At 70.8% G+C, this 53988-nt stretch carries 52 protein-coding genes; 26 read left to right on the forward strand and 26 right to left on the reverse strand.

All coding sequences use genetic code 11. From position 1 onward, the window contains the following. Positions 1–115: 115 nt before the first annotated feature. Together ABT342_RS30920 and ABT342_RS30925 are read left to right on the forward strand one after the other, a co-directional pair. Positions 116–898 carry a helix-turn-helix domain-containing protein gene (locus ABT342_RS30920; RefSeq protein WP_351581190.1) on the forward strand — a complete coding sequence of 261 codons (783 nt, stop codon included), beginning with the start codon at positions 116–118 and terminating at the stop codon, positions 896–898. Further along, positions 895–1134, forward strand: coding sequence for a DUF397 domain-containing protein (locus ABT342_RS30925; protein ID WP_351581192.1), 240 nt, complete (start codon positions 895–897; stop codon positions 1132–1134). The genes ABT342_RS30920 and ABT342_RS30925 overlap by 4 nt, the downstream gene beginning before the upstream one ends. Positions 1135–1262: 128 nt before the next feature. On the opposite strand, the gene ABT342_RS30930 is transcribed toward ABT342_RS30925, so the two are convergent. From ABT342_RS30930 to ABT342_RS30945, 4 genes are all read right to left on the reverse strand, one after another. Then, a complete protein-coding gene (locus ABT342_RS30930) occupies positions 1263–1928 on the reverse strand; it encodes a pyridoxine/pyridoxamine 5'-phosphate oxidase (RefSeq protein ID WP_351581194.1) in 666 nt (221 codons plus the stop codon). A gap of 5 nt (positions 1929–1933) precedes the next feature. Further along, complete coding sequence (locus ABT342_RS30935; RefSeq protein ID WP_351581197.1) at positions 1934–2359, reverse strand: pyridoxamine 5'-phosphate oxidase family protein; 426 nt, start codon at positions 2357–2359, stop codon at positions 1934–1936. A 95-nt stretch (positions 2360–2454) separates the two neighbouring features. After that, positions 2455–3702, reverse strand: a complete 1248-nt coding sequence (locus ABT342_RS30940; RefSeq protein ID WP_351581199.1) for an FAD-dependent monooxygenase — start codon at positions 3700–3702, stop codon at positions 2455–2457. 147 nt (positions 3703–3849) lie between these two features. After that, on the reverse strand, positions 3850–5016 hold the full coding sequence (locus ABT342_RS30945; RefSeq protein ID WP_351581201.1) for a thiolase C-terminal domain-containing protein: 1167 nt from the start codon (positions 5014–5016) through the stop codon (positions 3850–3852). Positions 5017–5160: 144 nt separating this feature from the next. On the opposite strand from ABT342_RS30945, the gene ABT342_RS30950 reads away from it, so the two are divergent. Both ABT342_RS30950 and ABT342_RS30955 read left to right on the forward strand, forming a co-directional pair. Then, positions 5161–6333, forward strand: coding sequence for an acyl-CoA dehydrogenase family protein (locus tag ABT342_RS30950; RefSeq protein ID WP_351581203.1), 1173 nt, complete (start codon positions 5161–5163; stop codon positions 6331–6333). Further along, entirely contained in the window at positions 6333–6818 is a 486-nt protein-coding gene (locus ABT342_RS30955) for a nitroreductase/quinone reductase family protein (RefSeq protein WP_351581205.1), read from the forward strand. The genes ABT342_RS30950 and ABT342_RS30955 overlap by 1 nt, the downstream gene beginning before the upstream one ends. A 93-nt stretch (positions 6819–6911) precedes the next feature. On the opposite strand, the gene ABT342_RS30960 is transcribed toward ABT342_RS30955, so the two are convergent. Continuing rightward, positions 6912–7559 carry a TetR family transcriptional regulator gene (locus ABT342_RS30960; RefSeq protein ID WP_351581207.1) on the reverse strand — a complete coding sequence of 216 codons (648 nt, stop codon included), beginning with the start codon at positions 7557–7559 and terminating at the stop codon, positions 6912–6914. A gap of 238 nt (positions 7560–7797) precedes the next feature. Between ABT342_RS30960 and kbpA the strand changes: the two genes are divergently transcribed. Both kbpA and afsK read left to right on the forward strand, forming a co-directional pair. Next, a complete protein-coding gene (gene kbpA, locus ABT342_RS30965) occupies positions 7798–8580 on the forward strand; it encodes an AfsK-binding protein KbpA (protein ID WP_351581209.1) in 783 nt (260 codons plus the stop codon). 124 nt (positions 8581–8704) lie between these two features. Next, positions 8705–11110: a protein serine/threonine kinase AfsK gene (gene afsK / locus ABT342_RS30970; RefSeq protein WP_351581211.1), complete on the forward strand. Its 2406-nt coding sequence runs from the start codon at positions 8705–8707 to the stop codon at positions 11108–11110. Here the strand turns inward: afsK and ABT342_RS30975 are convergent. The 5 genes from ABT342_RS30975 to ABT342_RS30995 all read right to left on the reverse strand — a co-directional run bounded on the left by ABT342_RS30975 (position 11085) and on the right by ABT342_RS30995 (position 14273). Next, complete coding sequence (locus tag ABT342_RS30975; protein ID WP_351581213.1) at positions 11085–11747, reverse strand: hypothetical protein; 663 nt, start codon at positions 11745–11747, stop codon at positions 11085–11087. The two genes, afsK and ABT342_RS30975, sit on opposite strands and share 26 nt — an antisense overlap. Positions 11748–11846: 99 nt before the next feature. Next, positions 11847–12203, reverse strand: a complete 357-nt coding sequence (locus ABT342_RS30980; protein ID WP_351581215.1) for a hypothetical protein — start codon at positions 12201–12203, stop codon at positions 11847–11849. Positions 12204–12580: 377 nt separating this feature from the next. After that, positions 12581–13069 carry a hypothetical protein gene (locus tag ABT342_RS30985; RefSeq protein WP_351581217.1) on the reverse strand — a complete coding sequence of 163 codons (489 nt, stop codon included), beginning with the start codon at positions 13067–13069 and terminating at the stop codon, positions 12581–12583. A gap of 142 nt (positions 13070–13211) precedes the next feature. Next, positions 13212–13526, reverse strand: a complete 315-nt coding sequence (locus ABT342_RS30990; protein ID WP_351581219.1) for a 4a-hydroxytetrahydrobiopterin dehydratase — start codon at positions 13524–13526, stop codon at positions 13212–13214. Positions 13527–13733: 207 nt separating this feature from the next. Then, entirely contained in the window at positions 13734–14273 is a 540-nt protein-coding gene (locus tag ABT342_RS30995; protein ID WP_351581221.1) for a flavoprotein, read from the reverse strand. A 98-nt stretch (positions 14274–14371) separates the two neighbouring features. Here ABT342_RS30995 and ABT342_RS31000 point away from each other — a divergent pair, with 98 nt between their 5' ends. From ABT342_RS31000 to ABT342_RS31025, 6 genes are all read left to right on the forward strand, one after another. Next, the gene (locus ABT342_RS31000) at positions 14372–15556 is read left to right on the forward strand and encodes a helix-turn-helix domain-containing protein (protein WP_351581223.1); all 1185 of its coding nucleotides are present in this window, start codon (positions 14372–14374) and stop codon (positions 15554–15556) included. Positions 15557–15721: 165 nt separating this feature from the next. Next, complete coding sequence (locus ABT342_RS31005; protein ID WP_351581225.1) at positions 15722–16024, forward strand: DUF6415 family natural product biosynthesis protein; 303 nt, start codon at positions 15722–15724, stop codon at positions 16022–16024. Next, positions 16021–16191 carry a hypothetical protein gene (locus tag ABT342_RS31010; RefSeq protein ID WP_351581227.1) on the forward strand — a complete coding sequence of 57 codons (171 nt, stop codon included), beginning with the start codon at positions 16021–16023 and terminating at the stop codon, positions 16189–16191. Before ABT342_RS31005 ends, ABT342_RS31010 begins: the two co-directional genes overlap by 4 nt. Before the next feature lie 164 nt (positions 16192–16355). Then, positions 16356–16784 (forward strand): UCP032817 domain-containing protein, encoded by a 429-nt coding sequence (locus tag ABT342_RS31015; RefSeq protein ID WP_351581228.1) that lies wholly within the window; start codon positions 16356–16358, stop codon positions 16782–16784. A 67-nt stretch (positions 16785–16851) separates the two neighbouring features. Further along, positions 16852–17235 carry a hypothetical protein gene (locus tag ABT342_RS31020; RefSeq protein WP_351581230.1) on the forward strand — a complete coding sequence of 128 codons (384 nt, stop codon included), beginning with the start codon at positions 16852–16854 and terminating at the stop codon, positions 17233–17235. Positions 17236–17257: 22 nt separating this feature from the next. Continuing rightward, positions 17258–17410 carry a hypothetical protein gene (locus tag ABT342_RS31025; RefSeq protein ID WP_351581231.1) on the forward strand — a complete coding sequence of 51 codons (153 nt, stop codon included), beginning with the start codon at positions 17258–17260 and terminating at the stop codon, positions 17408–17410. 524 nt (positions 17411–17934) lie between these two features. Here the strand turns inward: ABT342_RS31025 and ABT342_RS31030 are convergent. Genes ABT342_RS31030 through ABT342_RS31040 form a run of 3 tightly spaced genes read right to left on the reverse strand, consistent with a single transcriptional unit; the run spans position 17935 to position 20330 of the window. Then, positions 17935–18717 carry an enoyl-CoA hydratase/isomerase family protein gene (locus ABT342_RS31030; RefSeq protein WP_351581233.1) on the reverse strand — a complete coding sequence of 261 codons (783 nt, stop codon included), beginning with the start codon at positions 18715–18717 and terminating at the stop codon, positions 17935–17937. Continuing rightward, positions 18714–19163 (reverse strand): Zn-ribbon domain-containing OB-fold protein, encoded by a 450-nt coding sequence (locus ABT342_RS31035; protein ID WP_351581235.1) that lies wholly within the window; start codon positions 19161–19163, stop codon positions 18714–18716. The genes ABT342_RS31030 and ABT342_RS31035 overlap by 4 nt, the downstream gene beginning before the upstream one ends. A gap of 9 nt (positions 19164–19172) precedes the next feature. Then, positions 19173–20330 (reverse strand): lipid-transfer protein, encoded by a 1158-nt coding sequence (locus tag ABT342_RS31040; protein ID WP_351581237.1) that lies wholly within the window; start codon positions 20328–20330, stop codon positions 19173–19175. A gap of 59 nt (positions 20331–20389) precedes the next feature. Here ABT342_RS31040 and ABT342_RS31045 point away from each other — a divergent pair, with 59 nt between their 5' ends. Beyond that, the gene (locus ABT342_RS31045; RefSeq protein ID WP_351581239.1) at positions 20390–21994 is read left to right on the forward strand and encodes a FadD3 family acyl-CoA ligase; all 1605 of its coding nucleotides are present in this window, start codon (positions 20390–20392) and stop codon (positions 21992–21994) included. A 363-nt stretch (positions 21995–22357) separates the two neighbouring features. On the opposite strand, the gene ABT342_RS31050 is transcribed toward ABT342_RS31045, so the two are convergent. Next, entirely contained in the window at positions 22358–22960 is a 603-nt protein-coding gene (locus ABT342_RS31050; RefSeq protein WP_351581241.1) for a hypothetical protein, read from the reverse strand. Beyond that, the gene (locus ABT342_RS31055; RefSeq protein ID WP_351581244.1) at positions 22957–23595 is read right to left on the reverse strand and encodes an RNA polymerase sigma factor; all 639 of its coding nucleotides are present in this window, start codon (positions 23593–23595) and stop codon (positions 22957–22959) included. Before ABT342_RS31055 ends, ABT342_RS31050 begins: the two co-directional genes overlap by 4 nt. Positions 23596–23629: 34 nt before the next feature. Here ABT342_RS31055 and ABT342_RS31060 point away from each other — a divergent pair, with 34 nt between their 5' ends. Next, positions 23630–23842 (forward strand): helix-turn-helix domain-containing protein, encoded by a 213-nt coding sequence (locus ABT342_RS31060; RefSeq protein ID WP_351581245.1) that lies wholly within the window; start codon positions 23630–23632, stop codon positions 23840–23842. A 289-nt stretch (positions 23843–24131) separates the two neighbouring features. Here ABT342_RS31060 and ABT342_RS31065 read toward each other — a convergent pair whose 3' ends face one another. From ABT342_RS31065 to afsR, 3 genes are all read right to left on the reverse strand, one after another. Continuing rightward, positions 24132–25802, reverse strand: a complete 1671-nt coding sequence (locus tag ABT342_RS31065; RefSeq protein WP_351581247.1) for an IS1182 family transposase — start codon at positions 25800–25802, stop codon at positions 24132–24134. 193 nt (positions 25803–25995) lie between these two features. Then, positions 25996–26262: a RodZ family helix-turn-helix domain-containing protein gene (locus ABT342_RS31070; RefSeq protein ID WP_351581249.1), complete on the reverse strand. Its 267-nt coding sequence runs from the start codon at positions 26260–26262 to the stop codon at positions 25996–25998. A gap of 198 nt (positions 26263–26460) precedes the next feature. Continuing rightward, positions 26461–29418: an SARP-family global regulator AfsR gene (afsR, locus tag ABT342_RS31075; protein ID WP_351581251.1), complete on the reverse strand. Its 2958-nt coding sequence runs from the start codon at positions 29416–29418 to the stop codon at positions 26461–26463. 180 nt (positions 29419–29598) lie between these two features. Here afsR and ABT342_RS31080 point away from each other — a divergent pair, with 180 nt between their 5' ends. Further along, positions 29599–30849 (forward strand): amidohydrolase family protein, encoded by a 1251-nt coding sequence (locus ABT342_RS31080; RefSeq protein ID WP_351581253.1) that lies wholly within the window; start codon positions 29599–29601, stop codon positions 30847–30849. A 232-nt stretch (positions 30850–31081) separates the two neighbouring features. Then, complete coding sequence (locus tag ABT342_RS31085) at positions 31082–31504, forward strand: PaaI family thioesterase (RefSeq protein ID WP_351581254.1); 423 nt, start codon at positions 31082–31084, stop codon at positions 31502–31504. Positions 31505–31516: 12 nt separating this feature from the next. On the opposite strand, the gene ABT342_RS31090 is transcribed toward ABT342_RS31085, so the two are convergent. Continuing rightward, complete coding sequence (locus ABT342_RS31090) at positions 31517–33055, reverse strand: oxidoreductase (protein WP_351581255.1); 1539 nt, start codon at positions 33053–33055, stop codon at positions 31517–31519. An 86-nt stretch (positions 33056–33141) separates the two neighbouring features. On the opposite strand from ABT342_RS31090, the gene ABT342_RS31095 reads away from it, so the two are divergent. The 7 genes from ABT342_RS31095 to ABT342_RS31125 all read left to right on the forward strand — a co-directional run bounded on the left by ABT342_RS31095 (position 33142) and on the right by ABT342_RS31125 (position 42052). Next, positions 33142–33423 carry a DUF2087 domain-containing protein gene (locus ABT342_RS31095; protein ID WP_351581256.1) on the forward strand — a complete coding sequence of 94 codons (282 nt, stop codon included), beginning with the start codon at positions 33142–33144 and terminating at the stop codon, positions 33421–33423. A gap of 102 nt (positions 33424–33525) precedes the next feature. Next, positions 33526–34473 carry an LLM class F420-dependent oxidoreductase gene (locus tag ABT342_RS31100; RefSeq protein ID WP_351581257.1) on the forward strand — a complete coding sequence of 316 codons (948 nt, stop codon included), beginning with the start codon at positions 33526–33528 and terminating at the stop codon, positions 34471–34473. Beyond that, positions 34460–35212 carry an SDR family NAD(P)-dependent oxidoreductase gene (locus ABT342_RS31105; RefSeq protein ID WP_351581258.1) on the forward strand — a complete coding sequence of 251 codons (753 nt, stop codon included), beginning with the start codon at positions 34460–34462 and terminating at the stop codon, positions 35210–35212. Before ABT342_RS31100 ends, ABT342_RS31105 begins: the two co-directional genes overlap by 14 nt. Positions 35213–35348: 136 nt before the next feature. Then, positions 35349–36470 (forward strand): LLM class flavin-dependent oxidoreductase, encoded by a 1122-nt coding sequence (locus tag ABT342_RS31110; protein ID WP_351581259.1) that lies wholly within the window; start codon positions 35349–35351, stop codon positions 36468–36470. A gap of 513 nt (positions 36471–36983) precedes the next feature. Beyond that, entirely contained in the window at positions 36984–38723 is a 1740-nt protein-coding gene (locus tag ABT342_RS31115) for an N-acyl-D-amino-acid deacylase family protein (protein ID WP_351581261.1), read from the forward strand. A gap of 52 nt (positions 38724–38775) precedes the next feature. Next, the gene (locus tag ABT342_RS31120) at positions 38776–40230 is read left to right on the forward strand and encodes an aldehyde dehydrogenase family protein (protein WP_351581263.1); all 1455 of its coding nucleotides are present in this window, start codon (positions 38776–38778) and stop codon (positions 40228–40230) included. A 262-nt stretch (positions 40231–40492) separates the two neighbouring features. Beyond that, on the forward strand, positions 40493–42052 hold the full coding sequence (locus ABT342_RS31125; protein WP_351581265.1) for an APC family permease: 1560 nt from the start codon (positions 40493–40495) through the stop codon (positions 42050–42052). Positions 42053–42139: 87 nt separating this feature from the next. On the opposite strand, the gene ABT342_RS31130 is transcribed toward ABT342_RS31125, so the two are convergent. The 4 genes from ABT342_RS31130 to ABT342_RS31145 all read right to left on the reverse strand — a co-directional run bounded on the left by ABT342_RS31130 (position 42140) and on the right by ABT342_RS31145 (position 49159). After that, complete coding sequence (locus ABT342_RS31130) at positions 42140–42712, reverse strand: Uma2 family endonuclease (RefSeq protein WP_351581285.1); 573 nt, start codon at positions 42710–42712, stop codon at positions 42140–42142. Positions 42713–42892: 180 nt separating this feature from the next. Further along, entirely contained in the window at positions 42893–45031 is a 2139-nt protein-coding gene (locus tag ABT342_RS31135) for an FG-GAP repeat domain-containing protein (protein WP_351581267.1), read from the reverse strand. Positions 45032–45327: 296 nt separating this feature from the next. After that, on the reverse strand, positions 45328–47463 hold the full coding sequence (locus tag ABT342_RS31140) for an FG-GAP repeat domain-containing protein (protein WP_351581269.1): 2136 nt from the start codon (positions 47461–47463) through the stop codon (positions 45328–45330). Positions 47464–47665: 202 nt separating this feature from the next. Further along, the gene (locus tag ABT342_RS31145) at positions 47666–49159 is read right to left on the reverse strand and encodes a CehA/McbA family metallohydrolase (RefSeq protein ID WP_351581271.1); all 1494 of its coding nucleotides are present in this window, start codon (positions 49157–49159) and stop codon (positions 47666–47668) included. 57 nt (positions 49160–49216) lie between these two features. Between ABT342_RS31145 and ABT342_RS31150 the strand changes: the two genes are divergently transcribed. Next, entirely contained in the window at positions 49217–50047 is an 831-nt protein-coding gene (locus ABT342_RS31150) for an LLM class F420-dependent oxidoreductase (protein ID WP_351581273.1), read from the forward strand. Positions 50048–50053: 6 nt separating this feature from the next. On the opposite strand, the gene ABT342_RS31155 is transcribed toward ABT342_RS31150, so the two are convergent. Together ABT342_RS31155 and ABT342_RS31160 are read right to left on the reverse strand one after the other, a co-directional pair. Next, a complete protein-coding gene (locus ABT342_RS31155; RefSeq protein WP_351581275.1) occupies positions 50054–50563 on the reverse strand; it encodes an anthrone oxygenase family protein in 510 nt (169 codons plus the stop codon). Between the two features lie 104 nt (positions 50564–50667). Next, entirely contained in the window at positions 50668–51111 is a 444-nt protein-coding gene (locus ABT342_RS31160; protein ID WP_351581277.1) for a DUF4267 domain-containing protein, read from the reverse strand. 134 nt (positions 51112–51245) lie between these two features. Between ABT342_RS31160 and ABT342_RS31165 the strand changes: the two genes are divergently transcribed. Beyond that, positions 51246–51806: a GNAT family N-acetyltransferase gene (locus ABT342_RS31165; RefSeq protein WP_351581279.1), complete on the forward strand. Its 561-nt coding sequence runs from the start codon at positions 51246–51248 to the stop codon at positions 51804–51806. A gap of 86 nt (positions 51807–51892) precedes the next feature. Here the strand turns inward: ABT342_RS31165 and ABT342_RS31170 are convergent, their stop codons facing one another. Next, positions 51893–53572, reverse strand: a complete 1680-nt coding sequence (locus ABT342_RS31170) for a PucR family transcriptional regulator (protein WP_351581282.1) — start codon at positions 53570–53572, stop codon at positions 51893–51895. A gap of 213 nt (positions 53573–53785) precedes the next feature. On the opposite strand from ABT342_RS31170, the gene ABT342_RS31175 reads away from it, so the two are divergent. Next, on the forward strand, positions 53786–53988 hold a 203-nt coding region (locus ABT342_RS31175), incomplete at its 3' end, for an FAD binding domain-containing protein (protein WP_351581284.1).

Consider the following 53988-nt stretch of genomic DNA (forward strand, 5'->3'; position numbering starts at 1 on the left):
CCATCTACGGCGCACCGCATGCAGCCATACCCAGAGCCCCTGGGTCCACCGATCTTACGAATGATCAGTTCAAACCCACCACTGAAAGGTAGGGCCCTCGCATGCGCGAAAGCATGTGGGTGAGCTGATCAAGTTGTACCGGGGTCTGGCGGGCATGACGCAGAGGACCCTGGCCGAGCGGCTGTTGATGTCGGAGTCGCTGCTGGGGGCGTACGAGCGGGCGGAGCGCATTCCGTCGACGTCGTTCCTGGTGGACGCGGACGCGGACGCGGTGCTGGGGGCGAACGGAGCGCTGAAGTCGTGCGTCGAGATGATGGAGGAGGAGCAGTACTCGCCGAAGTTCCTCAACTGGAAGCGTACGGAAGCGGAAGCGGCGAGCATCAGCGCGTACGAGACGATGGTGATCCCGGGCCTGCTCCAGACGCCCGCCTACGCGCGGGGTTTGTACGAGGTGCGGGTGCCGATGTACGAGCCGGACGAGATCGACCGCCATGTGGACGGGCGGCTGGAGCGCCAGGTGGTGCTCGACCGCAAGCCGAGGCCGATCGTGAGCTACGTGGTCGAGGAAGCGGCCTTCCGGCGGCCCATCGGCGGTGACGCGGCACTGAAGGAGCAGCTCCGGCACGTACTGGAGGCCATCCGCGTCAGGAACCATCTGACCGTGCAGGTGATGCCGAACCAGCGGATCGTGCACGCGGGCCTGATGGGGCCGTTCCAACTGCTGAGCACCCCCCAAGGACGGAATCTGGGGTACACGGCGGGCCAGGGCGGAGATACGTTGATCTCCAGGCCCGAAGAGGTGAACCGGTTGATCGACCTCTTCGGGGCGCTGCGGGCCCAGGCGCTCACGCCCTGGGAGTCCGTGGAACTCATCGAGAGGATGGCGGCGAAGCTATGACCCCCGAACTGGCCTGGTTCAAGAGCAGTTACAGCGGCAACGAGGGTGACGCGTGCGTCGAAGTCGCCTACGACTGGCGCAAGTCCAGCTACAGCGGCAACGAGGGCGGCGCGTGCGTCGAGGTCGCCACCTGCCCCCACGCCGTCCACCTCCGCGACTCCAAGGTCCCCGACGGCCCCACCTTCGCCGTCACCCCCACCACCTGGACCGCCTTCATCGCCGCCACCGGGAGCTGACCCTGACGGTGCCCATGGGCGCCATCAGGGTCGATGAGGCCGTGGAGGTCACCGCACCGGGCGGGGCGGCGGTCCGGCCGCTGTGCGTCCTGCCCGGGGCCGCGAAACCTCCTGCCGGATCGACGGCCTTACGGCCAGAGCAGCTCGCGCACCCAGGTCCCGCCCTCGCGCCGGTAGCGCAGCCGTACGTGCCTGCGCCGCTCGTCCCCCTGGAAGAACTCCACCTCCGAGGGCTCCAGCACGTACACCGTCCAGGTGCCGGACGCGGCGTCCGGCTCGGCGTTCGCCCGCTCCCAGGCCGCCTCGCTCGCCCGTACCAACTCCTCGTACGAGCGCAGCATCTCGCTCTGGCGGCCGACCAGGGCGGAGGCCAGCGCGCCCGTCGAGCGTGCGTGCAGATCGGCGTACGCCTCCTGTGGCGTGCCCGGTACGACCCGCCCGCGCACCCGGATCTGCCGGCCCTGCGCGGCCCAGTAGAAGCCGAGCGCGGCCTCGGGGCGGGCGGCCAGCTGGCGGCCCTTCGCGCTGGTCGCGTGCGAGGCGAAGTGCCAGCCGCGCTCGTCCGCGTCGTGCAGCATCAGGGTGCGCACGTCGGGCCGGCCGTCCTCGTCGACGGTGGCCAGCGACATCGTGTGCGGTTCGGGCTGTCCGGCGTCCGCCGCCTCCACGAACCACCGCCGGAACAGTGGCAGTGGCGCGTCCGGCGTCTCGGCGGTGTCGAAGGCGGGCAGTTCGGTGTCCCAGACCGTCAGGGACCGCAACCGCTTGTGGAATTCGTCGGCGCTCGTCGTCATGCCGGTCAAAGCGACCCCAGGTCGGCCGACACCCAGCGCTGCGGGCTCATGTGGATGACGACCGTCTCGCCGTGGTTCTTCTCGGCGAACTCGACATAGCCGTCGACCTTCTCCGCCGGGAGATAGCGGGCGGTGATCTCGCGCAGCAGCTCACGGGTCCCGGGTTCCGTCCGGGTCACCGGGCCTTCGACGGAGACGTACCGGATGGTGGGTTCGAGGCGGTCGACCATCAGGGAGAAGCGGCCCGCCGCGCTGATCAGCTCGTGCTTGCGGGAGCCGCGCCCGGTCAGGATCCACAGGTCGCCGCCCGGCTCGTACTGGTACCAGATCGGGACCGTGAGCGGCCCGCGTCCCTCTCCCGCGTCCACCGCCAGTGCCGCGACATGGGGTTCGGCCAGGTACTGCTCGCACTCTTCTCGGGTCAGAGCCACATGAGTCTCCTCTGCACGGGTAGGTGGCTCCACTGTGCCGCATGGTGCGTGGTGCCGCGCCGGATCGTCCGGCCGCGCGCGCCGCGTACGGCGCGTCAGACCCGCGCGGCCGCGTGCGCCGCGTAGTCCCCCAGCGGGATCGCGTTCGCGGCCCGCTGGATGTCGTCGCGGATCTTCTTCGCGATCAGGTTCTTCCACGGGGTGCGCGGCAGCGTGCGGACCATGAACATCCGCAGCGCGATCTTCCACTTCGACCCGACCGTCATCTCCTTCGCGAAACCCTCCGCGATCTTCTGGTTCATCTCGACGCCCGGCCGCATGGCCCGCTCGTACCGCTCGTACGCCACCGTATGGTCGCCGCCCGCCGCCGCCAGCTCGCCCGCCAGGGTGTACGCGCCGATCAGGGCGAGGCCCGTGCCCTGTCCGGAGGCGGGCGACGCGCAGTGCGCGGCGTCGCCGAGCAGCACGACCCGGCCCGTGGACCAGCGGTCCATCTCGATCAGGCTGATCGAGTCGAAGTAGAAGTCGTCGGCGTCCGCTGCGTGCCCGAGCAGGCGCGGGATCTCCCAGCCGTCGCCCGCGAAGGTCTCGGTGAGCAGCCGCTTCTGGGCGGTGATGTCGCGGTGGTGGTAGGGGAGTTCCTCGGGCGCGCCGAAGACGAAGAGGTTCTTGGCGTCGCTCTCACCGGCCGAGCTGTAGACGCAGGTCAGCTTCCCGGGGAGCGCGTGGTAGGTCTCCCACTGCTTCAGCCCCAGGTGGTTGGGGGCGGTGAAGATGGAGATGTACGCGCCGAGGTAACGCTTGAACCGCTTCTCCTCGCCGAAGATGAGGCGCCGGGTGTTCGAGTGCATCCCGTCCGCGCCGACGACGAGGTCGAACCGGCGGCGCAGTCCGCTCTCGAAGGTGACCAGGACGCCGTCCGCGTCCTCGTCCAGCGCGGCGATCGAGTCGCCGAAGAGGTACTCGACGTCGTCGCGGGTGTGCTCGTACAGGATCCGGGCCAGGTCGCCGCGCATGATCTCGTCGTCGCCCTCGACGCGCCCGCCGAAGATCTCGGCGGGCAGCTCGCCGATGGTCCGGCCGCTGTCGTCGACGTACGAACCGCCCGCCATGTCCGTGGAGTGGGCGCGTACGTCGTCGAGGATGCCCATCCGGGCGCAGACCTCGATCGCCGTGCCCCGGATGTCGACCTTGTAGCCGCCGGGGCGCAGCTCGGGGGCGCGCTCGACGACGGTGGGGGTGAAGCCGTAGCGGTGCAGCCAGAGGGCGAGGGAGGGGCCGGCGATGCTCGCGCCGGAGATCAGGACGGTCTTGCCGGCGGGGGTGCTGTTCCCATGCGTCATGGCGAGGCTCCGGTGTCGTGGGCGGGACCGGGTGGCCCCTGCCGATGCCTCGACTATACGATTGTTTAATACGGCTGTCTATGACAGTGGTATAGATTCTGGGTGTGCGGATCCCGGGTGTGCGGATCTCGGGTGTATGGATCTGGGTCAGCGGCCCAGCACCACCGTCCCCGCCGAGCAGAACCAGCCGCCCGTCCCCGAGGCCACCGCCAGCTCCGGAACGCTCCCGTCCGCCCGCCGCACCTGATGTCCGCCCGCCTCGCCGCGCAGCTGCCGTACCGCCTCGACCAGCAGGAACAGCCCGCGCATGCCCGGGTGGCAGGCGGAAAGACCGCCTCCGTCGGTGTTCACCGGCAGCTCCCCGTCCAGCCGCAGCCGGCCCTTCTCGACGAACGGCCCGCCCTCGCCCTTCGGGCAGAAGCCGAGATCCTCCAGGGTCACGAGCGTCATGTACGTGAAGGCGTCGTAGATCTCGGCGATGTCGATGTCCCCGGGCCGCACCCCCGCCCGCTCGAACGCGAGCCGTCCGCTGACCGCCGCCGGGGAGACGGTGAAGTCCTCCCACTCGGACATCGTCGTGTGCGAGACGTGCTCGCCCGTGCCGAGGATCCACACCGGGGCCTTCGCCGTGTCCGCCACGTACTCCTCGGCCGCCAGCAGCACGGCGCAGCCGCCGTCGCTGCGGATGCAGCAGTGCAGCTTGGTGAACGGGTCGGCGATCATCGGGCCGCCCAGGACCTCGTCCACGGTGATCGGGTCGCGGAACATCGCGTCGGGGTTGTGGGAGGCGTTCGCCCGCGCCTGCACGGCGACCTCGGCGAGCTGCTCCAGCGTCGTGCCGTACTCGTGCATGTGGCGGCGCGCGGCCATCGCGTACTTGGCGATCAGCGTGTGTCCGTACGGCACCTCGAACTGCAGCGGTCCGCGCGCGCCGAAGGAGAGGTTGGAGGTGCGGCGGCGGGCCTTGATGTCGGCGCGGGCGGTCGATCCGTAGACGAGCAGGACGGCGTTCGCCCGGCCCGCCGCGATGGCGTCCGCCGCGTGGGCCGCCATGACCTCCCAGGTGGCGCCGCCCACCGAGGTCGAGTCGGTCCAGGTCGGCCGGAGGCCCAGATACTCGGCGACCTCCACCGGCGCGAGCGTGCCGAGCCCGGCGGAGGCGAAGCCGTCGATCAGCGAGCGGTCGAGGCCGGAGTCGGCGAGGGCGCGGCGGGCGGCCTGGGCGTGCAGGGCGTAGGGGGTCGGGCCGTCGACGCGGCCGCAGTCCGAGAGGGATATGCCGACGATGGCGACCTTGCGCGGTGAGGAAGGCATGAATCTGACGGTACATCAGATTCGCTGACCCGGGAGTACACGCGATCCGCTGAGGGCCCGGCGAGGTTTGCCGGGCGCGGCTCTGTGCTTCTGGGGTCCCCCCACCTAACATGACGCCCCGTCAGTTACGGAGGGGAGCCGCCCATGGACGCCGCCTTCACCACCGAACAGTCCGAGATACGCCGTACCCTGCGCGCGGCCCTGTCGCGGCCCGAGGCGCCGCCGGGGCCCCCGGGGCGCGGCGACCCGCAGCTGTGGGCCCGGCTGTCGGCCGAGCTGGGGCTGCCCGGCCTCGCGCTGCCCGAGGCGTACGGGGGAGTGGGCTGCGGACTCGTGGAGCTCGCGCTCGCCTTCGAGGAGGCCGGGCGCGCGCTCGTGCCGTCGCCGCTGTTCGCCACCGCCGGGCTCGCCGCACCGCTGATCGCCGCGCTCGGGAGCGAGGCGCAGCGCGCCGCGCTGTTGCCCGCCGTCGCGGACGGGTCGCTCACCGCCACCCTCGCCGTCCCCGGCGGCGCACTCGCCACCGCCCTCGCCCTCACCGGTGACAACAGCGGCGGCGCGTGGGCCGGGGGCGGCCGGGCCGGCGGCGTACAGGCCAGGCCGGGGGCCGACGGGGAATGGGTGCTGTACGGGGAGGCCGAGCAGGTCCTCGACGGGCACACCGCCGGACTGCTGCTCGTCGCCGCGCACGCCGGGGGCTTCGCCCGCAGCCGCACCCTGCTGTTCCTGGTCAGGGAGGGGGCCGGTGGAGTGGCCCGGACCCGCTGGACCACCCTCGACGAGACCAGGCCCCAGGCGCGCATCGAACTGCGCGACACGCGCGCCGAGTTGCTGGGGGACGAGGACGCCGACGTGACCGGCGCGCTCCGCGCTACCGGCGGCGGCGCCGCCGCCCTGCTCGCCGCCGAGGCCATCGGCGCCGCCGCGTCCGCCCTCGACCGCACCGTCGAGTACGTCAAGTCCCGCGAGCAGTTCGGCCGGCCCATCGGCTCGTTCCAGGCGGTCAAACACCGGCTGGCCGATCTGTACGTACGGGTCCAGTCGGCCCGCTCGGCGGCCTACTACGCTGCCTGGGACCCGGCGGCGGGCGGGCTGGCCCTCGCCCAGTGCCTGGAGGCGCTGCGCATCGTCACCGGCGAGGCGATCCAGCTGCACGGCGGCATCGGCTTCACCTGGGAGCACGAGGCGCACCTGTACTTCAAGCGGGCCGTGTCCGACGAGCTGCTGTTCGGTCCGGTGCACCGGCTGCGGGCACGCGCGGCGGAAGTCGCCGGACTCTTCGAGGGGCCGTTCGCGCGAGAGGCGGTGGCGGTCTGATGTCCAACGGATCCGCGGGCTTCCGGATGATGCAGAAGGTCTCCTCGACGCCCCTCTTCGCGAAGATCGCCCCGCACTTCATTCCCGCCATGGACCGGGCCGTGCACCGTCTCACCGGCGGGAAGGTGCTGCTCAGCGCGCAGATGCTGCCGGGGGTCGTCCTCACCGCGCGCGGCGCGAAGAGCGGGCAGCCGAGGCGTACGCCCCTCGCGTGCATGCCGGAGGAGGAGTCCGGGAGCTGGATCCTGATCGGGTCCAACTTCGGGCGGCCCGGTCATCCGGCCTGGACGGGCAACCTGCTGAAGCACCCCGATGCGCGGATGAGCTGGAAGGGGGAGGACATCGCGGTACGGGCGGAGCTCCTCACCGGGCCCGAGCGGGCCGCGGCCTGGGAGGCGGTCCTCGCCTTCTGGCCGCCGTACGCGACGTACCAGGCGCGCGTGGAGCGGGAGATCAGGCTGTTCAGGCTGACCCGCAGAGGCTGAGAGCGGGAGATCAGGCTGTTCAGGCTGACGCGAAGGGGCTGAGAGCGGGCGCGCCGGTGTGACAGGACTTGGCGCGCCCGTCCCCTGCCTTGGCTACTTCGTCGGCTTCTTGCCGGTGATGCCCAGGTGCACCAACAGCGCCAGGTTCGGCTTCAGTTCGGCCTGTTTGACGCCCCAGGTCTGGAAGCCCTTCTGGTGCGAGGCCACCGCCGCCAGCATCGCGACCAGCGAACCGGCCATCGCCGCCGGGCTCACGTCCTTGTCGACCTTGCCCTTGGCCTGCAGCTCCTTCACGGATTCCGTGAGGGAGTTGGTGACCGAGTTCAGGATCTTCATGCGGATCTTGTAGAACCGCTTGTCGCCCTCGGCCGCACCGAGGTCCACCACGCGCAGGATCGCGTCGTGCTTGCGCCAGAAGTCGAGGAATCCCTCGACGAGCTGCTCGGCGGTCTGCCAGCCGGACTTGCCGACCCAGTTGCGCCCGGAGACCAGCGCGGTCAACCCGGCGCCCTCGGTGGCCATTTCCTCCGCGATCTCCAGGACCGCGCCCTCCACGTCGGGGAAGTACTGGTAGAAGGTCGCGGGTGAAGTGCCCGCCTTCCGGGCCACGTCGATGACCTTGACGTCCCGGTACGGCGAGGAGCTGAGCATCTCGCTGAGGCAGTCGAGCAGCTTCTGCCGCGTCGCCTGGCCGCGTCGACCGGCCACCCGGCCGTCGACGGTGCGTACTTGTCCTGTCATGCCGTCAGCTTACCGAGGGGTGATCGGCGCGCGATTCGGCCGACTGCAAATGGGGTGCGTCCCCCATCCGGAGCAATAGTGTTATCAACAGCCTGTGGATAAGTTCGGTGGACAACTTTACGGATGGACCGCTCCTGCGTGCGGTGCGCCCCGCCCTCGGCTTGACTGGTGAAGGCCGGGGAACCGAGGAAGCGGCTCGACCGGTGAAGGCCGGGGCAGCCGAGGAAGGGGCCGGGTCATGGCCGCATTCACCGAGGGCATGCCGTGCTGGGTGGATGCCCAGCTGTCCGATCTCGAAGCAGGCAAGCGCTTCTACGGCGAGCTGTTCGGCTGGACGTACGGCGAGGGCGGGAGCGAGGCGTACGGCCACTACACCGAGGCCTTCCTCGACGGGAAGCCCGTCGCCGGCCTCGCCGCCAAGCGGGACGGCCGCATGCCCACGACCTGGAACATCTACTTCGCCACCGACGACGCCGCCCGCACCGCCGCCCGCATCCGCGAGTCCGGCGGCCACGTGATCACGGCCCCCGTGCGGGTGGGCGGCCACGGGACGATGGCGCTCGCGGCGGACCCGGGCGGTGCGGTGTTCAGCCTGTGGCAGGAGGGCGACCAGTCCGGCTTCGAGGTGCAGGGAAAGCCCGGTTCGTTCTGCTGGACCGAGTGCTACACGAGGCAGAAGGACGCCGTCGACCGCTTCTACGCCGAGGTCTTCGGCTTCCAGGGCACCCCGCTGCCCGACGAGAAGATCGACTACCTGCTGTGGTCGCCCGCCGGCACGGAGCCGGGCGAGGGGACCGCGATCGGCGCCCGCAGCGTGATCACCGATGCGTTTCCGGCGGAAATGCCCGGCCATTTCCTCATCTACTTCTCCGTCGTGGACTGCGACGGGGCCGTGGAAGCGGTCATCCGCCTCGGCGGCCGCGTCACCGCGCCGCCTTTCGACATCCCGTACGGAAGAATGGCCGTCCTGGCCGACGACCAGGGCGCGTCGTTCGCGGTACTCGCCGAGCCGACGAAATAGACCGGCCAAAATAAACCGAGACACCCCGGAACGCACCCGGGTTCGCAACGGCGCCCTTCGGCAGGAACAATCAGGGGCGACGGGGCCGTACCCACATGGCCCGTACGGGGAGGTGGCAGGCGAAGTGGAGCAGCTGACGCAGCACGACCCGAGGCGGATCGGCCCCTTCGAGGTGCTGGGACGGCTCGGAGCCGGCGGCATGGGGCTGGTCTATCTCGCACGGTCGGCGTCCGGCCGCCGTGTGGCGATCAAGACAGTTCGCACGGAGCTCGCCGAGGACCAGCTCTTCCGCGTCCGCTTCACCCGCGAGGTCGAGGCGGCCCGCGCGGTCTCCGGCTTCTACACGGCCGCCGTGGTCGACGCCGACCCGCGAGCGGCCGTGCCGTGGCTCGCCACCGCGTACGTACCCGCTCCCTCCCTCGAAGAAATAGTGAATGAGTGCGGGCCGCTCCCGGCCCAGGCGGTGCGCTGGCTCGCGGCCGGTATCGCCGAGGCGCTGCAGTCCATCCACGGGGCCGGGCTCGTGCACCGCGACCTCAAGCCGTCGAACGTCCTCGTCGTCGAGGACGGGCCCCGGGTGATCGACTTCGGTATCGCGTCCGGAGTGTCCAACACCCGGCTGACCATGACGAACGTCGCCGTCGGCACGCCCGCGTACATGTCCCCCGAGCAGGCCAGGGACTCGCGCAGCGTGACCGGCGCGAGCGATGTCTTCTCGCTCGGCTCGACGCTGGTGTTCGCGGCGACCGGGCACGCCCCGTTCCACGGCGCGAACCCCGTCGAGACGGTGTTCATGCTGCTGCGCGAGGGCCCGGACCTCCAGGGGCTGCCCGAGGAGCTGCGGCCGCTGATCGAGTCCTGCATGCAGATGGAGGCCGGGCTGCGGCCCAGCCCGGAGGACCTCCAGGCGCAGCTGGCCCCGCATCTGTTCTCGTCCGGCAGCGACGACAGCGGTACGGCATCGGCGTGGCTGCCGCCCCGGGCCACGACGATGATCGAGGAGCGGCGCGGCGGGCGGCTGCCCGGCGCCCCGGCCCCCGCCGCCGCGCGTGCGCGCCAGCCGGAGCCGCCGCCGAGGCCGGAGCGCGCGCCCGAGTGGGGCGGCGGCAACGATCCCCGGACGAGCCCCGCGGCACCTCCGCGTGCCCCGGCGTCCGACGGGCCTGTCCGGCTGCCCGGCACCCGGGTCCCGATCGGCCCCGGCCTGCGCCGCGCGGACACCCGGGCAGCCGTCGGCGCCGACGTGGGCGAGGCCACCGGCTGGATCCGCCCGCCGGCGGGCCTCGTGGGTGCCGCGGCCGCCACCACGGCCCCCACCGCCCCGGTCGCCCCCGCCCCGGTCGCCCCCGCGCCGCCCGTGCCCGCGCCCACGCTGCCCCCGGACGGCGGCCCGGCGCGCTGGCGGCCCTGGCGGTTCCGGATGTCGAACGACGTCTGGGGCACCCCCGTCGTCGACGGTGACCTGCTCTACGTCACCTCCTTCGAGGTGCACGCCCTGGACGTGGGCACCGGCCGCCGCCAGTTCAAGACCCGCGACGTGGCCTGGGCGATGGCCGTCGCGGGCGGCCGTATCCACGCCTCCGACGGGCCCACGCTGTACGCGCTCGACGCCGCCGACGGCAGCGAGCGGTGGCGGCGGCAGGCCGACGCCTGGGTGTACTCCCTCAAGGCCGGCCGCGGCACCGTCCTGACCGCCACGCGCGGCGGCGGCGTCCAGGGCTGGGAGGCCGCCACCGGCGAGAAGCTGTGGGAGGTCACCGGGGCGCAGACGGACTTCGAGACCCCGGAGGCCGGTCCCGCGCTCTTCGACGACACCGCGTACGTCTGGCGTGACGCCCGCCTCCAGGCGCTCGACGCCCGTACCGGGGTCGAGCGCTGGTCGTACCCGATCGGCGACGCCGCGTCCTGCGGTGGCGTACCGGTCCGCGTCACGCAGGCGCCCGACGGCTGTACGTACGTCTCGGCCGGGACCAGGGTCCTGTGCGCCGACACCGCGAGCGGGCACGTCCGCTGGCACTTCGAGGCACCGGCGGTCTTCCTCTCCCCGCCCGCGTTCGCCCCTGGGCCCGCGGTGACGGGGGGCGGGGTGTACCTCGCCGACTACCTCGGCACGGTGTACGCCCTCGACGCGACGACCGGCAAGGACCGGTGGCGCATCGCCACCGAGTCCCGCCAGTCGATCGAGCCGGTCCTCGTCGCCGACGGCAACATCCACGTCGGCAGCGGCAGCGCGCTCTACACGCTGGACGCGGTCACCGGCACCCCCAAGTGGCGCTTCGCCGCGGGCGGCGAGGTCATCGGCACGCCCGTCGTCGCCGACGGCCGCGTCCACTTCGGTTCCGCCGACCACGTCCTCTACACCCTCGACGCGGCCGGCGGCCAACTCCGCTGGAAGCTCGCGACGGGCGGCGAGATCACCGGCTCGCCGGTGGCCCGGAACGGGGTGGTGTACGCCTGCTCCAAGGACCGCTGCGTCTACGCCCTGGACGCGGTGAAGGGCACGGCTACGGGGCGCCCGGCGGGGAGGTAGGGGGCGAGGTCGGGGGCGCCTGCGGCCGCCCCGGCCCCCACGGGTCCTCGGACTCGGACGGCGGCGGCCTCCACGGGGAGTCCTCGGACTCGGACGGCGGCGGGCCCCACCCGTACGGGTCCGGGCGTGGGCGGCGCGGCTGGACCGGGGGCAGCGGAATGGTCCGCGGCGGCGCCTCGTCCGGCACCGGCACGATCGGCGGCAGCTCGCGCGTGCCGCCCTTCTCCCCCCGCCCGCTCATCACGGCGGCGCCCAGCAGCAGAAGCACACCACCCCCCAGCGCGGCGGCGACCCCGTCCCCCACCCCCGTACCGTCACCGCTCACCGTGAGGCTGCCGATGGCCTGCCCCTGGCGGATCATCCACAGGACCGAGAAGCCGAGCACGATCACCCCGGCCACCACGATCAGCGGCCGGGACCGCAGCAGGACCCCGAGCACCGTCACCAGCGCGGCGAACGCGAAGGGCAGCAGCACCGAACCCCACACCGCCGCCCCCGCGAGGGAGATCCCGTCGAACAGGTCCTGGATGCGGTAGTCGCTGCCGTGACGGCCGTCGTACCAGGCACGGAAGGGGCTCCATACGGCGGCCGTCGCTCCGGCGAGAGCGATCACGGAGCCGATGACGTTGCGCACCATGCGGCGCCTCCTCGCTCTCCCCGCCGACGCTACGCCCGTTCCCGGCGGTGAGCAGCCCCGCTGCGCTGTCGGGGTGCGTTCACCAGGTCACGGCGGTCATCAGCGCGGGCAGTTCCATTCGCCCTCGACCCAGACCTTCTTCCAGTGCCCGGGAACGTAGACCCAGCGGTCCTTGTGCCACTTGCCGTCCTTCTCCCACTCACCGCGCTCCCGGTCCCCTTCCCCCTCCCTCTCCGACTTCTTCTCCCAGCCGCCCTCCACCCACTGCTTGTCCCAGTGCCCCTTCTCCCAGGAGCAGCGGAAACCGACGGAGGCGGGAGCGGATGACGAGGAAGACGAGGAGGACGAGGAGGACGCGGAGGCCGTGCCCGCGGCGCCCAGTGCCGCGCCGCCCGCCAGCAGACACGTCGCGCTGGTGCAGGCCACGAGAGCGCGGAGTCGGAGGGGAACGGCCATCAGACGCACCTCGCAATTCGCGGGCAAAAATGTCACAATCAACCCAATTATTCTACTGCCGCCTCGTGTCCTCCATTCGGGCTCACCGCAGCCGGAAATCACCGGGGTGCCGGGCCGGGAAGAGCTCCACCTACCACTCCGGCAGCAGATTCCCGAGCGGCAAGCTCGCCATGGCCCTCCGGCGAGCCGATCAGGCTGAGCAGGACCTCGACAACCGGAGCAGCGGGTTGCGGCGCTGGAGAAAGCCCGGTGCCCGCTGCCATCGCTCGCCGCAGTGACCGGTCTGGCGGCGCTGGGTTCCACGCCCGCTGAACGAGGACGCCCCTGTCTGCCCTCTTCGGGCCGGGCAGGGGGGCGGCGCTCTCGCGCGTCCAGGATCACGCTCGACGGGACGCCCCAGGGGGCCACACCACATCCACCGGGAGGCCCGCCTCGCGCGCCGCAATGACAGTGTCCGCCGTGCCGCCTCCCTTGCCCGACGGAGGCTCTCCGTTCCACACCGCGACCAGTCGGTTCGCGCGCTTCAGCAGCATGCGGTTCGCGTCCTCGTATGCCTGCCTGTTCGCGGTTGCATGAGGCAGAACAATGACCTCCGCTGCGTCCTCGATGAGCCGGTCGAAGGTCGCCTCGTGGTCCGGTTTCACCTTGTTCTTCCGGTAGTCCTGCGAAGGGATCACGGCGATCAGGCGCCCGCCGGCCTCGAGGACGGTTTCGGCGAAGAGGGAATCACTGCCCTCGGCGATGCACCAAATGGCCGTAAGGTCAGAGCTTGCGTGGTCTTTGAGCAGTTGCCGCAGCGCGTCACGGACGAGGTGGATGGTGGCCTCGGTCAGGTCCATGTGCCCCGTCACGGCGAGGATCGTCACGATGCTCCTTCGGTTGACAACAGGTCGCGGATCCTAGCGCGTGCCTCGCTCACCGACCGTGGAGGCTGTGGTGAGCCCGTTTGTCGGCGACCCGACTCTCGCGCCGCGTGCGAGGGAGGGGCATCTTCCGCGCACCTGGGGGTCAGCTCAGGGGGATGCTCTGGTGCGCGGCGACGACCGCGTCAATACGGGCTGCGAGGTCGAAATCGGCGGCGGTGAGCACATGTCCGGCGTCGTGTGTGGTGATCGCGAACCGGATGTGGTCGATGCGGAGGTCGATGTCCGCATGGTGCCCGATCCTGCGCTCACGGTCCGCGACATGCACGATCACCGCCACCCCCGCGTGATAGCGGATGTCGTACGTGCGGGTGATCTCGTCTCCCTCACGCTGCCAGCCTGGCAGCTTCGCCAACTGCTCGGCGATCTCTTCCTCACTCAACGGCCTTGGTACACCCATGCTCAGCTCCCCTCGGTCACAGGCGCGAGCACCTCGGCGAGGTCCCGCCCGACCGGGGCATCCTGCCACGGCCTCATGGCCCACTCCAGAGTGACCAACTCCGGGCGAATCCTGGCCGATCGCGCTTCCACAGCGAGCGTCGGCGCTGAACGAGAACGCCCCCTGTCTGGCCTTCGGGGCAGGCGGGGGGCTAATTCTGCTTGCTGGTCAGTCACCGGCAACACGATCGGCCGCAGCCAGAGCAAGATGCCAGGGATACTCACCGGGGCGGCCTTGGCCGGGCTGGTTCGGAATGAACCCACCTTCCCCGTACAGCATGGTCACGCCCATGGCCCGAAGCTCCGCCACACTCCGCTCGAACGCCCGATGCTGTACATAAGCGGCGTTCACACAAGGCATCGCCACAATCGGGATGCCCTTCCCAATTCCTTCCGCCACAACCCCAACGACGAACCGGTCAGTCAACCCCAGCGCCCACGCGTTGACCGTGTTGAACGTCGCCGGCGCGACCAGGATGGCGTCCGCTGGAGGCCACACATCCGGCTCGCCCGGCCGTTTGTACCGCGAGCGCACCGGGTGGCCAGTCAGCCCCTCCAGCCCAGGCAGTGACTCCTCAAGCCAATCGGCCGCAGTCGGCGTCAGCCCGAGACAAACGTCCCAGCCCCGGCCCTGCGCATCCTCAATGACACGGGCGACGTCGAACACTGGAGGGGCGGCACTTCCGAACATATACAGGGTCCTCGTCATGCCCTCCATCCGATCACATGCAACCGCCCCCGAACCGGGCGGCTGCGGGGGCGATCACGAGTACCGTTCCAGATGACGAGTCAGGAACGGAGCCCAATATGCCGAGACTGGACGACGACCACATTGGCGCGCGCATCAGAGAGCAACGGAAACTCGCCAGACTCACCCAACGCCAGCTGGCCGAGCGCATCCCCTACTCGTACAGCCTGCTCAACCAAGTCGAGTGCGGGGCAAGGCCTGCCAGCATCGATTTCGTAGCGGCCTGCGCCCGCGCTCTGCGGATCGACGTCACCGTGCTGACAGGACAGCCCTACATGACCGAACTCCAGCAAGACCGACTGGCGGAACTCGTACGCCCCATCCGCGAAGCTCTCGACCTCTACGACCTCGGGGCCGACCCGGACCTCACGACCAGGAGCGCCGCCCAACTCGTGGCCGCCGCCGACCAGCTGTGCGCCGATGTCCGTGCCACTCACCTAAGGAAGGCGGCTCGGGCCCTGCCCAGCGTCACAGCCGAGCTCACCACCTCCGCATACCGCACCCCCGGGCAAGACATGTGGCAGGCCCTCGCATCCACGTACCGCACCGCCCACGACATCGCGGTGAAGCTGGGGTACTACGATCTCAGCGCCGTCGCCCTGGACCGAATGGACTGGGCCGCGCAACGCGCTTCCGACCCATGCCTCGGTGCCGTACGCCAGTACATGCGGGCGCTGGTGTACTTCCGGGAAGGGGAGTACACGATCGGGCAGCGGCTCATCGGATCCGGCCACGGCATGCTGGGCCAGGCCGAGCAGGACCGGGAATCCCTGGCAGTCGCTGGCCAACTGCACCTGGGCGCGTCAGTAATCGCTGCTCGCGCCGATGACCAGACCGCAGTTGACAGCAACATCAGCGAAGCGAAGTCCTACGCGAAGCGCACGGGTGACGCGTCGGATGTGCATTGGTTGTCCTTTGGCCCGACGAACGTCGTGCTCCACCGCATGTCAGCGTCAGTGGAAATGCGCCACTACGACGATGCCGTGAAGCAGGCGCGCCGCATCAAGCTTCCGGCCTCGATGGCGACCTCGCGCCGGGCGCACTACCTCATCGATCGGGCACGCTCCGAGATGGAGACCGGCCGGACCGATGCCGCCCTCACATCCATCGTCGAAGCCCGGCGCGTCGCCCCCGAGCAGACCCGGTATCACCCGGGAGCTCGGGAGACCATCAGGGGTCTGGTACACATCTCTCGCCGCACGCCCGAGTCGCTCGGCCACATGACCGCCTGGATCGGGCTCTGACGCTTACAGGCAGCGCTCACAAATCTGTGAGCGTTACCCCCTCCCTCGGCCGCCACGCTGGTCACTCAGCCGACCAGCGACGAGCCGGGGACGACAATGATGCACCGCAGAAGCGGGATTGATACAACCTGCACCTCGGAGACTGAACCGCTCGATCTCGCCACGATGCGGAACGTCGCGCGCCAGGCACTGGCCGACGACGCCAAGGCGGCAGCGACGGATCTTGTCCCCGCTATGCGTGGATTCGTGAGTCGCCTCGTGCCGGAGGTGCAGGAGCTCATCCGCCGTGCCCCGCTGGGCGATCCGCCGGCCAAGGTGGCGCAGGTCGGCGTGGACGAGGCATGGCGACGCCTGCACACCGCCCCGGGATTCGGTCCGGACGCAGCCTGTCGGCATGCGCGGAAGGTGGCGCTGTCGGTGCTCTCGTTGTGCGACCACTTCGAGAGCCTGACCGAGGGCGACTCGTGAAGACCGCGCCGTTCACGACGGACGACCGCACGGTGATCCCCTGCTACTGCTGGATCAAGAAGCCCGGCACAGAGATCCGATGCCGCGAAGACCCCGGGCACGACGGCAACCACTTCAACCGGATCACCCGCGATGAGTGGCCCAACCGTGGGCCCGAACCCCAATGAGCACCCCGCCCGCTGTCGGCCGACAACGGCAGCGCGCGGGCCCGCCCCGGCCGAGTCCCTGGCCGGACACATCGGCCGAGGCGGAGATGGGCCCCGTAAGGCCCAGCACAGGCACCACGGCCCGGGGGAAGGCCCCGCGCCGAGCACACACAAGGGAGCATCGCATGACCGCTCTTGCAACGGAACAGATCAACGGGCGCACGCTCGTCGATCCGGCACTGTTCGACCGGCTCACCGACTTCTGCGCCGAGGAGTACGGCCTGGAGAAGTGCGTCGCCGAACGCGTGATGGACCAGGGCCTGGCGTTCCTCGACGTCATGGGTCGCACCGGTGAGGGCCTGTCGCCTTCGCAGAAGGTCGACCCGGCGTGGCACACGTTCATGCTGCACAGCGCCGAGTACACGGCCTGGTGCGATGAGCGCTACGGCCGGTACATCCACCACGCCCCGAAGTCCCGTTACAGGGACCGGTCGACGATGGTCGATGTCGTAGGCAAGATCCGCGCGGCGGGCTATGCGGTCGACGAGTCCCTGTGGGACATCAAGGCGGACTGTAACGCGCCGACGTGCTGCGGCGACGGCCCCTGCTGCTGAGTGACCGTCCAGGGCGGGCCGCCGCAGGTTCGGCGGTCCGCCCGCTCGACACAGAACGGAATCCCCGGTGCCCACCCAGCCCGAACGGATCGATGACAGCAGCCGGGTGACGCTCTTCCCCTTGGGGGGCCTCACGGTCGCGTACACCACACGGTCCAGCGACAAACGTCGCCTCGGCGACATCGGCATCGTCGCGGTCACCGCCCCGGACACCGCCAAGGGCGAGGACCTGTGGAGCCTCGCACGCAGCATGTGGGCGAGGCCGACCAACAGCCAGGAGCAGGCCCGGTGGATCCTCACCCAGGCCATCCGGGCCCGCATCGTCCAAGCCCCCGCCTACCAGAACCTGCCCGACGCCAAATGGGCCGCAGAGCTGACCCGCCGGTTCCACCTCGACGCGCTCTTCGCCAACCACCAGATCCTGGCCACCGGCCGCCTCACCCTCGCGTAACGCCTGCCCAGAAGGACCAACCGTGAGCAACAAGAAGGACACCGTCAAGGCCGCCAAGGCCGAGATCAACCGCGACAAGGGCCCGAAGATCCCCGAACGCACCCAGGGAACGCTGACGGACCGGCACATGCGCAACCACACCCCGGACCGCCTCTACGGCGACGACGCCACATGAGCCCCCGTCCGCGCCCGCCACCGATCAGGCGCGGACGGGCCGAGGCCCCGCCGATGGCCGTCCGGCCCGGGGCCCCGATTCACCCGCTCCAATCCGAGGCCCCGGAGAACACCCGTCGCATCGCCGACCGGGCGGGCCTCCCCGCGCTCCACGCGTCGGTTGGAGCGGGCCCGAGCGCCCCCGGCCGGCCACCCGTCGCGGTCGGCCGGGGCTACTCCCTGACCAACTCGGTAAGGGAACCCCGATACGACCGGGCCGCCATCGCCGCGACCTGGCTCCACACTGTGATGTCCGGTACCTGTTCTGCCTGGAGGGCGACGACACGGTGACGTTGCAGGCCGAGGAGGTCAGCGGCTACACCTGGCAGCCCATCGATGCCATCGCGGACGAGCGGCTACGGACACGGGTCGCCGCCGCCCTGCGCTGATCGCATCACCCGTCGCTCTGCCGATCGCCCGAGACGTCCGGCACCCGTGAGCCCCGCGCAGGCCCGTCCGGCGCGGGGCTCACCCATGTATCTGTCCTCATCGCAGCCGGAACTCGCCGGAGCGCCGGGCCGAGAAGAGTTCCGCCTGCCGCTCCGGCGGCAGATTCCCGAGCGCGATCAGCTGCGGCGCGTGTGCCAGGGCCTGCGACCTCGCGGCCTCCTTGGCCGACCAGACCGCCCGCACCGTCCCCTGCACCGCCTCCGTCGGGTAGGAGGCGATGACGGCGGCGCAGCGCACCGCCGCCGCCAGCTCGTCGCCCGGCGCCGTCACCTCGCTCACCAGCCCCGTCTCGTACGCCCGCCGGGCCGAGACCCGCTCGGCGGTGCCCATCAGCGCCATCCGGGCCACCTCGCCGAACGGCATCCGCATCGCCAGGTAGACGGACTCGTAGGCACTGACCATGCCGTAGGTCGTATGCGGGTCGAAGAACACCGCGTCCTCGGCGGCGATGACGAACTCCGACTCACCCAGCAGGTAGAACGCCCCGCCGCAGGCCAGCCCGCGCACCGCCGCGACCACGGGTTTCCACAGGTCGTTCGCCTTCGGCCCGACGGCGATGAGCGGATCGTCGATCGAGTACGGGGACGACGGCTGCGGGACGTCCACGGAGCGGTCGATCCCGGTGCAGAACGCCTTCTGTCCGGCGCCGGTGACGACGACGGCCCGTACGCTCTCGTCGTACCGGAACTCCCGCCACGCGGCGGCGAGTTCCTCGCTCATCGCCAGGTCGATGGCGTTGTGCCGGTCCGGCCGGTCCAGGGTGACGACGGCGACGCCGCTGTCCTTGTCCCGCTCCACGCGCACATGATCGCCACTCATGAGCGCTCCAGCACCCAGCGGGGCAGATCGCCGAACGCGACCCTGACCGGCGCCCCGATGCGCAGCCGTGCCGGGTCGACCGAGTCGATCGGGGCGTCGGGCGCGGTGACGACGTTGCCGACGAGCCGGATGTGCGGGGCGTCGACGAGCTCGATGACGGCCACGTTGTAGCCCGGGGCGTGGGCGGCGTACGCGGGCAACAGGGGCGGGTGCGGGATGACGTACGACCAGATGCGGCCCCGCCCGCTCATCCGGCGCCACTCGCTGTCGAAGGACTGGCAGTGCGGGCAGCACGGCCGTGGCGGGAAGCGCAGCTCGCCGCATGCCGCGCAGGCCTGGACGCGCAGCTCGCCCCGGGCGGCGTACTCCCAGAAGGGCGCGCCGTCCTCGTCGGGCACGGGGGTCAGCAGTTCCCCGGGCATCTCTCCCGGCTTCTCTCCGGACATCTCGGCTCCTCAGCTCCTCAGCAGGACGGCGGATGTGGGGACTCCCTCGCCGGCCGTGACCAGGCAGGTAGCGGCGTCCGGCACCTGCGCGGTGCTGGTCCCGCGCAGCTGCTTCACGCCCTCGTTGATGAGGTTGAAGCCGTGGACGTACGCCTCGCTGAGGCCGCCGCCGCCGGTGTTCATCGGCAGCCGCCCGCCGATCTCCAGGGCGCCGCCCTCGGTGAACGGGCCGCCCTCGCCGCGTCCGCAGAAGCCGTACCCCTCCAGCGAGAGGGGGATGAGAGGGGTGAACGCGTCGTAGATCTGGGCGACGTCGACGTCCTGGGGGCCGAAGTCGGCGGTCTTCCACAGCTGCCGGGCGGCCGTCCAGGCGGGGCCGGTGAGCGGGTCGTCGTTCCAGTAGTTGACCATGCCGTGGTGCTGGGCGGGCAGGCCCTGGGCGACGGAGTGCACGTACACGGGCCGGTGCCGGCAGTCCCGGGCCCGCTCGGCGGAGACGATCACGCAGGCGAGCGCCCCGTCCGTCTCCAGGCAGTTGTCGAAGAGGCACAGCGGCTCGCTGATCCACCGGGAGGTCATGTACATCTCGCGGGTCAGCGGCCGGTCGTACATGATCGCGGCGGGGTTCTGGTTGGCGCGGTTGCGGCAGGCGAGGGCGACGTTGAAGAGGTGGTCGCGGGTGGCGCCGTACTCGTGCATGTAGCGCCGCGTGAGCATGCCGATCTCGTCGGCGGGCCGCAGCAGCCCGAAGGGCCGCGTCCACTGCCCGGGGGTGGGCAGCTGGACCGCCGTGTTCTTCCAGGGCCGGGGGCCCGAGCCGCGTTTGCGGGACCGCCACGCCACGCCCACGCTCGCCTGCCCGGTGGCGACGGCGGCGGCGAGGTGCGCGACGGTGGCGCAGGATCCGCCGCCCCCGTAGCCCGCCTTGCTGAAGAAGGTGACGTCGCCGGCGCCGATCGCCTTCGCGACCTCCACCTCGTCGGTCTCCTCCATCGTGTACGAGGCGAAGGCGTCGACCTCGGCGGGTCTGATGCCCGCGTCGTCGAGGGCGGCGAGGATGGCCCGGCAGGCCAGGGTCTTCTCGGATTCGGGGAGGGTCTTCGCGAAGGGGGTCTGTCCTATGCCCGCTATCGCGGTCGCGTCCTTGAGGCTTCTGAGGCTCGCCATGGGGGCGAGGGTACAGCTAATCTGACGGGTGGTCAGCTACTGCGGCGGGAGGCTTGGGTATGCGCGGTGACCTGGAGTGGGACTCCATCCCGAGGCTGGTACGGAGCGCCGCGCGGCGGTACGGCGAGCGGGAGGCCGTCGTCGAGGGGCGTACGCGCGTCTCGTACGCCGAGCTCGGCGAGCGCGTCGAACGGGCGGCGGGGGCGTGCATGGCGGCGGGGGTCGAGCCGGGCGACCGGGTCGCGGTCTGGGCGCCGAACACCCTCGACTGGATCGTCTCCGCGCTCGGGGCGGTCTCGGCGGGCGCGGTGCTCGTCCCGCTGAACACCCGCTTCAAGGGCACGGAGGCGGCGTACGTCCTGCGACGCTCCCGCGCCAAGCTGCTGTTCATCACCGGCACCTTCCTCGGCACGTCGTACGTGGCATCCCTGCGGCGGGCGGAGGTGGAACTCCCCCACCTGGAACAGGTGGTGGTGCTGGCGGACAGCGCGCCGGAGGACTACCGCACCTGGAAGGACTTCCTGGCGGCCGGGGAGTCGGTGCCGCCCTCGGACGTCCGCGCCCGCGCCGACTCGGTGACCTCATCGGCCCCCTCCGACATCATCTTCACCTCGGGCACGACGGGGGCGCCGAAGGGCGCGGTGATCACCCACGAGCAGACCCTGCGCTGCTACGCGATCTGGAGCGAGCTGGCCGGTCTGCGCGAGGGCGACCGCTATCTGATCGTGAACCCGTTCTTCCACACCTTCGGCTACAAAGCGGGCATCATCGCGTGCCTGATGCGCGGCGCGACGATGATCCCGCAGCCGGTCTTCAACGTGGAGACGGTGCTGGCCAACATCGCCTCGGAACGCATCTCCGTCCTCCCCGGTCCGCCGACCCTCCACCAGTCCCTCCTGGACCACCCCGCCCGCGCGGCGCACGACCTGTCCGCCCTCCGCCTGGTCGTCACCGGCGCGGCGGTCGTCCCCCTCCAGCTGGTCGAGCGCCTGCGTGCCGAGCTGCGCATCGCCACGGTCCTCACCGCGTACGGCCTCTCCGAGGCTTCCGGCATCGTCACGATGTGCCGCCGAGGCGACGCCCCGGAGACCATCGCCGCCACCTCCGGCCGCGCCATCCCCGGCACCGAGGTCCGCGTCCTCGCCGCCGCCCCGGGCGAGCCCGGCGAGGTCCTGGTCCGCGGCCACAACGTCATGCGCGGCTACTTCGAGGACCCGGCCGGGACGGCGAAGGTCCTCGACTCCGACGGCTGGCTCCACACGGGCGACGTGGGCGTCCTCGACGAGGCGGGGAACCTGCGGATCACCGACCGGATCAAGGACATGTTCATCGTCGGCGGCTTCAACGCGTACCCGGCGGAGATAGAGCAACTCCTCGGCCTGCACCCGGACATCGCCGACGTGGCGGTCATCGGCGTCCCGGACGCACGGCTGGGCGAGGTGGGCAAGGCGTACGCGGTACGGCGCCCGGGTGCGACGGTGACGGCGGACGACCTGATCGCCTGGTCGCGGCGGGAGATGGCGAACTACAAGGTGCCGAGGTCGGTGGAGTTCGTGCCGGAACTGCCGCGCAACGCGAGCGGGAAGGTACTGAAGACGGAGCTCAGGGAGCGTTGCGCGGACGTCGCCGGGGAACCTGGGTGCTCGAAGGGTGCGGCGACCTGATCGACGTCCCAGGACGCCGAGGGGCCGGGCTGAATGACTCTGTTGGTTTAAGGCTGGTCCCTCCGTGAAGCCCGTCGCCGTCAGGCGACGGGCTTCAGTGGGGTAGCGCCGAGGTAAGCCCAAAAGCCGCCAGTACTTGATCTTGGCGGGTGTGGCGCTAGGTCCGCTCAACGCAGGCTGGCAGCCGGAAGTGCATTGACGCGGTTCTCGTACTCGCGGCGGGCCTTGCGCTGGGCTGGGACCGCCGAGGTGCCGTCGAGGGGCTGGCAGCGGTCGAGGAGCTGGCGGTGGACTGCGGGGTCGGGCGACGCATGAGGGGCCCGCCGGTGAGCAAGCCGACGGACCCCTCATGAAGGATTGATGTCACTTGGCGCCGAGGGTGATGGTCAGAGCGTTGGCGTCGTTGTCCTTAAGAGAGAAGACGATCGTCGTGGGGTACTTGCTGACGAGCTTGGGGTAGAGGGTGGCAACGAAGTCGCCGTTCTTATCGCGCTGGGCGTAGTGGATGATCGCCGGGATGGTGCGCGGCCCGCCCTTGGCGACCTGAGCCTGGATGCCCATGGCGGCCAGGTCCTTTTGCAGTTGGGCTGCGTTTGCCGTGGGGGTGGCCCCGGCGCGGAGCGTGACCTGGACGGCGTCGTCCGTCTTGTGGTCCAGGGTGTAGGCAACGGTGTTGATTCGGTGCGGGCCGGCCGCGACGGTCGCAGTGTCGGTGTCGCCGGTCGTCTGACCGGTGCTCACCGCGACACCGGCCACGGCCGCTGCCAGCGCCACCGGGGCGGCAAATCGCATCGCGAGTCGCCAGCGCCTCGCAGTGAGGCGGGACTCTTCCTGCACGTGGTTCATGAGGTGTTCCTTCAGCAGACGGTGGCGGTCGCGAGTGAGATCCGGGTCCGCCGGTGCCGGCAGCAGCCGGGACAGCTCCTCGCGCTCCGACCCTTGCGGCGACTGCGGGGTGGCATTCATCGGTTCTTCTCCTGAATCGACCGGACCGCAGATGTGCGGTCACCCGGTATCTGTCCGCTGCCAGAATCACGTTGCATGTTTTTTGGAACCCGGGCCAATTCCTGCTCGGTGAGCTCCCGCAGCCGACTGCGCGCCCGAGACAGTCGGGAACGGACCGTGCCGACCGGCACTCCCAGTGCCTCTGCCACCGCCGCATGCTCCAGGCCGGACCAGACGCACAGGGCAAACACTTCCCGCTCCGCCGGCCTCAACCGCTCAAGCGCGGCCTTGGCCGCGGCCAGTTGCTCGGTGTCGGCCAGCCGCCCCACCAGCTCCTCCGCGAAATCGGGCACCGTCTCGCGCGGCGGCAGCTGGGTCAGCGCCTTCTGGTGTCGGCGCGCGGCCCGAGCAGTGTTGCGCAGCACATTGGTCGCGATCCCCAGCAACCAAGGCCGCAGGCTCTCTCCGCCCAGGCGCAGCTTCTTTCTCAGCCGCCATGCCTCCAGGAAGGTCAGGGACACCACGTCCTCGGCAGCGGCCCAGTCGCCGGTCCAGCGCACAGCGTGCCGGTACACCACCCGGGCGTGCTCATCAAAGATCTGCCCGAAAGCTGTCGGGTCCCCGGCCCGCACTCGGGCGCGCAACGATATCTCCACGCACAGTCCTGTCCGGCCAGCCGCACCCATTGCAGTGATCCCCGTCACAAGGCCGCCGTCGCGCGCCCGCGGCCGCACAGGCGGCCAAAAACCCAAACTCGGCCCCCGCCAGGTCCGGCTCGCCCGCGAGATGTACGACTCCGGCGACTACACCGTCCAGCAGATCGCCGACGAATTCGGGGTCACCCGCCCCACCATCTACCGACACCTCAGCAAAGTCCTAAGCCAGCACCAAAGTTCCGCGTAGCCCGCATCAACGCAGCTCGGGCACTACTTCGTTGGTTTTTCGGCGAGTAGGGGTAGCGCCGAGGTAAGCCCAAGAACCGCCAGTACTTGATCTTGGTGCCCCTGTGCGGTAGCAGCCGTCACCCATTCGGCCGAAGGTCGTTGGTGCTGATACTGACTGATCTCTGGGCCTGGGGCGGGACTTGTGACCTCGATCGAGCGGACCGCTTACCCGCGGTTCAAGCGGCCGCGTCAATGCACTTCCGGCTGCCAGCCTGCGTTGAGCGGACCTAGCGCCACACCCGCCAAGATCAAGTACTGGCGGCTTTTGGGCTTACCTCGGCGCTACCCCTCAGTGTCTCGAAGCGAGAGATGCGTGTGCCGATCCGGGTTGTGCCGCTGGTCCAGGCATCGAGCCGGGCGAGGTTCATCGCCGCGGCGGTGAACAAGTGCTGGAAGTGGGTCTTGGGCTGGCTGCGGTAGCGGGACCGGCGCATGCCGAAAGCGCGGACTCCTTGGGAGACGGTGGCCTCGATGCCGTTGCGCTGTCGGTAGCGGTTGCGCCATTCACGGGTTTCCTGCGCGGCGCGGTTCTGCCGGATCGCCTCGTGCTCGTCGTGGTGTCGCAGCATGATCTCCCGGCGTTGGCCGGTGGCCGATCCGACACATGAACGCAGGTCGGGGCAGGGGCGGCACTCACTGTGGCGGAACCGGACGCGGACAACTTCAATGCCCTTGGAGTCGATGCGGGGATACCACTGATCGGTGGTGACTCCGTTAGGGCAGGTCACCTGCCGACGGTCCCAGTCGACGGCGAAGGCGTCGGTGGCGAACCGGCCTTTGGCCTGGACCGTGGTGTTCCTCTGGGCCGGCCCCAGCAGTTCGACGCCCATGCGCTGGGCGGCGAGGATGTTGCTGGCGTCGATGTAGTTCCCGTCGGCCAGGTGGACGGCGGGCAGCATGCCGCGGGCGGCCAGGTCCTCCTGGATGGTCTGGGTCATCTTGGAGTCGTTGACCGACGCGTCCGTGGTGGCGACGTGTGTGATCAGGTTCGGCACGTCCGGCTCGCACGTCTCGGTCAGCTGGACCAGGTAGCCGGCCCACCCGGAACCTGCCTTGGCTCCCCGGCGGGCGTCCAGGTCATAGGGCGAACAGGGCTGGAGTCTGCCCGGCGGGAGGTTCTTCTCCTCCCGCCAGTGCACCTCGCCCTCATTGACCTGGTAGTTCTTCACCCAGACCTGCCGCAGCACCTCAACCGGCCCAAGTGCCCTCACCTCGCGTGGTGCGTCAAGGGCGAAGACCGCGGTCATCAGCCGCACACCGTCCGCGCCCACCTGCGCAGCCCAGGCCCGCTGCTTGTCCTTGCTCCTGGGCAGCCGCGCCTCCTCGACCCGGTGGCCGTAGCGGTCGAACCACTCCAGGTCGACCCGGTCAGTCAGCCAGTCCGGCGCCACGGCCGCGATCGCGTTCAGGGCGGCCCGCAGGCTTTCCCCGGCCAGTGCCAGCCGATTCAGTCCCGTGATCGCTCCCAGCACCTTCGCGGAGTCAGTCCGCTGCCGTCCCGCGGTCTTCAGCAGCCCGCGTTCCCTGGCCAGCCTCAGGACGAAATCGAAGACCTCGCCGGCCTTCTCGCCTTCAAGCAGCCGGGACCGGAACTCACTCAGTACCGAGTAGTCGAACCCGGTATCGGTCAGCTCCAGGCCGATCGCGTACTTCCAGTCGATCCTCATGCGCACGGCATCCGCAGCCTGCCGGTCAGACAGTCCCTCGGCGAACTGCAACACCGTGACCAGGGCCAACACGCCCGGCGCGACAGCGGGACGCCCCCGCTCGGGATACAAGCCGGCGAACGCCTCCCCCGAGAAGACCTCGGCGAACTCCTCCCGCAGCCACATCGCGAAGGCACCACGAGGGCACACCACCCGCGCAACCCGCGCGGTCTCCTCCGGAATCTCCCCCAGCCCCAGCACACGTAACGACACCGACGTCCTCCCCAGACGCGAAGTTGGCCTTCACCACCCACAACCGGGCGGTGAAGGCCAACGTCACGCGAAGGGGCCAGCCATTAACCAACAGAGTCTGAATGCCCGGCCCCTCGGCTTTGCCCCCAGCATGCCGCGGCCGCGGCGGCTCCCCCTCCGCGCCGCCGCGGCCGCACCCCGTCGAATTGAGTCCTTAGGGACGCCTGAGCGCCGGCGGGACCGGCGAGTGGCTGTCCTGGGTCGCGACGTCCTGGCCGCCCTTGGCCGGCGGGGCCGGGGAGTGGCTGTCCATCGTGGTGACCGGCGGCGTCGGGGAGTGACTGTCCTTGGTGGTGACCGGCGGGATCGGCGAGTGGTTGTCCTGCGTCGTCAGGTCCGTGCCCTGGCCGCCCTTGGCCGGCGGGGCCGGGGAGTGGCTGTCCATCGTGGTGATTTCTTCGTTGTTCGCTGCATCGCTCATCGTCGTGCTCCCCAGTGACGGTGTTGAGTGGTGAACGCCCGCTCGGCAACTCCCCCGAGGGTCGCCGAGCGGGCGTTACGGGGACGCTCACCTTAGCTGTGAGGTCCATGGCGACCGTCTGCCCCCCGACGCGACGGATCGACATACAGAGACTGACAGGTGCTCATAAACGTTCGATGAACGCCCCGCCCGGAGGCGTCATGCCGCCCGGACGGGCGTGAGGAGGCCGCGGACCTCATCCGCTTCAGGGCCGCCCGACTCCTCGTAAATCGTGAGCGCTTCGCGCCAGCAGGCGCGCGCACGGTCGACCTGGCCGAGGCTGTGCAGCGACTTCCCCAGAAGAGTCAGCGCGTTGGCCTGCATCCAGTCACCGCCTATGCAGCCGGTCGCGAGCGCCTGTTCGGCGTGCTGCGCCGCGTTCGCCGAACGCCGTACCGAGAGGTGCACCTGAGCGATACGGAAGTGTGTCGTTCCTTCCCACAGGCGCTGCCGGGTGTCATTGAACACCTGCAGGGCGTCGAAGAGTTGCTCCAGGGCCTCCGCCGCACGCCCGGCCTGGGTGAGCACGATGCCGAGCGCATACCTCGCGTTGGCGAGGCGGAGCGTGAGCCCCAACTCGTCGTATATGGCGACGCCCTGCTGCGCCAGCTCCACCGCATCGGCCGTGCGTCCCATGGAGGCGACGACCCGGGAGAGATTGCACAGCGCGCTTGCCTCGCCGGGCCGGTTGTGATCAGCCCGGAAGGCTTCGACGGCCTTCAGCAGGAACGCCTCGCCCTCGGCATACTGCTTGGTGCAGTTGGCGATGATTCCCAGCTCGTTGGGGGCATTGCTGCCGGTCCACGGGTCGCTCGCCACCTTCTGGAGCTCCGAGGCGCGCACGGCCTCGACACGGGCCTCCTCGAAGCGGCCCGCCGAATTGTGCACCTGAGCGAGAGTGACCCGTGCACGGGCCTCCGCGTGTGCGTCGTCGGCTGCGGCATCGCGTGCGGCCGTCGCAGCTGCCTCGTAACGGAGCGAACTCGCCCCGGACTCCGCCAGGTCCTTGGCACTCAGCAGGAGGTCGACCGCCCGCCGCAGGGTGCCGGCGCCGAGCGACTGCGGGACGCAGGCCAGGATGCATCCGGCCTCCGCGTGCAGCCAGTCGAGAGCTTCCTCGCCGTCCTCGAACGTCAGGCCCGGCCAGAGGGTGGGCTCCAGATGGTCGACCGTCCGGTCACCCGGCCGTTCCAGCGCGTACACCCCCGCCGCCGTCGCCAGATAGAAGTCCAGCAGCCGCGACAGCGCCGCCTCCCGCTCCGCCGGGCGCTGTTCGTCCCGCTCCGCACACGCACGCGCGTAGAGCCGCACCAGGTCGTGGTACCGGTACCGTCCCGGCGCCGCCGACTCCAGGAGGGACGTGTCGACGAGGGCCTCCAGCAGGTCCTCGGTGTCCTGGGTCGGCAGGCCGAGGACCGCGGCGGCCGCGGCCAGGGAAATGTCGGAGCCGTCGGCGAGGCCGAGGAGGCGGAAGGCGCGGGCCTGGCCGGGCTCCAGCTGGCCGTAGCCGAGTTCGAAGGTGGCCTTGACGGCCAGGTCGCCGGCCTGGAGCTCGTCGAGGCGGCGGCGTTCGTCGGCGAGCTTGGCGGCGAGGACGGAGACGGTCCAGGTGCGGCGGGCGGCCAGCCGGGAGGCGGCGATACGGATGGCGAGCGGGAGGAAGCCGCAGGCGGCGACCACGTCGAGGGCGGCCTTGCGCTCGGCGTTCACCCGCTCCTCGCCCACGATGCGGGTGAAGAGCTGGAGGGCCTCCTCCGGGGACATCACGTCCAGGTCGACCAGGTGCGCGCCGGCCAGGTCGACCATGCGGATGCGGCTGGTGACGAGGGCCGCGCAGCCCGCCGTGCCCGGCAGCAGCGGGCGGATCTGGGCGGCGTCGCGCGCGTTGTCGAGGAGTACGAGGACGCGGCGGCCGTCGAGCGTCGAGCGGTAGAGCGCCGCCCGCTCGTCGAGGGAGTCGGGGATCGCCGTGTCCGGGGTGCCGAGCGCCCGCAGGAAGGAGCCGAGGACGGTCTCCGGCTCGGCGGCGCGGGACCCCGCGCCCATCAGGTCGACGTAGAGCTGGCCGTCGGGGAAGTGCGGGCGGGCCTCGTGGGCGACGTGCACGGCGAGGGTGGTCTTACCGACGCCGCCGATGCCCGCGAGCGCGGAGACGGCCATGACCGAGCCCTCGGCGGTGGCGAGCCGCTCGCCCAGCTCCCGTACGAACGAGGCGCGGCCGGTGAAGTCCGGCACGGTGGCGGGGAGCTGCGCCGGGCGCGTGACCTGCGGCGGGCTCGGGGCGGGCTCCTCGATCGGGCGGGCCAGTTCCGCGTCGGCCTGGAGGATGCGCTGCTGGAGCCGGGACAGCTCGGGGCGCGGGTCGACGCCGAGCTCGTCGGCGAGCAGGCGCCGGGTGTCGGCGTACACGGCCAGAGCCTCGGCCTGCCGGCCGCTGCGGTACAGGGCGAGCATCAGCAGCTCGCGCAGCCGCTCGCGCAGCGGGTGCGCGGCGGTCAGCGCGGTCAGCTCGGAGACGGCCTCCGCGTGGCAGCCGACGTCGAGGTCCATCTCCAGGCGGGCCTCCAGCAGCTGGAGGCGCCACTCCTCCAGGCGGGTGCGCTGGTTCTCGGCGTACGGTCCCGGTACGGAGGCGAGCGGTTCGCCGTCCCACAGCCCCAGCGACTTGTTGATCAGTACGCGCGCCTGGCAGCGGTCTCCGGAGGCCCGCGCCTTCTCGGCCTCGGCGGTGAGTTCCTGGGCGACGTGGAGGTCGAGGGCGTCACCGGGGACGCGGATCGCGTAGCCGCCGGACTCGCTGACGAGGACGCCCTGGCCGAGGGCCTTGCGCAGCCGGGACGCGTACGTCCGTACCGCCGCGAGCGCCTGCGACGGCGATTCATCGCCCCAGATCGCGTCGATCAGCTCGGACGCGGTCGCGGTACGCCCCTCGCGCAGCAGCAGCGCGGCCAGCAGGGCGCGCTGCTGCGGTGACCCGGAGGGCAGGGCTTCCGCGCCGCGCCAGGCGCGTACGGGTCCGAGTACGTTGAAGCGCAGGTCGGCGGCGGAAGGCCGGACGACCGGGGTCCGCTGCTCGGGAACGCGCGGCTGTGCGGAGGGCCCGTCCTCACGGTCCATCGTTTCCCCCTGCTTGTCACTCACCGGTGGCCGTACCGCTGATCTCGGCGGTATCGCCCCCGACAGTCTGCCTTGAAGGTGCCTGACTCGTCAGCAGTGGGTGACGCTCTGCACAGGATCCGACGACCGTACGGCGACTGATAGCTGACGGTTCGTCAGATCAGCGCTACGGTGAAAGGCATGGAGACCTTCCCGAGCTTCCCGGCCGCCTCGGCCTTCCCGAAGATCATCTCGGTGGACGACCACACGGTGGAGCCCCCGGGCGTCTGGCGGGACCGGCTCCCGTCGAAGTACCAGGACCTCGGTCCGCGCATCGTCCGGGCGCCACTCAAGGAAATGACCTTCCTCGGCGGCAAGTTCGCCCCGGTCATGGGCGCCCCGGGCGACGAGGGCCCGATCGGCGACTGGTGGGTGTACGAGGACCTGCACCGGCCGCTCACGCGCCTGGACACCGCCGTCGGCTACGACCGGGACGAGATCAAGCTGGAGATCATCACGTACGAGCAGATGCGGCCGGGCTCGTACTCCGTACCCGAGCGGCTCGCCGACATGGACGTGAACCACGTCCAGTCGGCGCTCTGCTTCCCCACCTTCCCGCGCTTCTGCGGGCAGACGTTCACCGAGGCGAAGGACCGAGAGCTGGGGCTGCTCGGGGTGCGCGCGTACAACGACTGGATGGTGGAGGAGTGGTGCGGGCCGGAGGCCCGGGGCCGGCTCATCCCGCTCACCCTGATCCCCCTGTGGGACGCCCACCTCGCCGCCGAAGAGGTACGCCGCAACGCGGCCAGGGGCGTCCGGGCGGTGGCGTTCTCCGAGATACCTCCGCACCTGGGCCTGCCGTCCATCCACACCGACGCGTGGGATCCTTTCCTCGCCGCCTGCGACGAGACCGGCACGGTCATCGCCATGCACATCGGCTCCTCCAGCCGGATGCCCTCGACCTCGGCGGACGCCCCGCCCGCCGTCGGCTCCACCATCACCTTCGCCAACTGCTGCTTCTCGATGGTCGACTGGCTGATGAGCGGCAAGTTCGAGCGCTTCCCGAACCTCAGGATCATGTACGCGGAGGGCCAGATCGGCTGGATCCCCTACATCCTGGAGCGCGCGGACGTGGTGTGGGAGGAGAACCGGGGCTGGGGCGGCGTCGCGGACAAGGTCCTGCGCCCGCCCTCCGAGCTCTTCGCCGAGCACGTCTACGGGTGCTTCTTCGACGACGCCTTCGGGCTGCGGAACCTCGACGCGATCGGCGTCGGGAACGTCCTGTACGAGACCGACTACCCGCACTCCGACTCCACCTGGCCCAAGTCCCGGGAGGTGGGGGAGTCTCAGATGGGGCACCTGGCACCCGATGTGGTGGAGCGGATCGTGCGCGGCAACGCGATCGAGCTGCTGGGCCTCACGGCCGAGGGGCTGTGGCCGGGCGGCGCGTGACGGTGGGGCCGCGGCCCCCGGTGTCGCGGTGCCCGGTGATGCGGGGCCGCGGCGCCGGGTGTCGCAGGGCCGCGGTGCGTCGGGGGCCGCGCGGTCGGCCGAAACGGACCGACGGGACCGTGTCGTCGCAGCCGATGACGGAAAGGCCGGGAACATCGCCGCTCACGAGTTCCCGGGACAACTCCCGTACGCGGTGTTGTGAGAGGGGCGCACACGCGGCCAATATCGGGACATGACGCTCACCCCGGCCGAAGCCGACAAGATCCTCGCCGACAACTTCGCCCCCTGGGTCCTCGACCTCGGCCTCACCGTCGTGGAGACGGGCGAGCTCCACGCCGTACTCCGCCTCCCCTGGTCGGCCCGTCTCGCCCGCGAGGGCGGTGGCCTTTCCGGGCAGGCCCTGATGGCGGCCGCCGACACGGCGACCGTCATCGCCGTCGCCTCCGCCCGTGGGGCCTTCGTTCCCATGACGACGGTCCAGCAGTCGACCACCTTCCAGCGGGCGGTGACCGGCGCGGACGTCCTCGTCGACGCCCGTATCTCCAAACTGGGCAGGCGGATGGCGTTCGCGGACATCACCCTCACGGCGGACGGCACGGACGGCACGGACGGCCCGGCGGCCCGTGCCTCCACGGTGTACGCGCTGCTGGGCTGAGCGGACGCCCGCCTAGTTCCTGTTCAGGGTGCGGGTCACACCCGCGACGACGGCCGTGGTGAGCACCCAGCCCGCGGCGATCAGCGCGTAGGCCAGCCACCGGGCGCCGCTGTCCGTCCAGTACCAGCCGGCGCGCTGGCCGAGACCTCCGATGGGAATCAGCAGGTCGAGGGTGTAGACGAAGGGCTGGAACGGGGCGCCTTCGCCCGGCTTCACCGGGGTCGGATCGTGGGCCGCGAAGACCGACGATCCGAGCAGGGCCAGTGCGATGAGCCACATGCCGGCCAGCCACGGGCGGTAGCCGTAGCCGACGGTGGCGTCCAGCAGATGGCCCCACACGCGTCCGGCCGGGTGCAGCGTGCGGTGGCGGTGGCGCTGCTTCGCCAGGAGAACCCGGCGTGCGTCGCTGTCATGGCCGATCTGCCGGTACCAGCCCGCGAGTTGCTCGTACGGCTGCGGGGCGTAGCCAGGATGGCGACGGATCCACGCCAGCCGACGTGCCACGTCGCCCGTGGCCGTCCTCTCTTCCTCGGGTGTTCCGTCCTCCCCCGCCGCCCGCTCCTCCGCGGACGCCGTCTCCCCGAAACGGATGGAGCCGTACACGAACCCTTCCAGCAGCACTTCCTCGGGCCAGCCCCGCTCGCTGTCCTGGCACCAGGTGGCCCGTGCGGACCGGAGGTCCACCGTTCCCGAGGGTGGTTCGGCGAGCCTGAAGTCGAAGTCGCCCACCTGCATCGCGATGCCGACGAGGGCGGTTCCGTCCCCGTGCAGATGCGCTCCCTCGAAGGTCAGCAGATCCTCTATCCGGGCGCCGCGCAGTCGTACGACCCCCTCTGCGGTGAACCCCTGGGAACAGTCCACGGTCGGGGCGACCAATGCGCCCGCGGCGAGTGCGACGCCGCCGGGGTTCGCCAGCCGCGCGCCCCGCAGATGCAGACCACCGGACAGATGCGCTCCTGGCAGCCGCAGCCCGCCCCGCGTGGTCAGCCGCGCGCCGAAGACGCTTCCTTCCGCGACGAGGCCGCCCGCGAACACCGCCCACTCGCCGGAGACCGAGGCCGTGGCGTCCGTCAGGATCAGATTCCCGGCCAGACGGGCGTTGACGAGGGTGAGACCGTCTCCTTCGAGGGCGGACCGTCGCAGGTTCAGATCGCCTTCGATCCGTACGAGCTCGGCGTCGATCCCGGGAACCCAGCTGTCCTTGATCCTGATCGTCCGGGTCGTGGCCCCGTACAGGCTCACCGGCTCCTCCAGCCGACAGCCCTCCAGCGAGAACGCGTAGCCGATCTCCGCTCCGGACAGGTCCAGGCGGCCGGTGATCCGCGCACCGGCGAGCCGCAGGGCGGCGACGGTGCCGGCCCGCTGGTCGTTCGCGCCGAGCAGGAGCGCCGCCACCACGGCCGCGCGAACCGAACGTTCGGGGCCCCACCGGGAACCCGCGGCGGGGTCGTCCGACGCGGGCCGGCCCGTACGCAGGTCCACTCGACGCCCCTCGGGGAAGGCGTCCCACAGCTCGCGTTCCGGCGGAGTCAGCTCTTCGTATGACAGCACTCATGCAGGGTAGTGACACGGTTCGTTCCGTCGGCACGTCCAAAAACACGTTGTCCGCCGGCGGCCCGGCTGCGAGGCTCCCGGGCATGTCCGACTCCGATGACCGACCCAGCGGCGCGCACAGTGTCGCCGCCCTCTTCTCCCATGGCCGGCTGACGGCGATCCCCCGTAAGCCGGCCCGCCGTGAGCAGCTGCTCGTCCACCTCACGGAGACCTTCTTCGAGCGCGACCGCACGTACACCGAGCGCGAGGTCAACGAGGCCCTGCGCACGGTGCACGAGGACTGTTCGGCACTGCGCCGCTACCTGGTCATCGGGGGCCTGCTGACCCGGACCAGGGACGGCAGCAGCTACCGCCGGGTCCGGTAGCAGGCTGCCCTGTACGCGCCACCCCTCTTGTCTGATGGTGCGTCAGCCAAGACTATGGGGACTCGCGAGATTTGACGATCCGTCAGATCGAGAGGAGTCCTCATGGTGCTCTACGGCATGCAACTCCCCGTCCAGTCCCAGAGCACCCTGTACGCCGAGCCCTGGGAAGCCGCCGCCGGTCCGGGCGACCTCGTCGAGATCGCCCGGACCGCCGACCGCACCGGCTTCGAGTACATCGCGACCTGCGACCACGTGGCGATCCCGCGCCGGCTCGCCTCCGCCATGTCCACGGTCTGGTACGACCCCGTGGCCACGCTCTCCTTCCTCGCCGCCGCCACCGAGCGCGTACGGCTGCTCAGCCATGTCGCCGTCGTCGGTCTGCGCCACCCCCTCGTCACGGCCAAGCAGTACGCGACCCTCGACCACCTCTCCGCCGGGCGGCTGGTCCTCGGGGTCGGCGCCGGGCACGTGCCGGAGGAGTTCGAGGCGCTCGGCGTCGACTTCGAGCGGCGCGGGTCCGTGCTCGACGAGACGATCGACGCGCTCAGGGCGGCGCTCGGACCGGACGAGTTCCCGAGCTTCCGGGGGAAGCGGTTCGCCTTCGAGGGCCTCGGGCAGCGGCCCCGGCCAGCCCAGCCCCGGGTGCCGGTCTGGGTCGGCGGCTCCTCGCCCGCCGCCGTGCGCCGGGCCGCGCTCAAGGGCGACGGCTGGCTGCCGCAGGGCGATCCGCGCGACCGGCTCCCGGCCCAGATCGCCCGGCTCAAGGAGCTTCGCACGGAGGCGGGGATCACCGACCCCATCGAGATCGGCGCGATCGCCGAGCCGCTCTACGTCGGCGACGCCGCCTGGGACGTCGGCCGGCGCACGCTCACCGGCAAGCCCGACGCCCTCGCCGAGTCGCTGCGCGCGTACGGCGCGATGGGCGTGGACCAGATCCAGGTGCGGTTCCGCAGCCGGAGCCGTAGCGAACTCACCGACCAGATGGCGGCCTTCGCCGCCGACGTGGCTCCGCACCTCAACAGTCAGGAGTACGGCAATGGGCAAGCTTGACGGACGGGTCGTCCTCATCACGGGCGCCGCGCGCGGCCAGGGCGAGCAGGAGGCCCGGCTCTTCGCGTCGGAGGGGGCGAAGGTCGTGCTCGCCGATGTCCTCGACGACCAGGGCGAGGCGCTGGCGAAGGAGATCGGCGGGCTGTACGTCCACCTCGACGTGAGCCAGGAGGAAGGGTGGACCGCCGCGGTCGCCGCCGCGAAGGAGGCCCACGGCCGGATCGACGGGCTGGTCAACAACGCGGGGATCCTGCGCTTCAACGAGCTCGTGAGCACCCCGCTGGAGGAGTTCCAGCAGATCGTCCAGGTCAACCAGGTCGGTGTCTTCCTCGGCATCAAGACGGTCGCCCCCGAGATCGAGTCCGCGGGCGGCGGCACGATCGTCAACACCGCCTCGTACACGGGCCTGACCGGGATGTCCTTCGTCGGCGCCTACGCGGCGACCAAGCACGCCATCGTCGGCCTCACCCGGGTCGCGGCGCTGGAGCTCGCGGGGAAGAAGATCCGGGTCAACGCCGTGTGCCCGGGTGCCGTGGACACGCCGATGAGCAACCCCGGGGGCGCGGACCCCGAGGCGCTGGACGAGCTGTACCAGAAGCTGGTGCCGCTGGGTCGGGTGGGGCAGCCGGTGGAGGTGGCGCGCCTGGCGCTCTTCCTGTCCTGCGAGGACTCCTCGTACATCACGGGGCAGCCGTTCGTGATCGACGGCGGCTGGCTGGCCGGGGTCAGCGTCCTCTGAGGTTCTCTCTCCGCCGACGGCTCTGTCTGATGGACCGTCAGGTATTGACGCTCGACCCGCACGGTGGAAAAGTCATCTCAGTGATCTGACGGTACGTCAGATATCTGGTACGTCAGAAACCCGAAGGAGAAGGACGTTGGAATTCGGGCTCTTTGTACAGGGATACGTGGGCAAGCGCGCCGAGACCGATCCGCTCGCCGAGCACAAGGCGCTGATGGAGGAGACCGAGTACGTCATCCAGGCGGACAAGTCCGGCTTCAAGTACGCCTGGGCCTCCGAGCACCACTTCCTGGAGGAGTACTCGCACCTCTCGGCGAACGACGTCTACCTCGGGTACCTCGCGCACGCGACCGACCGCATCCACCTCGGCTCGGGCATCTTCAACCCCCTCGCGCCCGTGAACCACCCGGTGAAGGTCGCCGAGAAGGTCGCCATGCTCGACCACCTCAGCGAAGGCCGCTTCGAGTTCGGCTCGGGACGCGGCGCCGGTTCGCACGAGATCCTCGGCTTCATGCCGGGCATCACCGACATGAACCACACCAAGGAGATCTGGGAAGAGACCATCGCCGAGTTCCCCAAGATGTGGCTCCAGGAGGAGTACGCCGGCTTCCAGGGCAAACACTGGTCCCTGCCGCCGCGCAAGGTCCTGCCGAAGCCGTACGGGAGCTCGCACCCGGCGATGTGGTACGCGGCCGGGTCGCCGTCCTCGTACGCCATGGCCGGGAAGAAGGGCCTCGGCGTGCTGGGCTTCAGCGTGCAGAAGGTCTCCGACATGGAGTGGGTCGTCGAGTCGTACAAGAACGCGGTCAAGGACGCGGAGCCGGTCGGCGACTTCGTCAACGACAACGTGATGGTGACCTCGACGGCGATCTGCGCCGAGACGCACGACAAGGCGGTCGAGATCGCGGTGGGAGGCGGACTCAACTACCTGCAGTCGCTGCTCTTCCGCTACCACGACACCTTCCCCCGCCCGGAGGGCATCCCGGAGTGGCCCGAGCTGCTCCCCGAGTACAGCGCGGAGATCATCGAGCTGCTCATCGCGGAGGAGCTGATGATCTGCGGCGACCCGGACGAGGTGCTCGCGCAGTGCAAGCGGTGGGATCAGGCGGGGGCGGACCAGCTGTCGTTCGGGCTGCCGATCGGGATCTCGTACGAGGACACGATGACGTCGATCAAGCTGATCGGCGAGCACGTGATCCCGAAGATCGACACGGACCCGGTCCACCGCACGACCCGCTTCCGCGGCGGCGCGGCGTAAGGGGCGCGGGGCGCCGCCCCGGGCCCCGTTCGCGGGGGCGCCGCCCCCGAGGCCCTCGTCGGGGCTCTGCCCCCGAACCCCCGCCGGGGCTCCGCCCCCAACCCCCGCGCCTCAATCGCCGGCGAGGCTGGATTTCGGGGCTTCGCCCCGAATCCCGCGCCGCCGACGGGGCTGGCATGGGGCGAAGCCCCACTTTCAGCCCGTCCGGCGTTTGAGGACACGGCCGGAGGCCGTACCGGGGGTCCGGGGGCTTGCCCCCCACGCGGCGGAGCCGCAAATCGATACTGCGGGAAGGGGCGGGTAGGGGAAAAGGCCCCGCGCAGCGGCCACCGCACCCCAACACCGGCCCCACGCACCCCCACCCCACCCCCCCCACCAGACCGCGGGCGGCGTCTTCCCGGACCGTCGTTCGCGTCACCCCCGGCCCGGAGGGCGCCGCGGCTGCGGCCGGCCGCGACGGCCCCGGCCGGGGGCACACCGCACGCGACGTACCCGACGTACGAAAGGGACGCCATGCTCGACCACCTCATCACGCGCGCCACCGTCGTGGACGGCACCGGCGCCCCCTCCTTCGCCGCCGACGTCGGCATCCGCGACGGCCGCATCGCCGTCATCGCCGAGCCGGGCACGGTCACCGAGGAGGCCCGGACACGCGAGGACGCGGACGGCCTGGTCCTGGCCCCCGGGTTCGTCGACCCGCACACCCACTACGACGCCCAGCTCTTCTGGGACCCGTACGCGACCCCCTCCATGAACCACGGAGTGACCACCGTCGCGGGCGGCAACTGCGGATTCACCCTCGCCCCGCTCAACCCCGCCCGCCCCGACGACGCCGACTACACGCGCCGGATGATGTCCAAGGTCGAGGGCATGGCGCTCAAGGCGCTCGAAGAGGGCGTGGACTGGAGCTGGTCGACGTTCGGCGAGTACCTGGACGCCCTCGACGGCCGCATCGCCGTCAACGCGGGCTTCATGGTCGGCCACTGCGCACTGCGCCGCCACGTCATGGGCGCCGAAGCGGTCGGCGGCCGCCCCACCCCCGGGCAACTGGACGAGATGTTGCGACTGCTCCACGACGCCATGGACGCCGGCGCCTGGGGCCTGTCCACCACCCAGTCCTCCACCCACTCCGACGGCGACGGACAGCCCGTCCCCTCCCGTCACGCCGAGCCCGCCGAACTCCTCGCGCTGTCCAGGGCCGTCGCGGAGCACGAGGGCACCCAGCTCGAAGCGATCGTCGCGGGCTGCCTCGACCAGTTCAGCGACGCCGAGATCGACCTCTTCGTCGAGATGAGCGCCGCCGCCGGACGGCCGCTGAACTGGAACGTGCTCACCATCGACGCCGCCGTCCCCGAACGCGTGCCCCGCCAGCTCATCCCCTCCGAACGCGCCCGCAAGGCCGGCGGCCGGATCGTCGCGCTCACGATGCCGATCCTCACCCCCATGAACATGTCCCTCGGGACCTTCTGCGCGCTCAACCTCATCCCGGGCTGGGGCGAGATCCTCGGCCTGCCCGTTCCCGCCCGCATCGCCAAGCTCCGCGACCCCGCCGTACGCGCCGAGATGCTCCGCCGCGCCGACTCCAGGGAGGCCGGTGTCTTCCGCCGCCTCGCGAACTTCGGCCGCTACGTCATCGGCGACACGTACTCCGAAGCCAACGCGGGCCTGTCCGGACGGGTCGTGAACGACATCGCCGCCGAGCGCGGCCAGGACCCCTTCCAGTGCCTCGTCGAGATCTGCGCCAACGACGAGCTGCGCACGGTCCTGTGGCCCATGCCCACCGACAACGACGAGGCGACCTGGGCGCTGCGCGCCGAGACCTGGCAGCACGAGGACGTCATGCTCGGCGGCTCCGACGCCGGGGCGCATCTGGACCGGATGTGCGGGGCGCCGTACACGACCCGCTTCATCGGCGACTGTCTGCGCGGACGCCGGCTCGCCACCCTCGAAGAGGCGGTGAAGATGCTCAGCGACGACCCGGCACGGCTCTTCGGGCTGCGCGAGCGCGGCCGGATCGCCGAGGGCTTCCACGCGGACCTCGTCCTCTTCGACCCGGAGCGCATCGACGCGGGCCCGGCGACGCTCGTCCACGACCTGCCGGGGGACAGCCCGCGGCTGGACTCGCGGGCGGTCGGGATCGTCTCCGTACGCGTCAACGGTGTCGAGACGATCCGCGACGACGAGGTGACGGGCGCGATCCCGGGCAAGGTGCTCCGCTCGGGCCGCGACACGAGGACGGTGAGCACGAGGTGAGCCGCGCCCGGGTCCATTGGGCCGCCCGCATCACAAGGACGGTGAGTACCGGATGAGCCAGAAGCTTCTCATCGGCGGCGAGTGGGTCGAGCCCGACGGCGGCCACTACGAGGTCGTCAACCCCGCCACGGAAGAGACCGTCGGCCTCGCGCCCGAGGCGAGCCGCGCCCAGGTCCACGAGGCCGCCGCGGCGGCCCGCGGCGCCTTCGAGGACTGGTCCCGTACGGCCCCCGAGGAGCGGGCGGCGATCCTGGACCGGGCCGCCGACATCATCCAGCGCGACGCGCCGGAGCTCACCGACCTCGCCCGCGCCGAGACCGGTGCGACGACCGGTACCGCGCGCGGTATGCAGGTCGCGGTCGGGGTGTCCCGTTTCCGGCGGTACGCGAAGGGCGCGCTGGAGCCCGTCGAACAGGGCCTGCCCCCGCAGATCAACGAGGCGGGCCCGATGGGCAAGGCCGGGATCTTCGGCGCGCTCGCCGCCCGCCGCCCGGTCGGCGTGGTCACCTGCATCACCTCGTACAACAACCCCTGGGCGAACCCGGCGGGCAAGGTCGCCCCCGCCCTCGCCATGGGCAACACGGTGGTCGTGAAGCCCGCCCCGCAGGACCCGCTGTCCGTGTACGCGATGGCGCGGGCCCTTCAGGAGGCGGGCGCGCCCCCGGGGGTCGTGAACGTCGTCTCCGGTGCCCGCCTCGAAGTGGGGGAGGCGGCCGTCGACTCCCCGGACGTCGACATGGTCAGCTTCACCGGCTCCACGGCCGTCGGGCAGCGCATCGGCGAGGTGTGCGGGCGTGCGATGAAGCGGCAGCTGATGGAGCTGGGCGGCAAGGGCGCGGCGGTCGTCTTCGACGACGCCGACCTCGACTCGGCCGTGATGGGCATCGGCACGACCTTCGCCTTCTACAGCGGTCAGATCTGTACGGCCCCGACGCGCGTCCTCGCCCAGCGGGGCGTGTACGACCGGCTGATCGAGAAGCTCACCGGCTATCTGGCCTTCATGAAGGTGGGCGACCCGGCCGCGCAGGGCACGGTGGTCGGACCGGTGATCTCGGCCGCGCACCGTGACCGCGTGGAGTCGTACATCGAGCTGGGGAAGAAGGAGGGGGCGCGGCTGGTCGCGGGCGGCGAGCGCCCGGACTTCGCGCGCGGTTTCTACGTCGCCCCGACGCTCCTCGCGGACTGCACCCACGAGATGCGGGTCGTGCGGGAGGAGATCTTCGGCCCGGTCGTCGTGGTGGTCCCCTTCGACGACGAGGAGGAGGGCGTCGCGCTGGCCAACGACAGCGACTACGGGCTGATCGACTACGTCTGGTCGGGCGATGCCGCGCGTGCGTTCCGGGTGGCGCGGCGGCTGCGGGCCGGCGGGGTCGGGGTGAACACGATCGGCCGGAACATGGAGGCGCCGTTCGGCGGGTTCAAGAAGAGCGGCGTGGGCCGGGACGTGGGGTCGTACGCCCTGCACGCGTACAGCGAACTCCAGGCGATCGTGTGGCCGGGCGGCTGATGCGGCGGCCGAGCCGTCCACTGGATGAGACAGGAGGGCGGGGAGATGAACGTCACGGGAAAACTCGGAAATGGACGAAACGGGCGCGACTGCGATTTCCGCAATCCGGAACGATGGCGCTGGCGCCTGTGAATGCCGGGAGAGGTTCCTTGTTGACCTTTCAATCGCTGACTGTTTCTTGATCGACCTTCAAGTATCCAAGGCCCGGAGGGTGGAGCTCAAGGCTCCGGATACGGGAACCGCAGCATTTAACGTCATCTTCATGACTCAGCTGGAGACGCGGCCCCAGGTCGGAGACACGGTAGGGGGACACTCCGAAGGGGGCGTCCGCACCAAGGGACTCGGCGGTAACTCCGTCGGCCTCATGGGAAGTGCCGTCATCGGCATCTCGACGGTCGCCCCCGTGTACTGCTTGACATCCACGCTCGGCTCCACAGCCGGCGAGGTCGGGCTGCAGATGCCCGCCATCTTCCTGGCAGGCTTCCTGCCGATGCTCCTGGTCGCCTTCGCGTACCGCGAGCTCAACAAGGCCATGCCGGACTGCGGAACCTCCTTCACCTGGACCGTGAAGGCCTTCGGCCCCAAGGTCGGCTGGATGTGCGGCTGGGGCCTGGTGATCGCGACGATCATCGTGCTCTCCAACCTCGCGGGCGTGGCCACCTCGTACTTCTGGCTGCTGGCGGGCGAGCTGAGCGGCAGCGAGTCGATCGCCGCCCTGGACGAGAACAAGGCCGTCCACATCCTCACCTGTCTGACCCTGATCGCCCTCGCCACCGCGATCAGCTACCGCGGCATGACCGCCACCAAGGGTGTGCAGTACGCCCTCGTCGGCCTCCAGCTCGTCGTCCTCGCCGTGTTCGTGGTGATGGCCTTCCAGAAGGCCGGCAGCGGCGCCTTCGACACCGGCGTCAGCTTCTCCTGGTCCTGGATGAACCCCTTCGCGGTCCAGTCCTTCGCGGCCTTCACCGCGGGCCTGTCCCTCTCGATCTTCATGTACTGGGGCTGGGACGCCTGTCTGGCCACCAACGAGGAGACCACCGGCTCCGAGAAGACCCCCGGCCGCGCCGCGCTGATCGCGATGGTCCTCCTGGTCGGTTCGTACCTCGCCACCGGCGTCGCCGCGCAGATGGCCGTCGGCTCGGGCGACAAGGGCCTCGGCCTCGGCAACCCGGACACCTCCGACAACGTCTTCGCCGCCCTCGCCGGCCCGGTCATGGGCCCGGTGCTCGGGATCGCGCTCTTCGTCGCCGTCCTCGCCTCGGCCGCCGCCAGCCTCCAGACCACCTTCATCCCAGTGGCCCGCACAGTTCTGGCGATGTCGACCTACGAGGCCCTGCCCGCGTCCTTCGCGAAGGTCCACCCCCGCTTCAAGGTCCCCGGCAAGGCCACGGTCGTCGCGGGCGTCGCCACCGGCGCGTTCTACACGATCATGTCCCTGGTCAGCGAGCACGTCCTGGTCGACACGATCTACGCGCTCGGCCTCATGATCTGCTTCTACTACGCGCTGACCGCCTTCGCCTGCGCCTGGTACTTCCGCCGCGAGCTGTTCCGCTCGGCCCGCGACTTCGCCTTCAAGGGCCTCTTCCCGGTCCTCGGCGGCGTCCTGCTCACCGGCGTCTTCGGCAAGACCCTCTACGACATGTGGGACCCGGCCTACGGCTCCGGCTCCGCGGTCTTCGGCGTCGGCTCGGTCTTCGTCATCGGCGTCGGCCTGCTGCTCCTCGGCGTGGTCATCATGCTGGTCATGCAGCGCCGTAGCCCGGCCTTCTTCCGCGGCGAGGTGCTGACGAAGGAGTCCCCGTCGCTGGTGGTCGCCGACTGAGCCGTGGCTCGTTGCGATCTTCCGCCGGCTGAGTACGGCCGGAGCCCGGCCCCCTTTCCTCGGGGGGCCGGGCTCCGGTGCTTCCGGTCACTTGTAGCGGACGAGCTCACTGGTGTCGAACGACCACTTCCCGGCGGGCACGGTGTCGCCGAAGGCGTACGGGATGGAGGAGCGGTACTTCAGCCCGTCGGGGCCGTCCTTCGGCTCCGAGTGCACGGCGATCGTGGCGTCGCGGGGGTCCACGACGACGTAGAGCGGGATGCCCATCCTCGGGTAGTCCGCCAGCTTCGTGACGAGGTCGTTCTTCGGGTTGCTCTTCGAGACGATCTCAACGACGAGCAGCACGGCTCGGGGATCGATGGATTCGGCCTGCGGGTCGACGTCCGCGGTGACGAATGCCATCAGATCGGGGACCTTTTCCAGACCGGTGGCGGGGTCGGCCATGTCGGTGTCATTGATGGCCGAGATGCCCGGTGTCTGCTGCGTGATCTGGCTGCGGAAGACATCGACGTTGGTGCTGTGGGGCAGGTTCGGGCTCATCATGACGAGCTTCACTTCCCCGTCCGTGGTCTCGACCTTCCAGCCCTTCTCGAGGTGCTCGGCATACGCGGAGAGGTGCTCGACCACCTCGTGCATACGCTGGATCTGCTCGGGGGTCATGCTGCTCACGGTGTCCTCCAAGGGGGTGCCCCGGCCAGAGTAGCCACGGTCGGGGCACGGGGAGGTCCATCTCGAACGCAGGGGCCGTCTCCAGCTGCCCGAGGCGGGGCAGCCCCCTGAAACACAGGGACGGGCCGGATCCGCGGTCTGCGTGATCCGGCCCGTCCGGTGCTTTGTTCGTCAGCTGACGCTGGTGAAGGACTTCCAGCCGGTGCCGATCTTGGTGCCGGAGCCGATGCCGCCGGTGCCGTTGCCGTTGTACCGGTAGAGGTCGCCGGTCTTGGTGCGGCCGAGGACGTCGTCCTTGCCGTCGCCGGTGAGGTCGCCGATGCCGACGAAGTCGGCCATGCCGCCCCAGCCGGAGCCGATCTTGGTGCCGGAGGAGATGGTGCCCTTGCCGGTGCCGTAGTAGCGGTAGAGGTCGCCGGTGGTGGTGCGGGCGATGAGGTCGGCGTGCTTGTCCTTGTTGAGGTCGCCGGCGCCGACGATGGTCAGGGACTTCCAGCTGGTGCCGATCTTCCCGGTACGGACGAAGCCGCCCGCCTTCGTACCCGCGAACAGGTACAGGTCACCGGTCGCCGTCTGGCGTGCGACCAGGTCCGGCAGGCCGTCGGCCGTGAAGTCGCCCGAGTACGTCAGGCCGTCGAAGGCCGCCCAGCCGGAGCCGATCTTCGCCTTCGGGGACTGCGGGGTCACCGCGGTGCCCCGCTGCGGCATGTAGCGGTACAGCTCACCCGCCGCGTTCGTCACGAGAGTGTCGTTCGCGCCGTCACCGGTCAGGTCACCGAACGGGACGACGGTGGAGGTGGCCGGCCAGATACCGCCGTCCGTCTTCACCGACACCGTCCCGGCCGCGGTGCCCTGGTAGACGGACAGCGAGCCGTCCGTCCCGCGCGCGTACAGGTCCGGGTAGCCGTCGTTGCCGACGTAGTCACGGCGCTTGGCGGGACCCGTGGGCTTCGGGGCGCCCGTGGCCGCCGTCCACACCTGGTTGATCGTGTAGGAATCGCCCGTCTGCCCGAGCTCCTTGTTCCACACGGCGACGGCGCGGCCGTCCGTCCCGGTGGCGACGGAGCCCTCCGCGTCGTAGTTGGCCGTGCCGACCTTCACGGGCTGGCCCCAGGTGCCGCCCGAGCGCGTGACGGCCCACAGCTCCCCGGTGGACGTCGTCCACATGGCCGCGAGCGAGCCGTCACGGCCGATGCTCGGGGACCAGAGGTTGAACGGGCTGCCGTTGCCCACCGTCCGGGTCGGCGACCACGTGCCGGCCACCGAGCGGGTGGCCGTCTGGATCTGGTCGCTGTAGGTGCCCCACACGGCCGTCACCCGGCCGTCGGTCTCGAGCTGCGGGCCGGTTTTGGTCATCTGGGACTCGTACGCCGGGAGGTTCTCGGCCGGGCCCCACGTCGCGCTGCCCGCGGGCCGGTAGACGAACTGGGGACCGGCATCGAGATCCCACCAGCTGAGCAGAGCGGCGCCGTTCGCGCTCGACTGGAGGTCGATGTCGATCGGGGAATGGTTGCCGCCCTTGACGATCTTCGGGGTGCTCCACTCGCTCGCACCCGCCGCCCGCGTCGACACGCGCAGCAGGTCCGCGTCGATGCCCTGGACGCCGCTCTGCCAGGCGACCGTCACCGTGCCGTCGCCCGCCGCCGTCGCCTTCACGTCGTAGACGGGCCCGGCGTCGATCCGGACCGCGTCCGACCAGGTCCCGCCGGGCGCCGACAGGTCGGAGACGTACAGCCCCGCGTCCTCGTCGTTCTCGCCCGAAGTCGGGTCGCCGTCCCACACGGCGGTGAGACGGCCGCCGGGTCCGCTCGCCAGGACGAGTTCGTGCGCGAAGGGCGCCGAGGTGATCGGCGCGGGCGCCGTCCACGCCGCGGCGCCGGGCAGGAGCGTCGACGTGCTGTACGAGTCGAGGCCTTCGGCGTTGGTACGGTCCCAGGCCACCGTGGCCGAACCGTCCTTCCCGGTGACCAGCTCGACGCCGGTCACCTGGCGCTGGTCGGCGGCGATACGGACCGGGGCGCTCCACGCGGTGGCCCCGGCCGGGCGGGTGGCGCCCCAGATCTCCTGCGGGTCGACGCCCGTGCCACGGACCCACACGGTGACGGCGGTGCCGTCCGTGGTGACCTTCACGCCCGGGCTCGTGTTACCGCTCGTGTCGGTCAGCGCGGCGGGCGCACCCCACGTCCGTTCGGCCGCGGCGGCCGGTGCGGCCGTCACGACCGCCGTGGTGATACCCGCGCCGACGACACCCAGCGTCAGCGTCAGTGTGGGCACGAGTGCCGCACCGATGATTCTGCTCTTGTGCTTCAAAGAGTCTCCCCATAGCAATGGCACGGCATGGCGAGGCGACAGTCCAGCGCGCGCGTCGCGCGCGGCTGTCTGCGGCGTGTGAAGTCTGTGGCCCCCCGGCCTGCTCTCCCCCATGCCCATGCGATCTTCAGGGAGCGTACTTCATGTGCGGCGACTGGCAAGCTAGTTGGCCACCAGACGAGAAGACCACCGACTCCGACAAGGCTTCCGGCCGCGCCGCGCGGATGGCCCGTCAGCTGAGTACGGCCGGAGCCCGGCCCCCTTTCCTCGGGGCCGGGCTCCGGTTCTTCCGCGCGTCAGCTGACGCTGGTGAAGTTCTTCCAGCCGGTGCCGATCTTGGTGCCGGAGCCGATGCCGCCGGTGCCGTTGCCGTTGTACCGGTAGAGGTCGCCGGTCTTGGTGCGGCCGAGGATGTCGTCCTTGCCGTCGCGGGTGAGGTCGCCGATGCCGACGAAGTCGGCCATGCCGCCCCAGCCGGAACCGATCTTGGCGCCGGAGGAGATGGTGCCCTTGCCGGTGCCGTAGTAGCGGTAGAGGTCGCCGGTGGTGGTACGGGCGACGAGGTCGGCGTGCTTGTCTCCGTTGAGGTCACCCGCGCCGACGATGGTCAGGGACTTCCAGCTGGTGCCGATCTTCTTGCCGAGGGAGGCGAGGCCGCCGGTTGTGGTGGCGGCGAAGAGATGGAGGTCGCCGGTGGCGATCTCGCGGGCGACGAGGTCGGGGCGCTTGTCACCCGTGAGGTCGCCGGAGTAGGTGAGGCCGTCGTACCTCTCCCAGCCGGTGCTGACCATGACGTGTCCGGACTGGGGGGTGACGGCCTTGCCGCGTGGCGGGCTGTAGCGGTACAGGACGCCGTCGGCTTCGCGGACGAGGGTGTCGTTGGTGCCGTCGCCGTCGAGGTCGCCGAAGGGGACGATGGTGGAGGTGGTGGGCCAGATGCCGCCGTCGGCCTTGGCGGAGACGGCGTGGTTGGCGTTGCCCTGGTAGACGAGGAGGGCGCCGGTGGCGGACCGGGCGTACAGGTCGGGGAAGCCGTCGTTGCCGACGTAGTCCCGGCGCTTGGCAGGCGTGGCGGGCCTCGGCGAGGAGGCCACCGTCCACATCTGGTGGATGTCGTCGCCCTTGCTGTCGGACCCGGTCTCCCGGTTCCAGACGGCGACGGCCCGGCCGTCCTTGTCGGTGACGCTCTTGCCCGTCGGGCCGAGTGCCTCGGTGTGGGCCTGGCCCACGGCCACCGGCTGTGCCCAGGTGCCGCCCGTGCGTGTGGCGGCCATCAGCTGCTTGCCGTCCACCCACAGGAGGTTGACCGTACCGTCGGCGCCGACGCTGGGCTCCCAGAGCGTGTTCACACCGAACTTGCTCAGCGTCTGGGGCTGCGTCCAGGTGCCGGTCGCCGAGCGGGTGGCAGTCCGCAGGCCGTCGAAGTTGTCCCACACGGCCGTCACCTCGCCCGCGGGGCCGAGCAGCGGTGTGACGAAGCTGTTCGTCGCCTCCGGGAACGCCTCGGCACCACCCCACTGCGTGCTGCCCGCAGGACGGTAGGCGAAGTGCTGGCTGCCGGTCTGAACCCAGCTCAGAAGGGTGGCGCCGTTCGCGGCCGACTGCAGACGGACGCCGTCGACGGACCCGCTCCCGATGCCCTGGGGCGTACTCCACTCGGTTGCGCCCGGGGCCCGCGTCACGACCCGCGCGAGCGGCTCGTTGCCCAAGTCGTAGCTGTCCCGCCAGGCGACTGTTGTCGTGCCGTCCGGTGCGACCGTCGCTGACGGATCGTAGGAGAGATTGTCGGTGAACTTGACGGGTGTCGACCAGGCCACGCCGCGAGCGGGAAGCTCGGAGACGTACAGTCCCTCGCCGGCACGGCCCTGGGCGAGGTCCCCGAAGCTGGTCCACACCGCCACGAGACGTCCGTCAGGGCCGCTCGCCAGGGACAGCCAGGCCGGGTCGGACACCGTCGAGATGCGGGCGGGGGGCGTCCAGGCGCCGGCCCCTGCCAGGAGCGTGGACGAGCTGTACGTGTAGCCGACCCCACCGGTGTAGTAGTCCAGCCAGGCCACCGTCGCCGAACCGTCCTGCCCGGTGATCAGCTTGACCACGACCGTGCCGGGCAGCTCGGCCACGCGGGTCGGGGCGCTCCAGGCCGTGCTCTTGGCAGGCTGCGTGCGGGCCCAGAGCTCCTGGCCACCGTCTGCCGCCTTCCGGACGAACACGAGGACGGCGGTGCCGTCCGAGGTGATCTTGAGGCCCTGGAGGGAGTTGTGCTCGCCCGCCGCGGACAGCGCGCTCTGGGCGCCCCACGCCCACGGCCCGGCCTCTGCCGCGGCGGCCGGCGCGGCGGTCACGAGTGCCGTGGTGATACCCGCGCCGACGACACCCAGCGTCAGCGTCAGCGTGGGCACGAGTGCCACACCGATGATCTTGCTTTTGTGCAACGAAAACCTCCCCATAGCGATGGCACGGCATGGCGAGACGACAGCGCAGCCCGCGCGTCGCGCGCGGCTGTCTGCGGCGTGTGAAATCTGTGGCCCCCCGGCCCTGCTCTCCCCATGCGCATGCAAAACTCAAGGAGCCTAACAGCAGATCCAGCGCGTGCATGAAGGATTTTGCCGCGCGGTGTCCGCTCTCAACGAGCGCTCAACTCCGGCCCAGGAACACCGGATTGGTGAAGGCCGCCAGTGGCCCCGGCAGCCCGGGGACCACCGCCGCGTGCCGCACCTCCGCCCGTACGTACGCCGCGTAGGCCGCCGTCGTACGCCACTCCACCGCCCCCGGACCCTCCGCCGGAAGCGTGGCGGTGTGCAGCACGCCCTGGTCGGTGACGAGGCGCGCCGTGCGGCCGGGCGCGCCGGTCACCTCCAGCTGCACGGTCACCGGCTCGTCGGCGTCGACGCGCAGCCGTTCGCCGATGCCCGCGTGCCGCCCGCGCCCGCCCGCCGCGCTCAGCGCCACCGACACGTCCTTCGACTCGGCGACGTACGAACGCCCCGCCCGGATACCGTCCAGGATCGCCTCGCGGGTCAGGTCGTCGGCGAGGACCACGGTCTGCGGGGTGCCCACGCGGTCGGGATCGCGGTGGGCGTCGCTGCTGCCCATGGCCGGGAGCCGGCGGCCCTTGGCGAGGGCCGCGTCCCAGGCCTGGAGGGACACCTCGTCGTCGGGCGTGTACGGGCCGTTCCACACCTCGACCGCGTCCGCCTCGCCGAAGCCGAACTTCCAGGCGCAGCCGATGCACGTGGCGTGCGGGTGGGCGGGCACCACCAGGCCCCCGGCCCGGCGGATCTCGCGGGCGAAGCGGCCGAAGCGGTTCTCGCGGGCCCGGTAGCGCCAGTCGATGAACGTGCCGGGGTCGGTGCCGACGGCGACGACGTGCCCGTTGCGGGTCGTGACCTCCTCCCCGAGGAGCACGAGCAGATCGTCCCCGGCCGCCTGCGCCCAGTGCGCGTGCGCCGCGTGCGTGTTGTGCTCGCTGCTGTTGATGAAGTCGAGCCCGGCGGCGCGGGCGAGAGCGGCGATCTCGGCGGGGGGGCGCCTGCCGTCCGAGTACCAGGAGTGGAGGTGGCAGTCGCCCCGGTACCAGTCCCGCCCCCGCCCCCTGGCCCGCTCGGGCGGGTACACCGGCTCGGGGGTCGTCGCCGCCTCGCCGTACGTGAGCGTGACGGTGACCGTGTACGGCAGTCCCTGCGGGGCGACGGTGTACGGCCCGAGGGCGATGTACCAGGTCCCGGCCCGGATCGGCCCCGGGATGTAGCCGGGCGTCGCGTCGTCGCCCCGGATGAAGAACTCACTGCGGGCCCCGCCCGACCACCCCCGGAAGCCCGCGCCCCCGAGCTCGGTCCCCCGCTCGTCGAAGATGCCGATGTCGAGGGCGTTGCCCTGGGTGCCGGCGGGGACGGGCGGCTTCTCGTACGCGTACGAGACCCGGATCTCCGCGACGCCGCGCGGGATGCGGACGGGGAGGTACACGAAGTCGGGGGAGCCGGGCGGGAGCGTGCCGCGCACGACTTCGGTGGTGGTCCCGTCGGCGGCTTCGGCGAAGCTCACAGGCCCCAGGGTAAGCGCGGCGGCGGCCCCCGTCACGAAGAGCCCGCGTCTGCTGAAGCGATTGCTTCCGTTCTCTTCCTGGCACATGTGGTGTAGTCAACTCGCAGTTGCTTGCCGGGACATGACTTCGGAGGAAACGCCCTGATGCGTATCGCGACGACGATCTTCCTGACCGATGAAACGATCACTCCGCTCAGGCTCGCGAGTGAGCTGGAGGAGCGGGGCTTCGCCGGCCTGTACCTTCCCGAGCACACCCACATCCCGGTGGAACGGACGACCGCCTACCCGGCGGGCGGGGACCTCCCGCCCGAGTACGGCCGTACGCTCGACCCCTTCGTCGCGCTCGCCCAGGCCGCAGCCGTCACGACCCGGCTCGGCCTCGGCACGGGCGTCACCCTCATCGCCCAGCACGACCCGATCGGCCTCGCCAAGCAGATCGCGACCCTCGACCACCTCTCCGGCGGCCGCTTCACCCTCGGCCTCGGCTTCGGCTGGAACCGGGAGGAGGCCGCCGACCACGGTGTCGAGTGGTCGACCCGGCGGGATCTCGGCCGGGACCGGATGCTGCTGATGCGCGCCCTGTGGTCGCCCGAACCGACCGCGTACGAAGGCGACTTCGGCTCCGTACGGGCGTCGTACGCGTACCCGAAGCCGGCCTCCGGCGCCGCGCCGCGCACGCTGATCGGCGGGGGAGCGGGCCCCAAGCTCTTCGCCCAGATCGCCGAGTACGCGAACGGCTGGCTGCCGATCGGCGGCCGGGGCCTGACCGAGACCGTCCCGGCCCTCCGGGAGGTCTGGGAGCGGGCGGGCCGCGACCCGAAGGCGCTCCAGATCGTGCCGTACGCAGTCCTGCCGACCCCGGGAAAGCTCGCGCACTACGCCGAGCTGGGCATCGAGGAGGTGGTGCTGCAACTGCCTCCGGCGGGGGAGGCGGAGGTGCTGCGCGTACTGGACGGGTACGCGCGCTACCTCTGAGCGGCTCTAGGACTTGCTCTCGGACTTGTCCGCCCGGTCGAGCGCGGAGCGGGTCGCCGCGGGCAGCCCGCGGACGGCGAGGAAGATCAGCAGCGCGAAGGCCACGAGGGCGGTCAGCGTGCGCGCGCTGTTGAACAGTTCCCAGCGCTGCAGGATCTCCGCGTGATTGGCCGGTGCCGAGGTCAGCGCCCATTCCTTGATCCGGCCGTTGATCGGTACGTTGCCGAGCCGCGTTATCAGGAAGGACGCGATGGCCAACAGGCCTGCCGTACCCGCGATCAGCCGGGCGCGACCGCGTGTCAGGGTGGCGAGAGCGAGGGAGCTCAGTGCCGACACGGCCATGGCCGACTGCACGGTGATGCCGTTCATCTTCATCAACTCGGCGTGGAACGACAGCCGCATGTCGAGCGGTACGGCATTGAACGTGGGGACGAGGTTGGCCGCGCCGTAGCTGAACGCGCCGGCGAGGAGGCCGGTGGCAAGCAGGGCAAGTGCGTGGACGAGTTTGATGCGCATGGTCGCCGTCTCTGTTCCGTTGGTTCTCGGGGCGGGTGTTGCGGTTCGGTCGGGATGAGCGGGGTGCTGGGCCGGACGGGTTCTGGAGGGCGCGGGCCCTGCTGTCAGGCCCGCGCGGGGGCCTTCTCCGCAGTCTTCTCCGTGGCCTTCTCCGTGGCCTTCACCGGGGTCTTCTCCGTGAGCAGGAGCACCGCGGTCGCGATCACGACGACGGCCGCCGACACGTGCACGCTCAGCGCGGTGGCGAGCGTGCCGCCGTGCGTGACGACCGCGAGCGCGTCGCCCAGCGGCATGATCGCGTCGATCAGGATCACCCACCCCAGGGCGCGGCGCTGACCCAGGGCGAGGAGGAGGAGGACGGTGGATCCGACGGCGATATCGCGAACGCCCTTCACGACGAAGTAGCCGTCGGCGTTGCCCGTCGGCCAGGGGTTGATGCCGTAGCCGTCGGGAGCGCTCGTCGGGTTCAGGATGAAGTTGATCCCGAAGAAGAGGACGGTGGCGCCGGTCAGGACGGCCAGGACGGTGGTGATGCGCTGCTTGGACATGGGATCCCCCACTGAGTTTTTCTAGCGCCGCTAGGAACAAAGGCAACGTTAGCCCTAGCGGGGATCTGTTGTCTAGCGCTGCTAGGGCTTTGGTCGGTGCGCGATGATCCCCATTCCGACGGTGGAAGGTGACGATGTACGCGATATCCCTGGGCGAGGACGGCGCGGAGCTGCGCCCGCTCGAACCGTGGCAGGCCGAGGAGTTCCTGGCCCACATCGACCGAGGACGGGAGTTCATCGGGCAGCACAACGGGCTGCCCGACGTCGTCACGGATCTGGAGTCGAGCCGGGCGTTCCTCCAGGCGTACGCCGAGAAGACCGCCGCCGACGCCGGGCGGATCTGCGGCATCTGGACGGACGGCACGCTGGTCGGCGCGGTCCTGCTGCGCAGGATGGACCTCGCGCAGGGCATCGCCGAGGCGGGCTGCTGGCTGGAGCCGGCGGCGGTGGGCAGAGGCCTGGTGACCCGGGCCGTGCGGGTGCTCATCGACTGGGCCGTCGAGGAACGGGGCATCCACCGCGTGGAGTGGTGGGTCTCGTCCTCGAACGAGCCGAGCATCGCCGTGGCCCGGCGGCTCGGCATGACGAAGGACGGCGTGCTGCGGGAGAGCTACCTGTACCGGGGCAAGCGGCACGACGAGGAGATCTGGTCGGTGCTCGCGCCGCGGTGGCGGGCGGCCGGGCGCAGGACCTGAGCTCCCGCGGCGGGCGGCCGGGCGCAGGACCTGACCTCCCGCGGTGGTGCGACGGCCCGCCCGGCCGGGCCTGGATCCCGGGTGGCTCAGCCGACCCTCAGGGCCGCGAGGAAGTCCAGTCTGGTCTCGAGCCGGGCCAGGTCCCGGCCGGTGAGCTGCTCGATGCGGGCGATGCGGTGGCGCAACGAGTTGACGTGCAGATGGAGTTGGGCGGCACACGTGGTCCAGGACCCGTCGCACTCCAGGAACCTCTCCAGCGTGGGCAGCAGGTCGGTCTGGTGGCGGCTGTCGTGATCGCGCAAGGGGCCGAGCAGACGGGCGGCGAAGGCTTTCCGGGTGTCGGCCGGGATGAGGGGCAGCAGCGACAGGATGTGCGAGGTGAGGTCGTCAGGGCCGCGCACGGTCACGCGTTCCGGGGCGTCGTCGGCGACGCGCAGCGCGGTGCGGGCCTCGTTGAGCGCTCGGCGTGCGTTCCTGGGTGCTCCCACCGGAGAACCGACACCGATGGAGACGCTGCCCGTCGGGCCGAGCCAGCGCGCGAGTGCCGCGGCGAGCCTCCGCTGGAGGGCGGCGCAGTCGAGGGACGGTTCGGGGAGCGCGTCCGTGGGCTCGGGTACCAGGACGAAAACCACGGCCTCTTCGCCGTCGACGGTGCCGGCGATGTCCTGCGGCGAGACCGGGACCGGGCCGTCCGGCTGGATCAGGGCCTCCTCCAGGAGTACGCGCAGGGCCGAGGCGGGGATCGGGCGGTCTCCGTGCCACTCGCCCCTGGCAATCACGAACTGACAGCGCTGCCAGGTGTACTTCTGGCTGACGACGGCCTGCGCGGTGCTGCTCAGCCGGACGGGGATCTCGTCGGGTGGGACGCGGCTTTGCAGCAGGTCGAGGAACCGGCGGGCCAGGTCCTGCAGCGCCGACTTCGCCTGCTCGTGCGCGGATCGCGCGTCGGCGACCAGTTCGATGATCCGGTCGAGGAGTTCCGTGTCTGTCGCGGGCCAGGTCGACGTGTCGGCCTCCACGACGAGCAGCCAGTCGCCCAGTTCGGCGGCATCGCCCGTCGCGGCCGACGATGCCGACGGCCCGGCGGCGTCGCGTACCGGCACGAGTGAGTAGTGCCGGTCCCCGATCGTGACCCGATGGGGAGCCGCCTCGCCCGAGCGGCGTGCGGCGAGATACCTCCCGGCCAGCGCCGCCGCCGTCTTGGCACGCAGCGGAGGGCGGGCCCCGGAGATCTGGCGCCCGGTCGGGGACAGGACGCGCACGTCGACGCCGAGGCTCTGCTGCAAGAGCTCCAGTACGGCGTCCGGGACGCCTACGGAGTCCGGGACACCCGGGCCGGTGAGGAGCCGTCGATGACGTTCGACCATGGCGGCAAGGCTGCCGACGTGCTGGTGGTCCAGACGGCGCAGGACGTGCTCGGTGATCGTGGTGAACGATATGTCCGGCTTTACGGCAACGAGCGGAAGGCCGTGGCGCCGGCAGGCGTGCACGAGGTCGTCCGGGACGAGTCCGTGTTCGGCTTCGCCGGCGGCGAGGACCGTGACGCCCGCTCGGACGAGGACGCGTACGAACGACTCCGCGTCTCCGTCCTCCTGCCACCAGGCGAGCCCGGTGAGGACGAGTTCGCCACCGGCGAGGAAGCGACCGGGGTCGGCCAGGTCGGTGGTCAGGACGGCGCGTACGGCTCGATCGGGAACGCTGCCGTCGGGGTCCTGGCCCACCAGCAGGAACAGCCCCAGACCGTCCAAGAGTTCACGTAGCCGCATGGCCGCCACTCTCTCATGCCCTTACCTGGTCACACGCTTCCAGAACATGAATCGTCGCAGCTCACAGGCGTGAGGCAGTGAGAAAGCACGGTGGTCCACAGGCGAAGAACAAGCCGGTTCTGGGGGATCGGTGACTGCCTCGTTGGCTTGATCGCTCGGTCTACTTCTACGCATCCGGACACGAAGACCCGACACGAAAGAGAAGAGCCGCTCATGGACTTCCTTCGCCCCGCCAGTTGGGAGGAGGCGCTCGCCGCGAAGGCCGAGTACCCCACGGCGGTGCCGATCGCGGGTGGTACCGACATCATGGTCGAGATCAATTTCGACCACCGACGGCCCGAGTACCTCCTGGACCTGAACCGCATCGTCGAGCTGCGCGAATGGGAGGTCGGCGAGGAGAACGTCCGTCTGGGCGC

Source organism: Streptomyces sp. NPDC000410 (assembly GCF_040300305.1).
Lineage (GTDB): Bacteria > Actinomycetota > Actinomycetes > Streptomycetales > Streptomycetaceae > Streptomyces.

Excerpts from the sequence above, each read along its gene's own strand:
- ABT342_RS31165 (WP_351581279.1), top strand. The coding sequence starts at position 51,246 with ATGTACGCGATATCCCTGGGCGAGGACGGCGCGGAGCTGCGCCCGCTC.
- ABT342_RS31015 (WP_351581228.1), top strand. The coding sequence starts at position 16,356 with ATGACCGCTCTTGCAACGGAACAGATCAACGGGCGCACGCTCGTCGAT.
- ABT342_RS31080 (WP_351581253.1), top strand. The coding sequence starts at position 29,599 with ATGGAGACCTTCCCGAGCTTCCCGGCCGCCTCGGCCTTCCCGAAGATC.
- ABT342_RS31170 (WP_351581282.1), bottom strand. The coding sequence starts at position 53,572 with ATGCGGCTACGTGAACTCTTGGACGGTCTGGGGCTGTTCCTGCTGGTG.
- ABT342_RS31105 (WP_351581258.1), top strand. The coding sequence starts at position 34,460 with ATGGGCAAGCTTGACGGACGGGTCGTCCTCATCACGGGCGCCGCGCGC.
- ABT342_RS31145 (WP_351581271.1), bottom strand. The coding sequence starts at position 49,159 with ATGTGCCAGGAAGAGAACGGAAGCAATCGCTTCAGCAGACGCGGGCTC.
- ABT342_RS30960 (WP_351581207.1), bottom strand. The coding sequence starts at position 7,559 with ATGACAGGACAAGTACGCACCGTCGACGGCCGGGTGGCCGGTCGACGC.
- ABT342_RS31040 (WP_351581237.1), bottom strand. The coding sequence starts at position 20,330 with ATGGCGAGCCTCAGAAGCCTCAAGGACGCGACCGCGATAGCGGGCATA.
- ABT342_RS31130 (WP_351581285.1), bottom strand. The coding sequence starts at position 42,712 with ATGACCCCCGAGCAGATCCAGCGTATGCACGAGGTGGTCGAGCACCTC.
- ABT342_RS31100 (WP_351581257.1), top strand. The coding sequence starts at position 33,526 with ATGGTGCTCTACGGCATGCAACTCCCCGTCCAGTCCCAGAGCACCCTG.
- afsR (WP_351581251.1), bottom strand. The coding sequence starts at position 29,418 with ATGGACCGTGAGGACGGGCCCTCCGCACAGCCGCGCGTTCCCGAGCAG.
- ABT342_RS31150 (WP_351581273.1), top strand. The coding sequence starts at position 49,217 with ATGCGTATCGCGACGACGATCTTCCTGACCGATGAAACGATCACTCCG.
- ABT342_RS31095 (WP_351581256.1), top strand. The coding sequence starts at position 33,142 with ATGTCCGACTCCGATGACCGACCCAGCGGCGCGCACAGTGTCGCCGCC.
- ABT342_RS30930 (WP_351581194.1), bottom strand. The coding sequence starts at position 1,928 with ATGACGACGAGCGCCGACGAATTCCACAAGCGGTTGCGGTCCCTGACG.
- ABT342_RS31035 (WP_351581235.1), bottom strand. The coding sequence starts at position 19,163 with ATGTCCGGAGAGAAGCCGGGAGAGATGCCCGGGGAACTGCTGACCCCC.
- ABT342_RS30955 (WP_351581205.1), top strand. The coding sequence starts at position 6,333 with ATGTCCAACGGATCCGCGGGCTTCCGGATGATGCAGAAGGTCTCCTCG.
- kbpA (WP_351581209.1), top strand. The coding sequence starts at position 7,798 with ATGGCCGCATTCACCGAGGGCATGCCGTGCTGGGTGGATGCCCAGCTG.
- ABT342_RS30995 (WP_351581221.1), bottom strand. The coding sequence starts at position 14,273 with ATGACGAGGACCCTGTATATGTTCGGAAGTGCCGCCCCTCCAGTGTTC.
- ABT342_RS31085 (WP_351581254.1), top strand. The coding sequence starts at position 31,082 with ATGACGCTCACCCCGGCCGAAGCCGACAAGATCCTCGCCGACAACTTC.
- ABT342_RS30975 (WP_351581213.1), bottom strand. The coding sequence starts at position 11,747 with ATGGTGCGCAACGTCATCGGCTCCGTGATCGCTCTCGCCGGAGCGACG.
- ABT342_RS30990 (WP_351581219.1), bottom strand. The coding sequence starts at position 13,526 with ATGGGTGTACCAAGGCCGTTGAGTGAGGAAGAGATCGCCGAGCAGTTG.
- ABT342_RS30950 (WP_351581203.1), top strand. The coding sequence starts at position 5,161 with ATGGACGCCGCCTTCACCACCGAACAGTCCGAGATACGCCGTACCCTG.
- ABT342_RS31030 (WP_351581233.1), bottom strand. The coding sequence starts at position 18,717 with ATGAGTGGCGATCATGTGCGCGTGGAGCGGGACAAGGACAGCGGCGTC.
- ABT342_RS31005 (WP_351581225.1), top strand. The coding sequence starts at position 15,722 with ATGCGGAACGTCGCGCGCCAGGCACTGGCCGACGACGCCAAGGCGGCA.
- ABT342_RS31125 (WP_351581265.1), top strand. The coding sequence starts at position 40,493 with ATGACTCAGCTGGAGACGCGGCCCCAGGTCGGAGACACGGTAGGGGGA.
- ABT342_RS30980 (WP_351581215.1), bottom strand. The coding sequence starts at position 12,203 with ATGGCCGTTCCCCTCCGACTCCGCGCTCTCGTGGCCTGCACCAGCGCG.
- ABT342_RS30945 (WP_351581201.1), bottom strand. The coding sequence starts at position 5,016 with ATGCCTTCCTCACCGCGCAAGGTCGCCATCGTCGGCATATCCCTCTCG.
- ABT342_RS31000 (WP_351581223.1), top strand. The coding sequence starts at position 14,372 with ATGCCGAGACTGGACGACGACCACATTGGCGCGCGCATCAGAGAGCAA.
- ABT342_RS31070 (WP_351581249.1), bottom strand. The coding sequence starts at position 26,262 with ATGAGCGATGCAGCGAACAACGAAGAAATCACCACGATGGACAGCCAC.
- ABT342_RS30940 (WP_351581199.1), bottom strand. The coding sequence starts at position 3,702 with ATGACGCATGGGAACAGCACCCCCGCCGGCAAGACCGTCCTGATCTCC.
- ABT342_RS31115 (WP_351581261.1), top strand. The coding sequence starts at position 36,984 with ATGCTCGACCACCTCATCACGCGCGCCACCGTCGTGGACGGCACCGGC.
- ABT342_RS30925 (WP_351581192.1), top strand. The coding sequence starts at position 895 with ATGACCCCCGAACTGGCCTGGTTCAAGAGCAGTTACAGCGGCAACGAG.
- ABT342_RS31155 (WP_351581275.1), bottom strand. The coding sequence starts at position 50,563 with ATGCGCATCAAACTCGTCCACGCACTTGCCCTGCTTGCCACCGGCCTC.
- ABT342_RS31045 (WP_351581239.1), top strand. The coding sequence starts at position 20,390 with ATGCGCGGTGACCTGGAGTGGGACTCCATCCCGAGGCTGGTACGGAGC.
- ABT342_RS31050 (WP_351581241.1), bottom strand. The coding sequence starts at position 22,960 with ATGAATGCCACCCCGCAGTCGCCGCAAGGGTCGGAGCGCGAGGAGCTG.
- ABT342_RS31120 (WP_351581263.1), top strand. The coding sequence starts at position 38,776 with ATGAGCCAGAAGCTTCTCATCGGCGGCGAGTGGGTCGAGCCCGACGGC.
- ABT342_RS31160 (WP_351581277.1), bottom strand. The coding sequence starts at position 51,111 with ATGTCCAAGCAGCGCATCACCACCGTCCTGGCCGTCCTGACCGGCGCC.